61 protein-coding genes and 1 other annotated feature (2 of these 62 cut by a window edge) are annotated in these 57,671 nt (G+C 36.4%); of the genes, 52 read left to right on the top strand and 9 right to left on the bottom strand.

Annotation, left to right across the window (positions count from 1 at the left end; all coding sequences use genetic code 11):
* A protein-coding gene (locus tag ACZ5R4_RS05220) for a family 43 glycosylhydrolase (protein WP_464368159.1) crosses the window boundary here: on the top strand, positions 1 to 1,844 show its 3' portion. The gene continues 1,456 nt to the left of window position 1, outside the view; the window shows 1,844 of its 3,300 coding nt (coding positions 1,457-3,300); the start codon falls outside the window, past its left edge; its stop codon occupies positions 1,842 to 1,844.
* 81 nt (positions 1,845 to 1,925) lie between these two features.
* Here the strand turns inward: ACZ5R4_RS05220 and ACZ5R4_RS05215 are convergent, their stop codons facing one another.
* Together ACZ5R4_RS05215 and sspI are read right to left on the bottom strand one after the other, a co-directional pair.
* Positions 1,926 to 2,543: a lytic transglycosylase domain-containing protein gene (locus ACZ5R4_RS05215; protein WP_277678748.1), complete on the bottom strand. Its 618-nt coding sequence runs from the start codon at positions 2,541 to 2,543 to the stop codon at positions 1,926 to 1,928.
* Positions 2,544 to 2,735: 192 nt separating this feature from the next.
* Positions 2,736 to 2,942: a small acid-soluble spore protein SspI gene (gene sspI, locus ACZ5R4_RS05210; protein WP_054859045.1), complete on the bottom strand. Its 207-nt coding sequence runs from the start codon at positions 2,940 to 2,942 to the stop codon at positions 2,736 to 2,738.
* Between the two features lie 114 nt (positions 2,943 to 3,056).
* On the opposite strand from sspI, the gene ACZ5R4_RS05205 reads away from it, so the two are divergent.
* From ACZ5R4_RS05205 to pheT, 3 genes are all read left to right on the top strand, one after another.
* Positions 3,057 to 3,794: a TrmH family RNA methyltransferase gene (locus ACZ5R4_RS05205; protein ID WP_109983936.1), complete on the top strand. Its 738-nt coding sequence runs from the start codon at positions 3,057 to 3,059 to the stop codon at positions 3,792 to 3,794.
* A gap of 63 nt (positions 3,795 to 3,857) precedes the next feature.
* Positions 3,858 to 4,094 (top strand) — a binding site (T-box leader).
* Between the two features lie 52 nt (positions 4,095 to 4,146).
* On the top strand, positions 4,147 to 5,181 hold the full coding sequence (gene pheS / locus ACZ5R4_RS05200; RefSeq protein ID WP_109983937.1) for a phenylalanine--tRNA ligase subunit alpha: 1,035 nt from the start codon (positions 4,147 to 4,149) through the stop codon (positions 5,179 to 5,181).
* Between the two features lie 15 nt (positions 5,182 to 5,196).
* Positions 5,197 to 7,626 carry a phenylalanine--tRNA ligase subunit beta gene (gene pheT / locus ACZ5R4_RS05195; RefSeq protein WP_464368158.1) on the top strand — a complete coding sequence of 810 codons (2,430 nt, stop codon included), beginning with the start codon at positions 5,197 to 5,199 and terminating at the stop codon, positions 7,624 to 7,626.
* Between the two features lie 152 nt (positions 7,627 to 7,778).
* Here the strand turns inward: pheT and rnhC are convergent, their stop codons facing one another.
* Complete coding sequence (rnhC, locus tag ACZ5R4_RS05190; protein ID WP_109983939.1) at positions 7,779 to 8,714, bottom strand: ribonuclease HIII; 936 nt, start codon at positions 8,712 to 8,714, stop codon at positions 7,779 to 7,781.
* Between the two features lie 174 nt (positions 8,715 to 8,888).
* On the opposite strand from rnhC, the gene zapA reads away from it, so the two are divergent.
* From zapA to uvrC, 7 genes are all read left to right on the top strand, one after another.
* Positions 8,889 to 9,149 (top strand): cell division protein ZapA, encoded by a 261-nt coding sequence (gene zapA, locus ACZ5R4_RS05185; protein ID WP_054859046.1) that lies wholly within the window; start codon positions 8,889 to 8,891, stop codon positions 9,147 to 9,149.
* Between the two features lie 7 nt (positions 9,150 to 9,156).
* Complete coding sequence (locus tag ACZ5R4_RS05180; RefSeq protein ID WP_054859047.1) at positions 9,157 to 9,702, top strand: CvpA family protein; 546 nt, start codon at positions 9,157 to 9,159, stop codon at positions 9,700 to 9,702.
* Between the two features lie 70 nt (positions 9,703 to 9,772).
* A complete protein-coding gene (polX, locus tag ACZ5R4_RS05175; protein WP_464368157.1) occupies positions 9,773 to 11,488 on the top strand; it encodes a DNA polymerase/3'-5' exonuclease PolX in 1,716 nt (571 codons plus the stop codon).
* 17 nt (positions 11,489 to 11,505) lie between these two features.
* A complete protein-coding gene (locus tag ACZ5R4_RS05170; protein WP_109983941.1) occupies positions 11,506 to 13,857 on the top strand; it encodes an endonuclease MutS2 in 2,352 nt (783 codons plus the stop codon).
* Positions 13,858 to 13,892: 35 nt separating this feature from the next.
* A complete protein-coding gene (locus ACZ5R4_RS05165) occupies positions 13,893 to 14,300 on the top strand; it encodes a DUF350 domain-containing protein (protein WP_054789316.1) in 408 nt (135 codons plus the stop codon).
* A 178-nt stretch (positions 14,301 to 14,478) separates the two neighbouring features.
* Positions 14,479 to 14,793, top strand: coding sequence for a thioredoxin (gene trxA, locus ACZ5R4_RS05160; RefSeq protein ID WP_277678752.1), 315 nt, complete (start codon positions 14,479 to 14,481; stop codon positions 14,791 to 14,793).
* Between the two features lie 88 nt (positions 14,794 to 14,881).
* On the top strand, positions 14,882 to 16,666 hold the full coding sequence (gene uvrC, locus ACZ5R4_RS05155; protein WP_109983942.1) for an excinuclease ABC subunit UvrC: 1,785 nt from the start codon (positions 14,882 to 14,884) through the stop codon (positions 16,664 to 16,666).
* Between the two features lie 82 nt (positions 16,667 to 16,748).
* Here the strand turns inward: uvrC and ACZ5R4_RS05150 are convergent, their stop codons facing one another.
* The gene (locus tag ACZ5R4_RS05150; protein ID WP_277678754.1) at positions 16,749 to 17,183 is read right to left on the bottom strand and encodes a DUF2507 domain-containing protein; all 435 of its coding nucleotides are present in this window, start codon (positions 17,181 to 17,183) and stop codon (positions 16,749 to 16,751) included.
* Positions 17,184 to 17,668: 485 nt separating this feature from the next.
* Here ACZ5R4_RS05150 and ACZ5R4_RS05145 point away from each other — a divergent pair, with 485 nt between their 5' ends.
* The 8 genes from ACZ5R4_RS05145 to ACZ5R4_RS05110 all read left to right on the top strand — a co-directional run bounded on the left by ACZ5R4_RS05145 (position 17,669) and on the right by ACZ5R4_RS05110 (position 24,055).
* Positions 17,669 to 18,277 (top strand): succinate dehydrogenase cytochrome b558 subunit, encoded by a 609-nt coding sequence (locus ACZ5R4_RS05145; protein ID WP_109983944.1) that lies wholly within the window; start codon positions 17,669 to 17,671, stop codon positions 18,275 to 18,277.
* Between the two features lie 41 nt (positions 18,278 to 18,318).
* Positions 18,319 to 20,070 (top strand): succinate dehydrogenase flavoprotein subunit, encoded by a 1,752-nt coding sequence (sdhA, locus tag ACZ5R4_RS05140; RefSeq protein WP_464368156.1) that lies wholly within the window; start codon positions 18,319 to 18,321, stop codon positions 20,068 to 20,070.
* A gap of 17 nt (positions 20,071 to 20,087) precedes the next feature.
* A complete protein-coding gene (gene sdhB, locus ACZ5R4_RS05135; RefSeq protein ID WP_464368155.1) occupies positions 20,088 to 20,849 on the top strand; it encodes a succinate dehydrogenase iron-sulfur subunit in 762 nt (253 codons plus the stop codon).
* A 24-nt stretch (positions 20,850 to 20,873) separates the two neighbouring features.
* Positions 20,874 to 21,101, top strand: coding sequence for a hypothetical protein (locus ACZ5R4_RS05130; protein ID WP_464368154.1), 228 nt, complete (start codon positions 20,874 to 20,876; stop codon positions 21,099 to 21,101).
* 143 nt (positions 21,102 to 21,244) lie between these two features.
* The gene (locus tag ACZ5R4_RS05125) at positions 21,245 to 21,961 is read left to right on the top strand and encodes an ABC transporter ATP-binding protein (protein ID WP_464368153.1); all 717 of its coding nucleotides are present in this window, start codon (positions 21,245 to 21,247) and stop codon (positions 21,959 to 21,961) included.
* The gene (locus ACZ5R4_RS05120) at positions 21,961 to 22,986 is read left to right on the top strand and encodes an ABC transporter permease (protein ID WP_277679826.1); all 1,026 of its coding nucleotides are present in this window, start codon (positions 21,961 to 21,963) and stop codon (positions 22,984 to 22,986) included. The genes ACZ5R4_RS05125 and ACZ5R4_RS05120 overlap by 1 nt, the downstream gene beginning before the upstream one ends.
* A 10-nt stretch (positions 22,987 to 22,996) precedes the next feature.
* Entirely contained in the window at positions 22,997 to 23,653 is a 657-nt protein-coding gene (locus tag ACZ5R4_RS05115) for a TetR family transcriptional regulator (protein WP_054859054.1), read from the top strand.
* A 177-nt stretch (positions 23,654 to 23,830) separates the two neighbouring features.
* Complete coding sequence (locus ACZ5R4_RS05110) at positions 23,831 to 24,055, top strand: helix-turn-helix domain-containing protein (RefSeq protein WP_054859055.1); 225 nt, start codon at positions 23,831 to 23,833, stop codon at positions 24,053 to 24,055.
* Between the two features lie 187 nt (positions 24,056 to 24,242).
* On the opposite strand, the gene ACZ5R4_RS05105 is transcribed toward ACZ5R4_RS05110, so the two are convergent.
* Both ACZ5R4_RS05105 and ACZ5R4_RS05100 read right to left on the bottom strand, forming a co-directional pair.
* Positions 24,243 to 24,884 (bottom strand): cysteine hydrolase family protein, encoded by a 642-nt coding sequence (locus ACZ5R4_RS05105; RefSeq protein ID WP_464368152.1) that lies wholly within the window; start codon positions 24,882 to 24,884, stop codon positions 24,243 to 24,245.
* 19 nt (positions 24,885 to 24,903) lie between these two features.
* On the bottom strand, positions 24,904 to 26,211 hold the full coding sequence (locus tag ACZ5R4_RS05100; RefSeq protein WP_464368151.1) for a TolB family protein: 1,308 nt from the start codon (positions 26,209 to 26,211) through the stop codon (positions 24,904 to 24,906).
* 169 nt (positions 26,212 to 26,380) lie between these two features.
* On the opposite strand from ACZ5R4_RS05100, the gene ACZ5R4_RS05095 reads away from it, so the two are divergent.
* From ACZ5R4_RS05095 to ACZ5R4_RS05085, 3 genes are read left to right on the top strand one after another with little or no spacing between them, the layout of a single operon-like run.
* Positions 26,381 to 26,935 carry a tyrosine-type recombinase/integrase gene (locus ACZ5R4_RS05095; RefSeq protein WP_277679822.1) on the top strand — a complete coding sequence of 185 codons (555 nt, stop codon included), beginning with the start codon at positions 26,381 to 26,383 and terminating at the stop codon, positions 26,933 to 26,935.
* A gap of 17 nt (positions 26,936 to 26,952) precedes the next feature.
* The gene (locus tag ACZ5R4_RS05090) at positions 26,953 to 28,419 is read left to right on the top strand and encodes a potassium/proton antiporter (protein ID WP_109983952.1); all 1,467 of its coding nucleotides are present in this window, start codon (positions 26,953 to 26,955) and stop codon (positions 28,417 to 28,419) included.
* A gap of 17 nt (positions 28,420 to 28,436) precedes the next feature.
* Complete coding sequence (locus ACZ5R4_RS05085; RefSeq protein WP_109983953.1) at positions 28,437 to 29,168, top strand: class I SAM-dependent methyltransferase; 732 nt, start codon at positions 28,437 to 28,439, stop codon at positions 29,166 to 29,168.
* 217 nt (positions 29,169 to 29,385) lie between these two features.
* Here ACZ5R4_RS05085 and ACZ5R4_RS05080 read toward each other — a convergent pair whose 3' ends face one another.
* Positions 29,386 to 30,468, bottom strand: coding sequence for a hypothetical protein (locus tag ACZ5R4_RS05080; protein ID WP_054859059.1), 1,083 nt, complete (start codon positions 30,466 to 30,468; stop codon positions 29,386 to 29,388).
* A 404-nt stretch (positions 30,469 to 30,872) separates the two neighbouring features.
* Between ACZ5R4_RS05080 and ACZ5R4_RS05075 the strand changes: the two genes are divergently transcribed.
* The 4 genes from ACZ5R4_RS05075 to ACZ5R4_RS05060 all read left to right on the top strand — a co-directional run bounded on the left by ACZ5R4_RS05075 (position 30,873) and on the right by ACZ5R4_RS05060 (position 33,865).
* Positions 30,873 to 31,550: a BMQ_0737 family morphogenetic spore coat protein gene (locus tag ACZ5R4_RS05075; protein WP_054859060.1), complete on the top strand. Its 678-nt coding sequence runs from the start codon at positions 30,873 to 30,875 to the stop codon at positions 31,548 to 31,550.
* 109 nt (positions 31,551 to 31,659) lie between these two features.
* Complete coding sequence (locus ACZ5R4_RS05070) at positions 31,660 to 32,235, top strand: hypothetical protein (RefSeq protein ID WP_054859061.1); 576 nt, start codon at positions 31,660 to 31,662, stop codon at positions 32,233 to 32,235.
* A complete protein-coding gene (locus ACZ5R4_RS05065; protein WP_054859062.1) occupies positions 32,228 to 32,524 on the top strand; it encodes a hypothetical protein in 297 nt (98 codons plus the stop codon). Before ACZ5R4_RS05070 ends, ACZ5R4_RS05065 begins: the two co-directional genes overlap by 8 nt.
* 99 nt (positions 32,525 to 32,623) lie before the next feature.
* Positions 32,624 to 33,865, top strand: a complete 1,242-nt coding sequence (locus ACZ5R4_RS05060) for a surface carbohydrate biosynthesis protein (protein WP_464368150.1) — start codon at positions 32,624 to 32,626, stop codon at positions 33,863 to 33,865.
* A gap of 39 nt (positions 33,866 to 33,904) precedes the next feature.
* On the opposite strand, the gene ACZ5R4_RS05055 is transcribed toward ACZ5R4_RS05060, so the two are convergent.
* Entirely contained in the window at positions 33,905 to 34,048 is a 144-nt protein-coding gene (locus tag ACZ5R4_RS05055) for a hypothetical protein (protein ID WP_347833934.1), read from the bottom strand.
* Positions 34,049 to 34,189: 141 nt separating this feature from the next.
* A complete protein-coding gene (locus tag ACZ5R4_RS05050; protein ID WP_054859065.1) occupies positions 34,190 to 34,609 on the bottom strand; it encodes a hypothetical protein in 420 nt (139 codons plus the stop codon).
* Between the two features lie 214 nt (positions 34,610 to 34,823).
* On the opposite strand from ACZ5R4_RS05050, the gene ACZ5R4_RS05045 reads away from it, so the two are divergent.
* The 26 genes from ACZ5R4_RS05045 to ACZ5R4_RS04920 all read left to right on the top strand — a co-directional run.
* The gene (locus tag ACZ5R4_RS05045) at positions 34,824 to 35,624 is read left to right on the top strand and encodes a BMQ_0737 family morphogenetic spore coat protein (RefSeq protein ID WP_277680208.1); all 801 of its coding nucleotides are present in this window, start codon (positions 34,824 to 34,826) and stop codon (positions 35,622 to 35,624) included.
* Positions 35,625 to 36,118: 494 nt separating this feature from the next.
* Positions 36,119 to 37,120, top strand: coding sequence for an SDR family NAD(P)-dependent oxidoreductase (locus ACZ5R4_RS05040; protein ID WP_464368470.1), 1,002 nt, complete (start codon positions 36,119 to 36,121; stop codon positions 37,118 to 37,120).
* Positions 37,121 to 37,145: 25 nt separating this feature from the next.
* Entirely contained in the window at positions 37,146 to 38,675 is a 1,530-nt protein-coding gene (locus tag ACZ5R4_RS05035; protein ID WP_054859067.1) for a capsular polysaccharide export protein, LipB/KpsS family, read from the top strand.
* A 28-nt stretch (positions 38,676 to 38,703) separates the two neighbouring features.
* Positions 38,704 to 39,327, top strand: coding sequence for a class I SAM-dependent methyltransferase (locus ACZ5R4_RS05030; RefSeq protein WP_109983959.1), 624 nt, complete (start codon positions 38,704 to 38,706; stop codon positions 39,325 to 39,327).
* A gap of 20 nt (positions 39,328 to 39,347) precedes the next feature.
* On the top strand, positions 39,348 to 40,778 hold the full coding sequence (locus tag ACZ5R4_RS05025; protein WP_109983960.1) for a hypothetical protein: 1,431 nt from the start codon (positions 39,348 to 39,350) through the stop codon (positions 40,776 to 40,778).
* A 98-nt stretch (positions 40,779 to 40,876) separates the two neighbouring features.
* Positions 40,877 to 41,764, top strand: a complete 888-nt coding sequence (locus ACZ5R4_RS05020; RefSeq protein ID WP_054859071.1) for an aldo/keto reductase — start codon at positions 40,877 to 40,879, stop codon at positions 41,762 to 41,764.
* Between the two features lie 2 nt (positions 41,765 to 41,766).
* A complete protein-coding gene (locus ACZ5R4_RS05015) occupies positions 41,767 to 42,654 on the top strand; it encodes a Gfo/Idh/MocA family oxidoreductase (RefSeq protein WP_054787863.1) in 888 nt (295 codons plus the stop codon).
* Between the two features lie 3 nt (positions 42,655 to 42,657).
* Entirely contained in the window at positions 42,658 to 43,410 is a 753-nt protein-coding gene (locus ACZ5R4_RS05010; RefSeq protein ID WP_464368149.1) for an SDR family oxidoreductase, read from the top strand.
* Positions 43,404 to 44,117: an acylneuraminate cytidylyltransferase family protein gene (locus tag ACZ5R4_RS05005; protein WP_464368148.1), complete on the top strand. Its 714-nt coding sequence runs from the start codon at positions 43,404 to 43,406 to the stop codon at positions 44,115 to 44,117. Before ACZ5R4_RS05010 ends, ACZ5R4_RS05005 begins: the two co-directional genes overlap by 7 nt.
* Entirely contained in the window at positions 44,118 to 45,062 is a 945-nt protein-coding gene (locus tag ACZ5R4_RS05000) for a dTDP-glucose 4,6-dehydratase (RefSeq protein ID WP_277678296.1), read from the top strand.
* 13 nt (positions 45,063 to 45,075) lie between these two features.
* Positions 45,076 to 46,278, top strand: coding sequence for a UDP-4-amino-4,6-dideoxy-N-acetyl-beta-L-altrosamine transaminase (gene pseC / locus ACZ5R4_RS04995; protein WP_109983966.1), 1,203 nt, complete (start codon positions 45,076 to 45,078; stop codon positions 46,276 to 46,278).
* A gap of 9 nt (positions 46,279 to 46,287) precedes the next feature.
* On the top strand, positions 46,288 to 47,019 hold the full coding sequence (locus tag ACZ5R4_RS04990) for a cytidylyltransferase domain-containing protein (RefSeq protein ID WP_464368147.1): 732 nt from the start codon (positions 46,288 to 46,290) through the stop codon (positions 47,017 to 47,019).
* A gap of 12 nt (positions 47,020 to 47,031) precedes the next feature.
* Positions 47,032 to 48,093 (top strand): UDP-2,4-diacetamido-2,4,6-trideoxy-beta-L-altropyranose hydrolase, encoded by a 1,062-nt coding sequence (gene pseG, locus ACZ5R4_RS04985; protein ID WP_464368146.1) that lies wholly within the window; start codon positions 47,032 to 47,034, stop codon positions 48,091 to 48,093.
* Between the two features lie 4 nt (positions 48,094 to 48,097).
* Positions 48,098 to 48,643, top strand: a complete 546-nt coding sequence (gene pseH, locus ACZ5R4_RS04980; RefSeq protein ID WP_054859076.1) for a UDP-4-amino-4,6-dideoxy-N-acetyl-beta-L-altrosamine N-acetyltransferase — start codon at positions 48,098 to 48,100, stop codon at positions 48,641 to 48,643.
* Positions 48,640 to 49,692 carry a pseudaminic acid synthase gene (gene pseI, locus ACZ5R4_RS04975; protein WP_277678293.1) on the top strand — a complete coding sequence of 351 codons (1,053 nt, stop codon included), beginning with the start codon at positions 48,640 to 48,642 and terminating at the stop codon, positions 49,690 to 49,692. Before pseH ends, pseI begins: the two co-directional genes overlap by 4 nt.
* A gap of 166 nt (positions 49,693 to 49,858) precedes the next feature.
* Entirely contained in the window at positions 49,859 to 50,416 is a 558-nt protein-coding gene (locus tag ACZ5R4_RS04970) for an AAA family ATPase (protein ID WP_464368145.1), read from the top strand.
* A 13-nt stretch (positions 50,417 to 50,429) separates the two neighbouring features.
* Entirely contained in the window at positions 50,430 to 50,951 is a 522-nt protein-coding gene (locus tag ACZ5R4_RS04965; RefSeq protein WP_054859078.1) for a GNAT family N-acetyltransferase, read from the top strand.
* A 99-nt stretch (positions 50,952 to 51,050) separates the two neighbouring features.
* Complete coding sequence (locus ACZ5R4_RS04960; RefSeq protein WP_054859079.1) at positions 51,051 to 51,377, top strand: hypothetical protein; 327 nt, start codon at positions 51,051 to 51,053, stop codon at positions 51,375 to 51,377.
* 48 nt (positions 51,378 to 51,425) lie between these two features.
* Positions 51,426 to 52,061 carry a hypothetical protein gene (locus ACZ5R4_RS04955; RefSeq protein ID WP_464368144.1) on the top strand — a complete coding sequence of 212 codons (636 nt, stop codon included), beginning with the start codon at positions 51,426 to 51,428 and terminating at the stop codon, positions 52,059 to 52,061.
* Positions 52,058 to 52,405 (top strand): DUF4260 family protein, encoded by a 348-nt coding sequence (locus tag ACZ5R4_RS04950; protein ID WP_054787855.1) that lies wholly within the window; start codon positions 52,058 to 52,060, stop codon positions 52,403 to 52,405. Before ACZ5R4_RS04955 ends, ACZ5R4_RS04950 begins: the two co-directional genes overlap by 4 nt.
* Positions 52,406 to 52,892: 487 nt before the next feature.
* Positions 52,893 to 53,609, top strand: coding sequence for an AAA family ATPase (locus tag ACZ5R4_RS04945; protein ID WP_054859674.1), 717 nt, complete (start codon positions 52,893 to 52,895; stop codon positions 53,607 to 53,609).
* Between the two features lie 510 nt (positions 53,610 to 54,119).
* Positions 54,120 to 54,572, top strand: coding sequence for a MarR family transcriptional regulator (locus ACZ5R4_RS04940; RefSeq protein WP_054859081.1), 453 nt, complete (start codon positions 54,120 to 54,122; stop codon positions 54,570 to 54,572).
* A 20-nt stretch (positions 54,573 to 54,592) separates the two neighbouring features.
* Positions 54,593 to 55,414 (top strand): glutamate racemase, encoded by an 822-nt coding sequence (gene racE, locus ACZ5R4_RS04935; RefSeq protein ID WP_109983975.1) that lies wholly within the window; start codon positions 54,593 to 54,595, stop codon positions 55,412 to 55,414.
* Positions 55,415 to 55,494: 80 nt separating this feature from the next.
* Positions 55,495 to 56,637, top strand: a complete 1,143-nt coding sequence (locus ACZ5R4_RS04930; RefSeq protein ID WP_109983976.1) for a GerMN domain-containing protein — start codon at positions 55,495 to 55,497, stop codon at positions 56,635 to 56,637.
* A gap of 133 nt (positions 56,638 to 56,770) precedes the next feature.
* A complete protein-coding gene (gene rph, locus ACZ5R4_RS04925; RefSeq protein ID WP_464368143.1) occupies positions 56,771 to 57,514 on the top strand; it encodes a ribonuclease PH in 744 nt (247 codons plus the stop codon).
* Positions 57,515 to 57,525: 11 nt separating this feature from the next.
* Positions 57,526 to 57,671, top strand: partial view of an XTP/dITP diphosphatase gene (locus ACZ5R4_RS04920; RefSeq protein ID WP_109983977.1) — the 5' portion only. The gene runs 445 nt beyond the window's last position; 146 of the gene's 591 nt are visible here — the first part of the coding sequence; the start codon lies at positions 57,526 to 57,528; the stop codon falls past the right edge of the window.

Below are 57,671 nucleotides of genomic sequence, written 5' to 3'. Positions count from 1 at the left end.
ATGAAATGACCCAATATACGGATAGTGAAATAACAGAGATGATAGCAGAAAAATTAGAAATAGGTGACCCCAGTCAAGTGATGGAAGATTTACATTTACCAACAAAAGGAGAACAAGATACTATCATTACTTGGAAATCCTCTAATACGAATGTACTCTCCCATGATGGTAAAATAAATCGACCAGCCTATAAGAAAAAGCCTGTTTCAGTAGAATTGACCGCAACCATTGAAAAAGGAAGTGCATCAACCACAAAACAGTTTAACATCACGATAATACCTGAAACTTTTAAAGGTTTAGCGGCACATTATTCCTTTGAAGGTAATCTCCATGATCGTACGAACCGTTTAGATGCTGGCACGGTAACAGGGGATCGTATTAATAATACAGGTGGTAATATCACCTTTGTTGATGGGAAAATAGGTAATGCTGCAAAGTTTGATGGAAAATCAGGTATTAAATTACCAAATGGGATCATTGATAGCAACACCTACACTGTTTCAATTTGGCTAAAGCCTGTAGCCTATTCAGCACATACCACATCTTTTTTCGGTGCTGCTAGTCCTGAACAATGGATTAGCTTGTTACCAGGTGGAACGGCTGCTCATGAACAGACGATGCTCTGGTCTGGTAGCAAGGAATGGTATGAAGGACTAACAGAACAGCTCATTCCTCTCGATGAGTGGAGTCATATAGCTTTTACTGTTACCAAAGGGAACTTAAACCTTTTCATTAATGGAGAGCATATCATGAGTTTAACCAATTTTCCTCACATTTTTACAACAACAGATGCAGTCTTTGCACTAGGAATAAACTATTGGGATCTCCCGTATGAGGGATTAATGGATGAAGTCTTAATATACAACAATAAAGCATTATCTGCCGAAGATATAGAACATTATTACCGTACTCAACAATTGCCGATTAATACGACAGAACTCGAAGAAAAGATTAAGGAAGCAAAAGATTTACTTGATGGAGAGCGTTATACAGAAACCTCTCTTAAAAAATTAACAACGACGATCGAGCAAGCAGAAGCAAGCCTAACTGAAATGAAATCAGAAGCACAGCTCACCCAGATGCTCTCCCTATTACAAAGCGCCATTGATGGATTAAAGGTAAGAAACGACCAGAGTACGGATGATTATATAACGATTTCATCTAAAGACCAATTATTTATGGATGAAAATGGAAACTATATTGTCCATCAAGAAGGTAAGAGCTATTTATTTAAAGCGGGTGTGTTCGATAAAGGAGATATAGATAAAAAAATAGCGATAACCTATGATTCAATCACCGTGTTTTTACCTGTAGAAAATGTCATGAATGAAAAGGGTAGTTTATTTACATTTGGAGATGTGTCAAAAGCAATTCAATTGAAAAATAAGCGAGTAATATCTGACCTAGTAGACTTTACTCTAGAAGAAGATGGTACAGCTATTGAGTTAAAAGGGCCAATTGAGATTTCCTTCTCCATCGAAAGAGAAAAAGTAAAGAATTGGGAAAGTGTCAGAGGAATTTATATCGATGAAAATGGAGAGCAGATGGAAGTAATTATACCTAAATCTTATGATGAAAAGAATGGCATAGTTACCATATTGGTAAATCACTTAAGTATTTATGGTATATTGGAGTTGACAGAAGAACAACATCCAAGCATGGATCATGACGAATCAGCAACAAGTTCTAATGATAAGACAGAAACAAAAGAAAGCAGCTCAACAGAAAATAGGCTTCCAGATACGGCAACCAATCAATTTAGCTGGCTTTTTGCTGGGGCTTTACTACTGTTTAGTGGCTTTCTGTTAATAACAGTAAAACAAATAAGGAAAGACAAATTTTAGATAGGGGATAAGAAGATAAATGACGAACCACTGACAATCCAGAGGTTCGTCATTTCATGTAGATTTTAAATAATATTATCATCAGCTAAGGTATGTACCCATTACTTGTTGTACATAGCTTTGGGTTTCTTGAAAAGGCGGAATCCCATCATACTTATCAACATTACCAGGGCCGGCATTATATGCCGCTAAGGCAAGAAGCTTATTTCCATTGTAACGCTCAAGCATTTGGCTAAGATATTTCGTCCCACCAAAAATATTTTCCTTCGGATCGAAAGGATTTTGAACACCTAATCCAGAAGCAGTTGCCGGCATAAGTTGCATTAGTCCTTGGGCTCCAGCGTGACTGATTGCATTTGCATTATAATTGGATTCATTTCGGATAACAGCATCAATTAATTTTTCATCAACATGATAGCTTGCAGCAGCCTCTTTAATAATCGATGCATAATCCGATGATTCAGACAATGAAGTTGTAGCCTCGTTAGCCTGCTTTATATTTAATAATGGTCTTGTCGTATAGTCTATCGGCTGATAGGAATGATTAGAGGCCAAGCTTGATTGCTGAATCATTGATTGAAGTAATTCTTGAAAAATCGAATCAAAGTTAGCGGCCGTATTTGTTGTAGAATTATTGGTATTGGTTAGATTAGATAATGCCTGCATTTGCATGGCGTATTGGATGTGTGGAATATTCACGTCATAAACTCCCTTTAGGAAAAATTATCTATCTCTAATATACCTTTTTATTCGTATTCGTGCAATATTATTTTAGTGAATATATGACTAAAAGACTACAAATGAAAAGATGGAGCTATTTAAAAAATAAGGCATACCTATTGGAATTGGGCACCATATTTTTAATAGAGAGCTCCATCTTTACTACACAAATTACTTTACCGCTTGCTCTAATGCATTTAATACCTCATCTTTATCTGCTTCACTTGCATTTTGCCAGTATAATTCAAATAATACACCTAAGCCTGGAAGCATTTTTTCTTCACCACTTTGAATCGCATCTACAATCGTTGCTTCCAATTGATCGGCAGAATTACCAGAAACATTTGATTTTATTGCTTTTCGCAAATTTAGATCCATTCTTTACACTCCTTCCAACTTATCATTTTTCATTATAGTTTGACCATCATTAGAGAAAATATGTATGATAGGTACAGGACAGTATTCAAATAAAATGGTGCAAGGATGGGAACAATGATTACATCAGTGAAAAATGAAATGGTCAAAGAATGGCGTAAGCTTAAACAGAAGAAGGAACGAGATCGACAAGAGAAATTTATGATAGAAGGCTTTCATCTAATCGAAGAAGCACACAAAAGTGAGTGGGAAATTGTTGCTTTGATTCATGAAGAACATATAGAAATAGAAAAAAGCTTGTTACAATACCCGTTATATACTGTGTCAGATAATGTAATGGCTGCTATTACAGAGACGAAAACACCTCAAGGAATTGCAGCTGTTGTTAAAAAAAGAAACGTCCAGGATTCCTTGAGCAATAAAGCTTTACTAATTGACGAAGTACAGGATCCCGGCAATGTTGGAACGATGATTCGAACAGCGGATGCAGCAGGTTTTGATACCGTCATTTTAGGAAAAGGTACCGTTGATTTATATAATGACAAAGTAATTCGTGCCACTCAAGGCTCTATCTTTCATTTAAATATCATGCAAGCGGATCTAATAAAAGAAATGGAGAAGCTTCAGGCAAACGGTATTCCTATTTGGTCGACAGGACTTGCACAAGCCAAGCCATATCAACAAGTTGAAAAACCAGATAGAATAGCAATTGTAGTTGGAAATGAAGGAGCTGGGGTCTCCAAAGAAATAATGGACAAAGCTAGTGAAAATGTAGTAATACCGATCCATGGTAAGGCAGAATCGTTAAACGTCAGTGTGGCAGCAGCTATTCTGATGTACTATGTAGTAGGTTAACACCATTTATTTTAGGACTTGCATCATTTCGTTCATTTCATTATACTATATGAAGTAAAACCTATAAAAGCATTGAAGGAGCAAGTAAATAGGTACACATCGTTTACAAGGGAAGAAGCACCATAGACTGGAAGTGCTTCTAACGACCATCTATTGAATTTCACTCTGGAGCTGACACTTGGACCTCTGTGTGAGAGTAAAGGTGTACCGGAAATTTTCCGTTATCAAAAACACGAGTGGATATAGTGATTGCTATATCAACAAGGGTGGTACCGCGATACGTATAGTCTCGTCCCTTTTTTGGGGATGAGGCTTTTTTGTTTTTCTTATAAAATAAAAGGAGGTTTAACAGATGAAAGAACAACTACAAGCACTTGAACAAGAAGCTCTTTCCAAAGTAGAGGAAGCATCAACGATAAAAGAATTACAGGACGTTCGAGTAGCATACTTAGGAAAAAAAGGCCCGATTACTGAGGTTTTGCGAGGGATGGGAAAATTATCACCAGAAGAACGCCCAATAATCGGGGAATTAGCCAATACGGTTAGAGCAAATATTGCTAATGCGATGGAAGAAAAGAAAGATGCAATGGAAAGAGCTGAATTAGAGAAGCAATTAGCGGAAGAGCAAATTGATGTAACCCTACCTGGGCGTCCAGTTGCTGTAGGTGGGCCCCACTTGTTAACAAGCATTGTCGAAGAAATTGAGGATTTATTCATTGGTTTAGGATTTGAGGTTCGAGAAGGTCCTGAGGTAGAGACAGACTACTACAATTTCGAAGCATTGAATTTACCAAAAGGACACCCTGCTCGAGATATGCAGGATTCTTTTTATATAACAGAAGACTTGTTAATGCGTACCCATACTTCACCAGTACAAGCACGGACAATGAATGCTATTCAAGGTGCTCGTCCTGTTAAAATGATTTGTCCTGGTAAAGTATATCGTCGTGACACCGATGATGCTACACACTCTCATCAATTTACGCAAATTGAAGGACTTTACGTTGATAAAAATGTTCGAATGAGTGACCTAAAAGGGGTACTTGATCGTTTTGCCAAGCATATGTTTGGAGAAGACCGCGAAATCCGTCTCCGACCAAGCTTTTTCCCATTTACGGAACCTTCTGTCGAGATGGACATCTCTTGTAAGGTTTGTAATGGGGAAGGCTGCAGTGTATGTAAGAAAACGGGCTGGATTGAGATTCTTGGTGCTGGAATGGTACACCCACGTGTATTAGAAATGGCCGGCTATGATCCAAATGAATATAGTGGATTTGCTTTCGGAATGGGACCTGAAAGAATTGCAATGTTGAAGTATGGTGTGGATGATATTCGTCATTTCTATACTAATGATGTTAGGTTCTTAAAGCAATATCACCAAGCATAAAGAGGAGGTTACGACATGTTAGTATCATTAAATTGGTTAAAAAATTATGTAGATATTGATCAACTATCTCCAGAAGAGCTAGCGGAACGCATTACAAAATCTGGAATAGAAGTAGAGGGAATAGAGCGGTTCGGAAGCACTGCAACGAATGTTGTAGTTGGCTATGTGGAAAGCTGTGAAAGACATCCAAATGCGGATAAATTAAACCTTTGCCTTGTAAATGTAGGAGATGAAACCCTACAAATTATTTGTGGCGCACCAAATATTGCCCAAGGGCAGAAGGTAGCAGCTGCGAAGCCTGGTGCTGTCTTACCAGGGAATGTGAAAATTAAGAAAGCGAAATTGCGTGGTGTCGAATCCTTTGGTATGATTTGTTCATTGCAAGAGCTAGGAGTGGAAGAGAAATTCATACCAAAAGAATTTACTAGTGGAATATTTGTTTTCCCAGAAGATGTGGAAATCGGATCAGATGTAACTAAATTACTGAATTTAGATGATATTATTATAGAACTAGGCTTAACACCAAATCGTTCTGATGCATTAAGTATGCTTGGTGTCGCTTATGAAGTAGCAGCGATTTTGGATGTACCGATCCGCTTACCACAATCCTCCGTACGTACAGTCGAAGAAAAAGTGGAAGAACATATTCGTGTAAATGTAGAAGCCCCCGATGTGAACCCGTATTATGGCGCGTTTATCATTAAGAATATAGTAGTAGGGCCATCTCCTTTATGGATGAGAAATTATTTAATGGCTGCTGGTATCCGTCCGATTAACAATGTTGTCGATATTACGAACTATGTATTGTTAGAATATGGTCAACCACTCCATGCTTTTGATTTTGATAAATTTGGTTCAAACGAGGTCGTCGTTCGAAAAGCAAGTAATGATGAGAGAATGGTGACATTAGATGATCAGGACCGAACGCTTACAGAGGATCATCTCGTTATTACAAATGGTAAGGAGCCAGTGGCACTTGCTGGTGTGATGGGTGGGGCAAATTCAGAGGTATCTGATTCCACCACTACTGTTTTATTGGAGGCTGCTTATTTTGATGGTCAATCGGTAAGAAGAGCTTCCAAGGATTTCGATCTTCGTAGTGAATCAAGTAATCGTTTTGAAAAAGGGGTAGACCCTAATCGAGTCCGTAAGGCAGGAGAGCGTGCTTGTCAATTACTTGCAGAGTATGCGAGTGGTTCTGTACTAGACGGAGTAGTAGAATTTGATCAGCTTGATTATGACGAGAAGACGGTAACGATTTGGACTTCAAAAATTAATGAACGACTCGGTACCAATATATCGAATGAGGAAATTGCCGATATTTTACGAAAGTTACATTTTAACTATGATCAGAATGGGGAAACCTTTACCGTTTATGCTCCAACAAGACGACAGGATATCACTATTTTTGAAGACATGGTAGAAGAGGTTGCACGTATTTATGGTTATGACAATCTCCCATTCACCTTGCCTCAAGGAGGATCTCAAGCTGGAGGGTTAACCAAAAATCAAGCCTTGAAACGTCAGGTAAAGCAATTTCTAGAAGGTGTAGGATTATCTGAAACAGTTACCTATTCCTTAACTACGACATCACGGGCTGAGGAGTTAGTAAGTCCAGAGGTGAAGGATGGATTAGTCTCAACCGTTTCCTTAGCAATGCCTATGAGTGAAGAGCATAGTACATTACGTGTAAGTATTTTACCTGAAATGCTGGCATCAGCCTCTTATAATCTTGCACGAAAGCAAGCTAATATCGCCTATTATGAATTAGGAAGTGTGTTTGTTTCCAAAGAGAAGAAAATAACCGAACAACCTGAGGAGAAATTACGCTTAGCAGGTGTTTTAACTGGTGAGTGGGTAACACATCCTTGGCAGCAAGAGAAAAAGCCGGTTGACTTCTTTGTAACAAAAGGGATTCTTGAAGGATTGTTTGATTTATTGAATGTTGCAGTCACTTATAAACAAGCAAAAATAGAAGGCATGCACCCAGGACGTACAGCTCAAATATTCATGGGAGATCGTGCGATTGGCTTTGTTGGTCAGTTACACCCACTGATGCAAAAAGCCTATGATTTAAAAGAAACGTATGTCTTTGATATTGATTTTGATTATGTATTGGAAATTCATGAAAATGAGCCAAGCTTTGCTGTAATTCCACGCTTCCCAAGTGTGACAAGAGATATTGCATTAGTTGTCGACGAAAAAATTGCAGCAGGTGACATACAAGAAGCCATCGCTCATGCCGGAGGTGCACTCGTTAAGGACATTCAAGTGTTTGATGTTTATCAAGGAGAGCATTTAGAAGCAGGAAAGAAATCCATCGCCTTTAGCTTGTTCTATCAAGATCCCGAAAGAACACTGACAGACGATGAGGTCGAAGCATCATATCAAGCGATTTTGGATGAAGTAACCAAAAAATTCGGAGCGGAATTAAGAGGTCAATAACAAGAAATAGGGCAGCATCCGATCAGGATAGCAGCCCTATTTCGCAAAAAAATTAGAGAACTCGCAAAAAAATTAGAGAACTCGCAAAAAAATTAGAGAACTCGCAAAAAAATTAGAGAACTCGCAAAAAAATTAGAGAACTCGCAAAAAAATTACCTTACATAATTCATCGCCTTGTCCGTATTTGCGAAATGGATTTTTGCATTATCATATAGTACGTCTAGCCCATGTTTTTTAATCAGATAGGCAGCCGTTTCATCAACCTTGGAAGAAGCACCCTTTGGTATCGTCACACCTAATCGTTCAGACAACAAATCCATTTCCTTAACAAATTTAGCACGTGCGATAATAGATGCAGCAGCGACAGAAGTTGAGTAACTTTCGGCTTTTGTCATGAAAAAAACATTTTCTTGAAGCTTCGCCCCCTCACTACTTATATGCTTTCGATAGGAAAGTGGCTGGCAAAATTGATCAATTAAGATCCCGTGTAAAGGGGCAGCACCAATTTTAACTAATAGCTTTTCTATCGCATGGTGATGAAGCATTGCTTTCATTTTTCCCTGATTCCAACCTTTTTTTTGGAGTTTATTATATTTTGTATTATCTAGTGTGAGCAATGTATAAGGAATTTTTTCCTTTACTAACTCCTTTGCCAATATAGCGATTTTATCATCTGTTAAAGTTTTGGAATCGGTTATACCCATTTGCTTAAGTATCGTTATTTTTTCGTCTGGTACATAAACGGCACTGACTGTTATCGGGCCAAAATAATCACCTGTTCCAGCTTCATCTGAACCGATATGAGCATTTTTAAATAAAGAGGTGGGTGGCTTGTAGCCATGATCATTCACCGAGCTTTTATTAGCAGATCCAGAAGTTACCGCACCACTTTCCGACCATTTATTTGCTTCTCTTGCCGCATTTTGCCCTTGAAACATAACTTTTCCTGATCGATAGGCATTAATGGTCGTACCATTCACTTTGGCTAAAAACAGTGTATTGGCAGGTTTTTTAATGATCGAATTTTGATAGTAAGCAGTTATTTCTTCAAGCTTATCTTTTGTTACTTGTATGACAACATTAGCCAAAACTATATCGTCCCTTCTATTATACTAAGGATCATTATAACAAAGATTCAATTTAGCGGAATAGTTTTCTAATTGCTTGCTTCATGTTAATATTATTTTTAAGGTTATCTGTGGTAAAGTAGTATAATCAGGTGAAATGACTTGAAACGTATTGTCAATGAGGGGGTATTATGGGTGACCCAGCCGGATAAATCTCGAACTACCGTTAAGATATATGGAAGATCATATAAAATTGTTGGAAAAGAGAATTCTGAGCATGTGCGTCGCGTCGCAGGCTTAGTCGATGAAAAAATGCAAGAAATACACGATGTGAATAAATCTTTAGATACGACAAGCTTAGCAGTTTTAACTGCTGTCAATACAATGAATGATTACATTAAATTAAAAGAAGATTATGAAGTTTTACAAAATCTTCTCGAGGAGAAAGAGGAATAAATTTGTCATGGTAACTTTTGTTATTCTTATTTTACTTTTATTAGGATTTTTAGTGGGGCTAAAAAGAGGCTTCATTTTACAATTGCTACACTTAACAAGCTTCATACTTGCCTTCATTGTCGCAGTGATGTATTACAAGGACCTAGCAGGTATACTGGAACTATGGATACCATACCCAGAGCTTTCTGATGATGGAACATGGGCAGTGTTCTTGGATACATTTCCACTTGAAGCAGCATTTTATAATGCTATTGCATTTGGTTTATTATTTTTCGCGACGAAAATTGTCCTGCAAATTATTGCGACAATGCTTGATTTTGTTGCAGATTTACCGATCTTATCGATCTTCAATTCATGGTTAGGAGCCATTCTAGGTTTTATTGAGGTCTATTTAGTTATTTTTGTTGTGCTTTATATTATTGCACTAGCACCTGTAACCGAAATCCAAGCTTGGATTGATCAATCATCCCTTGCAACATATATGATTGAAGATACTCCAGTATTATCTGAAAAGCTTAAGGATATTTGGTTCTCGAATGATCCAACTTCATAGACTAAGTTTAATGCCCTTGCTTCTACAATCTAGCAAGGGTTTTGCACTTCTACCTGAAAGGAGAATTAAAGTGTCCGTTAATAAAAAAGATGTCATTAAACATTTAGAAACGATTGCAACATTTCTTGAATTAAAAGGAGAAAATCCGTTCAAGATTTCTGCTTACCGTAAGGCAGCACAAGCTATCGAAAAGGACGAAAGAACGATTTCAGCAATTGGGGATTTTACAAAGCTACAAGGTGTTGGAAAAGGAACGGCTGCCGTAATTGGGGAATTTATCGAAAAGGAAGCCTCCGAAACACTAGCACAATTAGAAAAGGAAGTGCCATCCGGACTAGTCCCCCTACTACATCTCCAAGGGTTAGGAGGGAAAAAATTAGCAAAGCTTTACCAAGAATTGAATATTACAGATGCGGAATCTTTAAGGGAAGCGTGTGAACAAGGAAAAATTCAAAATCTCAAGGGGTTTGGCAAAAAAACGGAAGAAAAAATATTAGAGGCCTTAGATAAAGGGAATGAACGACCCGAAAGGCTACCAGTAGCTGTTGTACAACCTATTGTCGAAAAGCTCCAAGCCTATTTGAGTACGATAGAGGAGATCGACCGTTTTTCAATTGCTGGAAGTATGCGTCGTCAGCGCGAAACGGTTAAAGATCTGGATTATATCATTTCAACGGATAACCCTGAAGTAGTAAAAGAAAAACTGCTTGCATTCGATGAACGAATTGATACGATAGCTGCAGGTGATACGAAGGTATCGATTGTCGTAGAAAACCTCTATGAAATAAGCATTGATTTTCGATTAATTAGTGATAAGGAATTCCCGACAACACTACATCATTTTACAGGGTCTAAGGATCATAATGTTCTTATGCGCCAGCTAGCAAAATCACAAGGGAAAAAAATTAGCGAATATGGTGTTGAGAATATTGAGACGGGTGAAGTGGAAACCTTTGATTCTGAGAAAGATTTTTTCCGGAGCTTCGGGCTTCATTATGTACCACCAGAGATGCGTGAAGGTTCGGATGAACTAGAGCTTGCAAAAGCACCAATATCCATTATGAAAGCTACCGATATTCGTGGCGATTTACACATGCACACTACTTGGAGTGATGGTGCTCAATCCATTGATGAAATGGTTGAAAGAGCAATAGATAAAGGCTATGATTATATCGCGATCACGGATCATTCTAAATTCCTGCGTGTGGCAAACGGTCTTGATGAAACAAGATTAAGATTACAGCGTAAAGAAATAGAAAATGCAAGGGGAAAATATCCAAATATCCATATATTTGCTGGTACAGAAATGGATATTCTACCAAATGGAAAGCTCGATTTTGATGATAACGTACTTGCCGAGCTTGATTTCGTGATTGCATCGATCCATTCAAGCTTTCAACAGTCACAAGATCAAATCCATGCAAGGCTATTACAGGCGTTAGAGAATCCTCATGTGGATATGATTGCACATCCAACTGGAAGACTGATCGGAAGAAGAGATGGATACGAGCTAGACGTGGAATGGCTCATCGATCAAGCTCAAAAGACGAATACGATTCTCGAGTTGAACGCCAATCCCAATCGATTAGATCTTGCTGCGAAATGGGTCCAGCTAGCCCAAGAAAAAGGTGTGAAGATCGCGATTAATACAGATGCCCATAGCTTTGGAATGCTCGATCATATGATTATCGGTTGCGGAACTGCTAGAAGAGGAAGACTGACAAAAGAAACAGTTATTAATTGTTGGTCAAAGGAAGAAATTGTAAATTATATCTCAAATAAATAGTAAGAGGAGTTTTGATCATGAATGAACGCATCTTTCATGTGTTGGAATTTAGCAAAATCAAGCAACAGCTCATTGATCAAGCTGCGTCCTCGCTTGGTAAAGAAAAAGCCCGTTCCCTTGCTCCGTCCACCGATTTAGAAGAAGTGGTTAAATGGCAGGATGAAACGGATGAAGCATTTCATGTCATCCGATTAAATGGAAACGTTCCTTTAGGAGGAATATTTGATATAAAGCCAAGTGTCAAAAGAGCGGTTATTGGAGGTGTGCTAACAACACATGAATGTTTAGATATTGCTAGCACAATTTACGGTGGGAAACAATTAAAACAGTTTCTAGAACAAATAGAAGATTTAGAAATACCTATTATCCATCGATTTACTGATCAAATCGTTCCACTAAATGAATTGGAACGAGAAATCAAAAGCTGTATTGATGATCATGGGCATATGATGGATGGAGCTTCTGATAAATTACGTAGTCTACGTTCCAAGATCCGTACAAATGAAAATAAAATTAGAGACAGATTGGAAAATGTCACACGAACGAAATCCAAAATGCTATCTGATTCGATCATTACTATCCGTAATGACCGTTACGTATTACCAGTTAAAGCAGAATATCGTTCTGCGATTGGTGGAATCGTACATGATCAATCATCTTCAGGTGCCACCTTGTTTATGGAGCCTCAATCTGTTGTGGAATTAAACAACGATTTATCATCAACAAAAGTCGAAGAAAAGCGAGAAATTGAACGTCTTTTAAAGGAGTTATCTATTCGAATTGCAGCAGATGAGAGCTTTTTACTACAAAATGCTGAAGTATTAGCTATATTAGACTTTATTTTTGCGAGAGCGAAGCTTAGTCATCAAATGAAAGCAAGTAGACCAAAAATGAACGATCTTGGTCGAATTAAGATGAAGCAAGCACGACATCCACTTATTCCAAGTGAGGAGGTTGTTGCCAATGACATTGAACTAGGTACGGATTATACAGCCATTGTCATTACAGGACCTAACACTGGGGGAAAGACCGTTACGCTAAAAATGGTAGGGCTATGCACCCTTATGGCACAATCTGGTTTGCAGATTCCAGCACTGGATGGCTGTGAACTCGCTGTTTTTTCCAATGTTTTTGCCGATATTGGAGATGAGCAATCTATTGAACAAAGCTTAAGTACTTTCTCTTCTCACATGACCAATATTGTTGATATACTACAAGGCTTTGATGAACAATCCTTGTTATTGTTCGATGAGCTTGGTGCAGGTACAGATCCTCAAGAAGGGGCTGCACTTGCTATGTCGATATTAGATCATGTCATTCAGGTAGGAGCAAGAGTAATAGCAACGACCCATTATCCTGAATTAAAGGCATATGGATATAATCGCAAAGGGGTAACGAATGCATCGGTTGAATTTGATATTCAGACATTAAAGCCTACCTACCGTTTATTGATTGGTGTGCCTGGTCGTAGTAATGCATTTGAAATATCTAAACGACTTGGATTAGATCCACTTATTATTGAAAATGCAAAAAGTCAGGTCGGTACGGATTCTAGAAGTGTCGAGAATATGATTGCTTCATTAGAAACGACTAGACGAAAAGCAGAGACAGATTATAAAGAAGCAGAGGATCTATTAATAGAAGCGGAACAGTTAAAACGAGATTTGGAGCAACAATGGCAGAAGTTTGAACAACAACGCCAAAGCCTCTACAAGAAGGCAGAAGAAAAAGCAGAGAAAGCCTTGGAGAAAGCACGTGAGGAAGCGGAATTGATTGTGGCCGATTTGCGGAATATGCGAACAGAGTCAGAGTGGAAGGAACATGAATGGATTGAAGCGAAAAAGCTGTTAGATGAAGCGCAACCCGACTTATCAAAAAAAGAAACAAAACAAACGAGTAATAATTTTGACGAAAACAAGGCAAAGGAATTAAAGCCAGGAGATGAAGTGAAACTATTGACCCTTGATCAAAAAGGAACGATCATCGAACAATCTGGTAAGAATGAATTTCAAGTGCAAGTTGGTATCATGAAATTAAAAGCAAAACGAAAGGATCTACTTTTTATTAGGAGAGAGGAACCAAAGGTTGAAAAACCTTTAGCAACAGTTAGAGGGGCACACTATCATGTCAAACCAGAATTGGATTTGCGTGGGGAGCGATATGAGGATGCCCTCCAACAGTTGGAAAAGTATATAGACGATTCTTTACTTGCAGGCTATAATAAGGTGTCGATTATTCATGGAAAAGGAACAGGAGCTTTGCGAAAAGGTGTTCGTGATTTTGCTCGAAAACACTCACGAATACGGAGTGCACGAGACGGAGAAATGAATGAAGGAGGACTGGGAGTTACTGTTTTAGAGCTTAAGTAGATGTGAAATTCATAAAAGTTAGGAGGAAGGTGCCATTGACGGGTTTTTGGGGAAATATATTTGTGGAAACGGCAGCAAGATATAGTGTTGCCATACTATGTCTGATCGTATTTCTAGTCATTTTTGAACTGGTTACATCCTATAAAAATTGGGACGAAATTAAAAATGGAAATTTGAGTGTAGCAATGGCAACAGGTGGGAAAATTTTCGGTATTGCCAACATATTCCGTTATTCTATTGAGCACAATGATACACTCATTGAAAGTATGACATGGGGATTCTTTGGGTTTGTCTTATTATTATTTGGTTATTTCATTTTTGAATTTTTAACACCTACCTATAAAATCGATCATGAAATCGCCAACGACAACCGTGCTGTCGGCTTTATCTCGATGGTTATTTCTGTCGGTCTCTCCTTTGTCATCGGTTCAAGTATTGGATAAAAAGGAGTGGCCATATTGAAAACATTAGCATATGTGTTGATGGTGATTGCAGCAATTTTTTTAATTGTCGGGGTATACTATGTCCTGCAAATTTGAAGAATAAGCAAAGTATTAGTAAGTTATTCCTCAATGGTGTTATACTATAGGAGAAATTTTCAAATGCAAAGGAGGAAACAGCATGGCAATTGTAAAAGCGACCGATACTACGTTTAATACTGAAACGAGTGAAGGCTTAGTATTAGCTGATTTTTGGGCAACTTGGTGTGGACCTTGTAAAATGATTGCACCTGTGCTTGAGGAAATAGATAGCGAAATGAGCGATTCCGTGAAAATCGTAAAATTAGATGTGGATGAAAACCAAGAAACAGCTGGCAAATTTGGGGTTATGAGTATTCCAACTTTATTGCTTTTCAAGGATGGAGAAGTAGTAGATCAAGTTGTTGGATATCAACCGAAAGAAGCACTTGTTGAGCTTATTAACAAACACGCATAATTTTAAATCTGAACGTATGATACCCCTTGTGATAGCTTTTATGCTATAATAAGGGGTATTTATATTGTACGTAAGAAGGTGATGATAGATGAATGAATGGATAAAGGAGAAACTAGCAGTATTACCGGCTCAACCTGGTTGTTACCTAATGAAGGATAAGCATGGAACGGTGATCTATGTAGGTAAATCAAAAATGCTTCGCAATCGAGTAAAATCATACTTTATTGGTGCAAATGATCAAAAAACACAACGTCTTGTCCGAGAAATTCATGACTTTGAGTATATTGTCACAAGCTCGGAAATCGAAGCATTGATATTAGAGATGAACTTAATCAAAAAATATGATCCAAAGTATAATGTTCTATTAAAAGATGATAAATCGTATCCTTTTCTTAAAATTACCAATGAACGGCATCCTAGATTAATTGTAACCCGCAAGGTGAAGAAGGATAAAGGTAAATATTTTGGTCCATATCCGAACGTCCTAGCGGCTCGAGAAACGAAGAAATTATTAGATCGTTTATATCCTTTACGAAAATGCAATAATCCAAAAGGAAGACATTGTTTGTATTATCATATGAATCAATGCTTAGCATGCTCTGAAAATCCTCCTACGAAAGAGGAATATCAGAAGATTGTTCAAGAAGTAGCTAGTTTTTTAAATGGTGGTCATCGTGAAATCAAGAAAGAATTAAAAACGAAAATGCTCCAAGCCTCTGATGATATGAACTTTGAAAGGGCAAAAGAACTCCGAGATCTCATTCAACATATTGAATCAGTAATGGAACAACAGAAAATGACCATGAATGATCAGCTAAATCGTGATGTGTTTGGCTTTAGTTATGACAAAGGCTGGATGTGTGTTCAAGTCTTTTTTATCAGACAAGGAAAACTAATTGAACGAGATGTTTCATTATTTCCTTTCTTTGACGATGCCGAGGAGACATTTCTCAGTTTCGTTGGTAGTTTTTATTTACATCACCATCACCCTAAGCCAAAGCAAGTGCTCGTACCCCTCCCAACAGATGCGAATTTGCTGAAGGAATTATTAGAAGTAGATGTTCACATACCTATGCGTGGTCGAAAGAAGGAATTAGTCGAACTCGCAACAAAGAACGCAGAAATAGCTTTAAAAGAGAAATTCAGCATAATAGAGCAAAATGAAGAAAGAACAATTAAGGCTGTAGAGAGGTTAGGAGAAGCTTTAAATATTGAGACACCTTATCGAATTGAAGCCTTCGATAATTCGAATATACAAGGTACTGATCCAGTTTCTGCTATGGTCGTATTTATGGATGGAAAGCCCGCAAAAAAAGAGTATCGAAAATATAAAATTAAAGCAGTAGAGGGTCCTGATGATTATGATACGATGCGGGAAGTGATGCGCAGAAGGTATACCAGACTATTAAAGGAAGGAAATCCTCTACCAGATTTAATTTTAGTAGATGGGGCAAAAGGACAAATGTCAGCTGCTTTAGATGTGTTAGAAAATGAACTCGGCTTGGATATACCACTATGTGGCCTAGCTAAAGATGATAAGCATCGAACGAGTGAGCTATTATATGGGCATCCTGTCCAAGTAGTAGATTTAGATCGACGTTCTCATGAATTTTATCTTATTCAGCGCATTCAAGACGAGGTTCATCGATTCGCGATTACCTTTCATCGACAGCTCAGAGGGAAAAGTGCATTTCGTTCTCAGTTAGATGATATACCAGGCGTTGGTGCTCAGCGGAAGAAGCTTCTATTAACTCATTACAAATCTTTAAATGAAATAAAAGCAGCAACGATTGAAGACATTGTAAGGCTAGGTATTCCAGAAGCTATCGCCAATAATATTATCACGAAATTAAATGAAGAAAAAGGAAGTTAGCACATTACTTAGTAAAACGATAGTTCATAACAAGCCTCCGGACCATTTGGTCCGGAGGTTCTTGTTCGAAAAGGTCACTTTTTTATTTTTTTTCCATGTACATAACATGGAGAAATACTTGTCCTTTTTTAATTTCAGGTAAGCATTCACAATCTTTTTTCGTAATTTGCTCCATTGCATCCGCTAGAAAGCCGGCTTCAATTTGAAATTCAATTTGTTGAATTGTTTCTAATCTAGATCGAACAATTTCACCAGCTAATTCAAAAATATAGCCTCTGCGCTTTTCTTTTACGAGGAAAAGCTCGCCCCATCCGACATGAAGAAAGAATTCTTGAAGCTCTTCGGTTGAAATCCATTCACTTTTCCTTGCTAAATTTTTCCCTAAAATATATAAGATAAAATCAGTTTCCTTACCAAACATATCAGGTAAGCCTATGTATCTTAATAAATCATAACCACTACTTGTTGTTTGAAGGTTTGCTAGAATGGTTGCGATGTTGGTTTCTTTTTCTGTCAAAATAGTTCCCCTCTCTTTACTGCCTCTGTTAGACAATTCCCTATCAGTTAGATTCGAATTATATTCTTCTCGTGAAATAGGTACTAACATGCTGAAAAGATATTCATTATTTCCGATAATTCCATTATCACCTTTTTCCCTTTTTTCTGCAATAAACTTTTCATAATAGTTAATGAATTTTCTTTCATTCTAAGTAAAATCCTTAATAATTCGACAATTAATCATTCGAAATACCGCTCGTTTTCTTGACGCTTTTTCCTGATAGAAGTACAATAGTTGTGGTGACAATATACGAATTTCTTTGGATGGGTTTGTCTCGTAATAAGTAGGAAAAGAAACGAAAGAGAATAACGGTTAAAAAAAGCTTGTACAGAATGATTAACAGGCTGTGCCATTCCTAACGAGATGTAAAGCGCTTCATTTTAAGCGTTTTAGAAATCGTATGTTGGAGAGTAATTATCTATATTAGAGGGGGGTACAAACGAGTGGAGAATAGGGAATTCTTTTATCGCAGATTGCATTCACTACTAGGGGTAATACCAATAGGGATCTTCTTAATACAGCATTTAGTTGTGAACCATTTTGCCGTTTACGGTCCAGAAAGCTTCAATAAGGCAGCACATTTTATGGAATCATTACCGTTCCGTTATGCATTAGAGCTTCTCATCATCTTTTTGCCGATTCTCTTTCATGCAGTATTAGGAGTGTATATCGTATTCGTTGCTAAAAACAATGTTAGTCGCTACGGATTCTTTCGAAACTGGATGTTCTTTTTACAACGTATTACAGGAATTATCACCCTAATATTTATTGTATGGCATGTTTGGCAGACACGAATTCAGATAGGGCTAGGAAATGTAGAACTTGACTATAGCTTGATGGAAGATATCTTATCAAATCCTGCTATGTTTGGATTTTATATTCTTGGTGTTGTTTCCACAACTTTTCACTTTGCGAATGGATTATGGAGCTTCCTAGTAAGTTGGGGAATTACAGTAACACCTCGTTCACAAAAAATCGCTACATATGCAACGATTTTAGTTTTCCTAGCAGTAACATATATTGGTGTTCGAGCATTATTCGCATTTGTATAAGAGATTGTTATTTATGGAAGTAAAAAGGAGTGAGTATGGGAATGAGTGATCGCAATATTGTTATTGTTGGTGGTGGTCTAGCAGGGTTAATGGCCACCATTAAAGCAGCAGAAGAAGGGGTACATGTTGACCTATTATCCATTGTACCAGTAAAACGCTCTCACTCTGTTTGTGCACAAGGTGGTATTAATGGTGCAGTGAATACAAAAGGGGAAGGAGATTCCCCATGGGTACACTTTGATGATACAGTTTATGGAGGAGACTTCTTAGCAAATCAACCTCCGGTAAAAGCAATGTGTGAAGCTGCTCCTGGAATTATACATATGCTGGATCGTATGGGCGTTATGTTTAACCGTACTTCGGAAGGTTTACTAGATTTCCGACGTTTCGGTGGAACCCAACATCATCGGACAGCATATGCAGGTGCAACAACAGGGCAACAATTATTATATGCATTAGATGAGCAAGTACGTCGTTATGAGGTACAAGGATTAGTTACAAAATACGAAGGCTGGGAATTTATTTCAGCAGTAATAGATGATGAAGGAATTGGTCGTGGAATAGTCGGCCAGAATATTAAGTCACACGAATTGAAAGTATTTAAAGCAGATGCAACGATTTTTGCGAGTGGTGGACCTGGTATCATCTTTGGTAAGTCTACGAATTCTGTTATTAATACCGGTTCTGCTGCAGCATCACTTTATTTACAAGGTGCTATATATGCGAATGGTGAATTTATTCAAATTCATCCAACCGCGATTCCTGGGGACGATAAACTGCGTCTAATGAGTGAATCTGCCCGTGGTGAAGGTGGTCGCCTTTGGACATACAGGGACGGAGAACCATGGTATTTCCTTGAAGAGAAATACCCTGCATATGGAAACCTTGTACCACGTGATATCGCAACACGTGAAATATTCGATGTTTGTGTGAATCAGAAGTTAGGTATTAACGGGGAGAATATGGTGTACTTAGACCTTTCTCACAAGGATCCGAAGGAACTAGATATCAAGCTAGGTGGTATTATCGAAATCTATGAAAAATTCGTAGGGGAAGACCCGCGCAAGGTTCCAATGAAAATCTTCCCAGCCGTTCACTATTCAATGGGTGGACTATGGGTAGATTATGATCAAATGACAAATATACCAGGAATCTTTGCTGCAGGGGAATGTGATTACACACAGCATGGCGCAAACCGCCTTGGAGCGAACTCTTTATTGTCCTCTATATATGGTGGAATGGTTGCAGGTCCAAATGCCATTAAGTATCTTGACGGACTCGAAAAAACCGTTGATGACATCCCTTCCTCCTTATTTGACAGCAGATTAAAAGAAGAAGAAGCAACTTTTGATCAACTGTTGAATATGAAAGGAGAAGAAAATGCTTATCAAATCCACAAAGAGCTTGGAGAATGGATGACAGATAACGTAACCGTTGTACGCGATAATGCAAAGCTATTAAAAACGGATGAAAAAATCCAAGAGTTATTAGAACGCTGGGAGAATATTAACATCAATGATAGCTCACGATGGAATAACCAAGGTGTTATGTTTACTCGTCAATTGAAAAATATGCTCCATTTAGCTCGCGTGATTACACAAGGTGCTTATAATCGTAACGAAAGTCGAGGGGCACATTACAAGCCAGAATTTCCTGATCGTAATGATGAAGAATGGTTAAAAACAACCAAGGCAACCTTTGATCGTACAACAAATGCTCCAAAGTTTGAGTATGAGGATGTGGATGTTTCATTAATCCCACCTAGAAAACGTGACTACACGAAGAAGAAATAAAAAGGGGGTAGCGAGAGATGGCAGAAGAAAAAATTACGCTAAAAGTAACACGTCAAGACAGCCCTGATTCTTCTCCTTATGAGGAGACCTTTAAGATCAATTATCGTAAGAATATGAATATCATCTCAGCATTAATGGAAACCCAAAAGAATCCAGTCAATGCTTCCGGCGAGCCAGTTGCCCCAGTACAATGGGAGTCCAACTGTCTTGAAGAGGTTTGTGGCGCATGTTCCATGGTCATTAATGGGGAACCTAGACAAGCATGTTCTACACTTGTAGATAAACTTGAGCACCCAATTCGAGTTGCACCTATGACTACCTTTCCGGTTGTACGTGACTTAGTGGTAGACCGTAGTCGAATGTTCGAATCCTTAAAGAAAGTAAAAGCATGGATTCCAATCGATGGTACTTACGATTTAGGGCCAGGCCCAAGAATGCCTGAGAAAAAACGTCAATGGGCGTATGAATTATCCAAATGTATGACTTGTGGTGTTTGTCTCGAAGCATGTCCTAACGTCAACAGCAAATCAGACTTTATCGGACCAGCTCCTTTATCACAAGTACGTCTGTTTAATGCACACCCAACAGGCGATATGAATAAATCAGAGCGATTAGAAGCACTAATGGAAGACGGAGGCATTTCAGGCTGTGGAAATTCACAAAACTGTGTGCAGGTTTGTCCTAAAGGAATTCCATTAACTACTTCAATCGCTGCATTAAATCGTGATACAAATATCCAATCATTTAAAAACTTTTTCGGAAGCGATCATGCTTATTAAGATTAAAGAAGCCTTCTCCAGTTAATGGGGAAGGCTTTTCTTATTGAATTAGAGAGTTGCAAAAAAAGAGAGGCAACTTGCAAAAATAAGTGGAAAGTTGCAAAAAAAGAGAGGCAACTTGCAAAAATAAGTGGAAAGTTGCAAAAAAGAGAAGCAACTTGCAAAAATAAGTGGAAAGTTGCAAAAAAAGAGAGGCAACTTGCAAGAATAAGTGGAAAGTTGCAAAAAAAGAGAGGCAACTTGCAAGAATAAGCGGAGAGTTGCAAAAAAGAATAGCACTCCCAAAAATCTTCAGAAAATATACTAATTATTTTTGTATTAAATGTTGACAATCCAAAATATTCAATTACAATTAAAGTGAGTAATCACTCATTATATGATAAGAAGGTGAAAATATGAGTATTATACAAATTGATAATGTCTCCCATCAATTTGGTAAGGAAAAAGTATTGAAGGATGTTGATTTGAAAATAGAGAAAGGGAAAATTTATGGTTTATTAGGACCCTCGGGTGCTGGTAAAACGACTCTTATTAATATGATTGTGGGCATGCTCAGGCCAACGAAAGGTACGATTATTGTTGACAATACAAAAGTTCCATCATTCAAGGTTCTTCACAAAATTGGTTTTATGGCACAATCTGATGCTCTATACCAAGAACTAACTGCATGGGAGAACATGGAGTTTATTGGCTCAATCTATCAGGTAAATAAAAAGATTTTACAAAAAAAAATGAAAGAAGCTGCTAGAGCTGTTAATTTGGAAAATCACCTTAAAAAGCCCATTTCTCAATTTTCAGGAGGGATGAAAAGACGTTTATCGCTAGCTATATCCCTGTTGCATGAGCCAAGAATATTATTATTAGATGAACCCACTGTTGGAATTGATCCACTTTTACGTAAATCGATTTGGGATGAATTTCGCAAACTTCAACAAAATGGTGTTACGATCGTTGTGACGACACATGTGATGGATGAAGCAGATAAATGTGATCAGCTTGCGCTATTGCGTGATGGCAGGATTGTAGCGAGTGGCACTCCTCTTGAATTAAAAAAACAATATCAAGTAGAAACAATTGAAGATGTCTTTCTAAAAGACGGGGGTGTACTCTAATGGCAGTAGGAGCGATAGTAAAGCGAATTGTTAGTCAGTTTAAAAGAGATAAGCGTTCTTTAGCACTGATGCTATTAGCGCCAATGTTGTTACTTTTTCTTGTTTGGTTAGTTTTTAATGGTTCAGACTATAAACCATTAATAGGGTATGATAATTTACCTAATCCAATCATTGAATCTATTAGTGATAATAGTGAGGAATTGTTAAAATTAGACCGAGAAGAAGCAATATCCTTAATGAAAAGCGAAGAGCTAGATGCATATATTAGCATGGAAAATGAGCAACCAGCTATTTTATTAGAAGGCAGTGACTCGAATAAAAATAGTACAGTGATGCAAGTGGTCGAGGAAGCACTCCAATCAATGGATAATAACCAGAAAGGTACTGAGCCTAAGGTTGAATTCTTATATGGCTCAAGTGATTTAGGTTTATTTGACCGAGTTGGTCCAGTGTTAATTGGATTCTTTGTTTTTTTCTTTGTGTTTATTCTCGGTGGGATTTCGTTCTTAAGGGAGCGAACACAAGGAACATTAGTGAAGCTGTTATCGACACCTATTAAGCGATGGCAACTGGTTGTAGGTTATGTTGTAGGATTTGGTACTTTCACCATCCTGCAATCGATCTTGATTGTCCTTTTCTCCGTATATATATTAGATATGCATATGGTGGGATATGTATGGGAGCTTTTAATTGTTACCATTTTACTTGCTATTACTGCTCTAACCCTAGCAATATTACTCTCTACTTTTGCAAACAATGAATTTCAAATCATGCAATTTATTCCGATTGTAATTATTCCTCAGGTATTCTTCTCTGGCATCTTCAATTTGGACACATTGGATAAATGGATTCAAATATTAAGTAATTTCATGCCATTAACTTACGGGGCAGATGCTTTGAGTGATATGATGATAAAGGGTTACCATTTACAGGATGTTTGGTTTAACATAGTTGTATTATGTGGATTTGCATTAGTCTTCTTTTTACTCAATATTGTTGTATTAAAAAAACATCGAACTTTATAGGGGTGCATATATGAATCAAGAACATTTATTTGAACAGATCTTGAAAATGGGTGATCAAGAGAAAAGGGTTACTGATAAACAAGCTAAAATTCTTCAAGCAGCAATCGAAATTTTTGCTGAAAAAGGCTTTGCATCTACGACAACAAGTGAAATTGCTAAAAAAGCAGGTGTTGCAGAGGGAACCATTTTCCGGCATTACAAAACAAAAAAGGAACTACTTTATTCCATTATATCTCCCTTTGCAACAGAGCTTATTCTACCATTTTTCGCAGATCGATTTGTAAAGGAGGTTTTCGAAGCACCAACCAATCAAAGCTATGAAGAATTGTTAAAGCAATTAATCAGAAATCGCTTTAAATTTGTACAAAGTAATGTTGATTTAGTAAAAATAATTATTCAGGAAATGGCATTCCAGGAGGAAATCCAGCACTTTTTTCAGCAAACCTTTGTAGAAAAGGTATATCCAAAGTTTTCTAATTTCATTAAGGAATTTCAGAGAAGAGGAGAGATTTCAGCAGACTTTCCAATTAATACTGTATTACGTCTAACGATAGCCTCTGTTGTTGGTTTCCTTTTTACTCGTTTTGTTGTTTTACCGGATGCTAATTGGAAGGATGAGGAGGAAATCGAGCATACGATTGCATTTATTCGAAAAGGACTAGCTTAATCGAAGGATTTTTGTTGATAAAATCTCAATGATAAGTAATGGAAGAATACATTCGCGAAATATTGCCCTATTTAGACGTTTGTAGAGCACACCTTCTCTCTCGTGAACATATGATACAGTGACTAAGTAATACCCTCTTATTACAATGCCCTAAAGTTAGCAAGGAGGGGTTCACATTTGAAAGACAATGACTACAAGCCGAAGCAATTACTAACAAAAAGGGAAAGAGAAGTATTCGAATTACTAGTACAAGACAAAACAACAAAGGAAATCGCCCAAGAACTGTTTATCTCCCAAAAAACAGTTAGGAATCATATCTCAAACGCAATGCAGAAGCTGGGTGTAAAGGGGCGCTCACAAGCTGTGGTGGAATTGTTGCGCATGGGCGAGCTAGAGCTTTAATGGAATGATCGAAAACCAGTTATTCACTTGAAAAAGGAATAACTGGTTTTTCTGTTAGGTTAAAAGCGGAAATAATAAAAAGTGATTTATTGCTATGAACATCAAAAAGGCATTTGTTACTGGTTCGATTAAGTAATGAATACCCGTAAATCAGTTAATTCCTAAACCATGAGAATGACAGGTTTGTCTAACGATTTCTCAATAACTGTACAATCTCAACCGTATCCATAAGATTTACTCCAATATTTCTCATTTCATCTATACCTCGTTCATATGTCTGAGAAATTGCATCCTTTGCCATCACAATTCGAAAGTCCCTTTCGCTTGCTTGGTAAATGGTAGTTCTAGGACAGTTTGGGAAATTACATCCACTAATAATAATGGTATCAATATTTTGAGTGCGTAAAAATTTCTCTAGATTCGTTCTATAAAAAGCACCCCAACGAGATTTATACATAATCCATTCCACATTAGCAATCTCTTGAAAATTCCCTCTTAGCAATTGATCAGGGCATAATCTAGTTTCATTGTTTGGTTTAATTTCATCAACTAATTCTGCCCCCTGTGTATGAGGAACCGCTATACGGAAACCTTTTTCTACCGCTTCTCTGCGACAAATGTCAACATTGGAGCCATCCGCTTTATAAAGGCGAATTATATGAAGAATTGGTAAGTTGTTTTGTCTGAACACTTGTAATAATTCCCTAATTTTAGATGTAACTTCCCATGTGCCATCAATTCGGGCAGGGGCATCAGGTAACACAAAATCATTTTGAGTATCAATCGTCATTAATATCGCATTGCTCCAATTTGGACTTGTGTAATTCATTCATAGCACCTCTTTATCATCATTTAACAATTCGCTTATAAATAAATATAAATATGATCGCAACAATAGAACAGCCAAAGATCGCTCCAGCTAATATTCCGATGCCTATACCGTACCAAGGATTTATCGTTACAGCTACCGCAATACTCGACATAAAGATAATCACAGCAATAGAAAAGCTAATGATTGAAGGAAGATAAACTTTGCTCGTATGGTAATGTTGAAAGAATATACTTAGTAAAATCACCAATAAAATATAGAGACATGCAATCGTAAAGCCGTTTATTGTTTGATCAATTAAATGGATCAAACGAATGCTATGTGCTGTCTTAGGAGCATCGAGCTGAATCGTTTCCAACTTCTGTGTCACTAAATCGATTGTCTTTAACGTAAACTTATCCGGTTCTTTTGGCCAGTTCGTACTTTCTAGAAAAGCAACTTTTTTACCTTTATGAAAAAATTCGATAGAAGTAACTGCTTTTCTGAAATTAGTCAATTTTTCTATTTTGTTTGAAGCCAAATCTAGAATATATAATTCATATTCAAAAAATGATTGAGATTCTTGTGAGACGTCTGTAAACGCCAAATGTTTTTCTTCTAAGGACAATTCCGCTTCATAAAAAGAGTAGGTATTAGCGAATTCCTTAGGAAGAAAAGATGGTTCCGTAGTTCGTGTTTTGTCTTCAATGGAATAGGCATAAATTCGTTCCTTCTCCCCATCAACTTCGTTATAATAAATTGTCTTTCCATCTGGAGATAGGAAAAGGTGATTCATCGAAAAGTGATCAGCATCCGTCAATTTTGTTATTTGTCCTCCAGCTGTTTCAATAGAGAAAAGATCAAATCCCTCTTTAGAGTTCTCACCTTTTTTAAACTCTTCCGCCTCGACGGCAACAAAATAGATATTATCCCCATCACGTGAAAAAATCGCATCTTTGACGTGTAGCTCTTCATCTGTTAATTCCCTATCTTTGCTTTTATTTAGTGTAATCGTTCGAAGTGATTGAATGCCTTCTTGATCCTCACTTAAATAGACAATTTTGTCACCACTGGGTGAGAACTTAGGCGAACGATGCTGTAGATTAGTGGGGTTAGTTATTTTTTGAACATTGGTACCATCAGGATTCGCCATATAAATCGATTCTTTGCCGTTTTCATAGTAGGAAAATGTTAGTTTTGAATCGTCAAAAGAAAGACTAATACTTTCTCCCAGTCCAGTATAATAACGATGAGGGTCATCGCCTAACAAGAAAGAATAGAGGATCATTCCAGATAATAATAAGATGGTCACACCAATTGTTACAAAGAGCATGCGTTTTCGTTTCATACAGAAATCCCTCATTCTACAATTTGAATATTATAGATATTACACCTAATTATACCAAATAGAACAATTGTTATCAGAAATTTTATGAAGGTTATCCATTACTATCATTTGATAATGTTACATAACCTTGTTAAAATTAATATTAAGTAACAATTAAAGAGGCGATTAAATGGAATTTGTTCATCCGATCAAGGACATCCATCAAATTAACAGAATGAAGAAGCTCTTAATTCAGCAATCGAAAAGGGATTATGCTTTTTTTGTTGTTGGAATTAACACTGGGCTTAGATTGAATGACCTTCTACATCTCAAAGTAAAACATGTTTGGAATGGACAAACGTTTTATGATTTTCTCCATGTTGATAATAGTGATCCACCATATTTTTTAAACGATAATGCTAAAAAGGCACTCAAGGACTATATTTTTAGCAATCATGATATGGAACCAGATCACTACCTGTTCAAATCACAAAAAGGCAATCTCCCCATTACCCGTCAACAAGCCTATCGAATTATAAACAAAAAGGCACAAGAAATTGGTTTAACTGGTAAGGTTGGCACACATACTCTAAGAAAAACCTTCGGCTATCATGCTTATAAAAAAGGTGTTGCCATATCTTTATTGCAAAAAATATTTCATCATTCTACAGCAAGTGAAACGTTGCACTATTTAGATATTCAAAACGATAACGATACAGTTATCATGATTGATGTAAACTTGTAGGAAAGGAAAGTGAATCTATGGATCATTTGATACTATCATCTGAACACTTTATTTTTGTTGTAGCATTATTATTAATCATTGGTGTGTTGGCCACAAAAATTTCAACAAAATTAGGCGTTCCAGCTCTCATATTGTTTATCATTGTTGGTATGTTAAGCGGAAGTGAAGGCTTAGGGTTTATTTATTTTGACAACGCCAAAGTAGCTCAATTAATCGGTGTTATTGCCCTTGTTATTATTCTATTCGAAGGAGGACTTCAGACCAAATTCTCCACTGTTAAATCTGTCGCAAAGCCCGCACTATCTCTTGCAACAATAGGAGTACTACTCACTACCTCCATCGTTGCCGTTGCAGCAAAACTAATCATGGATATTAGCTGGTTTGAAGCATTTCTATTTGGTTCCATTGTCGGATCTACAGATGCAGCAGCGGTATTTTCTGTATTAAAAGGTCAAAATATTAAGGAAAGATTAGGGGCCACTCTCGAAGTGGAGTCTGGTTCAAATGATCCAATGGCCGTGTTTTTGACGGTATCGTTCATTGAAATCTTAACTATCGATGATCCATCCTATATTATGATGATCGGATCATTCTTTTGGCAGATGGGAATGGGTTTATTAATTGGTTGGATCTTAGGGAAACTTGCAGTAAATGCTATTAATCGCGTAAATCTGGACTCTAGTGGGTTATATCCTGTTTTTGCTGTTTCATTTGCCTTATTGGCTTATAGTATTACCGACTTTATCGGAGCAAGTGGCTTATTGGCTGTCTACCTATCTGCAATGATTATCGGAAATACAGATTTAACTTATCGCTATTCTATTTTAAAGTTCAATGAAGGTTTTGCTTGGATAATGCAAATCCTAATGTTTGTCATTTTAGGTCTTTTAGTATTTCCTTCTCAGTTATTTACCTTAGATGTGATCTGGAAAGGTCTTATTCTTGCGGGAACTTTGATTTTGGTTGCACGACCTATTGCAGTGCTATTATCCATTACTAAAATGGGTTTTAAATGGCGAGAAAAGCTATTCCTGTCTTGGGCAGGACTACGAGGTGCTGTTCCAATCGTACTGGCCACCTTCCCGATGATTGCAGAAGTTGAAAATAGTCAAATGATCTTCAATGTCGTATTCTTCGTTGTGATGACTTCGACTTTATTGCAAGGTTCTACGATTTCTACCTTTGCTGAGAAATTAAAGCTAACTGGTCCAACTAAAGTAGAACCAAGTCACACCTTAGAGCTTGTCTCTATAGGAAAAGCAAATGCCGAAATAATTGAATATGTAGTAAATGAAGAATCTTTTGTAAAGGGAAGTAGAATAAAAGAAATAGATTTTCCAGATGATGTATTAATTAATGCAATTATCCGAGAGGAAGATTTGATAACACCTTCAGGAGATTCACAAATCGAGGTCGGCGATATATTATATATTTTAACTTCCAAAAGAAGTAAAAAAGCACTGAACAAGTTACTAAAAGTATAGCGGTATGGAGTGATTTGATGGAGGAAAATTCTTTTTATAATAAAGTTGGTAAGATAAACGGCTGGAATTTTGATCATCTTCAAGTAACAACTGAAGGGATAGCTAAGGAGATTAGTCAAGAGGTTTATCAGTTATGTTCCCCAACAGATATTGTGCTGGATATCGGAACAGGGGGTGGGGAGAGGCTGCTAAACCTAGCTGATTCTGTTCTATTAGCAGTAGGGATAGATCTATCACAAGAAATGATCAAAAAAGCCCAAAATAATTGTACTATTCAAAATGTACGTTTTGCTGAAATGCCGGCAGACAATTTATTATTTCCAGATCAGTTTTTTGATGTCATCACTTGTCGCCATGCACCATTTTTTGCGAAAGAGGTAGAGAGAGTATTAAAGCAAGGTGGGACATTTTTAACGCAACAAGTTAGTGAAGGAGATAAAATAAATTTAAAACAAGCATTCGGACGTGGTCAAGCCTTCGAAATTGCCGATGGTACGTTAAAAGAGAGGTATAGGTCCGCAGTAGAGGATGCCGGTTTTGATCAAATTCAAGTCCATGATATAGAAGAAGTAGAATATTATCAACGTCCAGAGGATTTAATTTTTTTATTAAAGCATACCCCTATCATCCCGAATTTCGGTGAACAAGAGGATGACTGGATAATATTAGAAAAATTTATAACTGAACACCAAACAGAACAAGGAATTAAGACGAATACAAAAAAATTCCTAATAGTGGCTAGAAAATAATGTCCGTCAAGACCATATATCTTGGTAAAAGCTCTTGGTAAAAGTCCAATGTAAAAGCATTATTGCCAAGATAAAAGGATATATCTAGGTAAAAGCCCAAGGTGATATCAAGATAAAATAAAGCATGGAGGTAATCACACAAGCCAGTAACTATTTTTTTATCATCAATCAGCTTTAATCTATATATATGGCTTAGCAATTACCTGTACTAAGGAGCTTATGTTTTTTTCCACAAGGATTTAGCGAGAAGCCATGTCTTTTTAAGACCGGTTGGTTCTTCTACGGCTTTTTCTAGCACCTCATGGTTTGGCTCTAATTCATTTGACGCTATTGTGCTGTCATTTTTAGGCTCTTCGCTTTTATGGTCTATTATTGTGGGCGAGTTAGTAGCTTCTTGATCCGAGAATGTACTCTCTTGATTAGAAGCTTCTACTGCTATCTCCTCTTGTTTTAAAATTGGTTCGTTTTCTCCTTTTACATCAACGTTTGGTTGTTGAGCTTTCTTTATTTGCTCCTCCATTAATTCCTCTTTAACTGGAGTATTTTCCGCCTTTTGCATCTCTTCTTTTTCTTTTGATTTGGCAGTCTTTGTATTTGTTATAATAACTTTGTTTAATTCAAATTCTCTTGTTCGGAATGTCTTTTTTCCTTTACTAATAGTAATTGTTCCTCGTTTATTGTTGTTCTCTACAGAGGAGGAGTTAGATTGACTTGCTGAATTTGTGGTTGTATGGTGGTTTTTCGGTAGTTGAGTGGAAGAGGGAGTTGGTTGATGGATCGTCTTCAGCATTTGTTGTAACCTACGATATTCTGATTTTTGATTTGTCGCTTTTGACTGGATTCCGCTGTTTTTTTGTCGCTGTTCGATTGCCTTTTGGTAAGCTTCTCTTTGCTCTGCTAGTTGTTTTTTGACTTTAGCTAATTCCTCATCTGTTTTGTGAAGGACAAGATCCATTTTTTGTACAAGATCAGATGTACGTAATTCATTTACACGACCTTTGATTAATGAGATGTCTTTCTTTAATTGATTGATAGAATGATTGATTGTACGAATTTCTCCTGATATTTTCTGTTCTTGCTTTTCATAGTTATCGATTTGCCGCTGATATGAATTTTCCATTGCTATCATTTCTCCTTTTAGCTTAGAAAATTTCCTTTTTAATAAGATTAACTCTCTTTGTGACTTTAGAAACGTTTTACTGTCTTCCGAATTTATAACATCAAATGTGTGCTTATAAACCTCTAAATCACGCTTTATTTTATCAATATCTTCCGTTTTGTACAGCCTATATTGATACATGACGATTCACCCTTTTTATAGCACATTAATATAATATTGATGAAACATCAAATCGTGACAAATGTGCTAGTTTTTGTAGTAATGAGATTAGTTAAAGTGGTTGCACAAAGAAAAGAATGTTCCTTAACAAATCTGGATAATGAGCAATCGATAATTCCTCATATCTAAAAATGGATAAACTATCGAAAAACTACACTCCTAATTGGATTATTCTATTCTTGGAAGCTAATTTTCTTCAGAATTACGAAAGTCATGGTTGTTGTTACATCTGTGCGGAGTACTATTAGTATGATATTCACCTAACTTCCTAAATATCATGATATTTCCGCTAATTCACTAAAACGTTTTGCTGCACATTGTCATAGGCTATATGGACATTAATCTTATTTGGAGGTGTTTGCACGATGCAAGCAGAGAATTTAGTAGGAGGGCAGGAGCTTCTGTGTATAAATACAGAGAAGGTATATGATTGGATTTTAAATGAAGCTTCCTTTGATCTCAGTCTAAATGATTTAGACTTACCGGTAAATCCTGTTACAGGTACTCAATTAGAGTGTGATGATATTGATCTTGATACGGTTTCTTGTACAGTTGCTCCAGCCGAAATTGATCCAATTGTCGTATTAGACAGAGAAAATCAAGTTTTTATGCTTGATGGAGAAGAAGTAACACTACAACTCGTAAATATTCGAAAAAACTTTGAAGTGACTATTTTTGTTAACCTAGTGGCTGAGCTTGGAGGAGCACAGGTAGAAGTTGGTTCGGCAGATTTTACCCGCTGTGAGCAAGTAATTCTTTGTGCTCCAACAGGAACAGACATAAATGTAACTTTTACGGACTTAGATTGCTTTGTATGTACTGCAACTTGTGATCCTGGTACGACAACAGAAGTAGATGAGTTGGATGTAACCGTAACTGTTCGTCTTTGCCAAAGCATTCAATCTACTTTCCCAGTAACACTTGAGCTTGAAGCAGCTTTCTGTGAACCAAGAGACATTTTACCATTCCCACCATGCCCAGCTCCAACAATGCCAGCGCAATGTCCGGTTGTTTTCCCGAACAGCAATGGTAATAACAGATAAGCTAAGATCATAAAGATAAAGAGAGGAGAGTCCTCTCTTTATTTTTTTCGAGTAATTTTAAGATCCTGACTCATGTATAGAAAAAAACTGTTAGCATGGAGGTGCAAGCATGAACTCAATTCATTCACTACAACGTAAAATGAAAGAATGGAAGAGTGTTCAATCTTCCCAATGGAATGAAGTCAGAGATTTAATTGCTGCTTTAGATACGAGTCAATCATTAAATATTGTTAGTTTTTTTACTTATTCTCTTAATATTACACATGCACAAGGATATGATAATTATTGCCTCGGAAGTTATCATATTAAGAATATCGGAACAAAGCCTCTTATCAATCCCTATATTTGTATAAAGTTATCCGATGAATCTATATTGGAGTTCTCTGGGAAATACCTTTATAAAAATTTTCAGCAGTCAATTCGAGTTGCTAATGCATGGGAACGCTTGAATGAATCGACAGATAAACAGGAATTTTGGTTAAGGCCAACCCATACTCAAATATTGAATCCATTTGAAACGTTAACCTTTCCGAATTTTCAAATTAAATGGAATCCTGAGGATACTTATTCTGAAAGTATACAGGGCTTTACATATGGTGACGAGCTATCAAATGGGCAAAATTCCCTTAATACCATTCATATAAATGGCTCCATCCAATTGAGGGAGGGTGAAGAGGATGAATAATGGAAACCAAGAATGGATGAAGCAATTTTTTGATCAGTATGTAAAGGATTTTACACATCATGAAGGCAATCGTAGTTTTGTTTTTCTTGAAAATCATACGTTACAAATGGTCATGACTTATTTATTCATGCACTTAGAGAATCAACCAATAACTCAAAAGAAAGAAGATATTTCAACAGAAGATTTCGAGCAATTAGAAAGGCTTTTAGATGAAATGATAGAGGAGAGTAACATGGCACACAAAGAAATGATCACGATACTTCAAGAAAAGCTGAACACGTCTTCTTAAATATCCCAATGGAAAGAAACCCCAACGCATTTTTCAAATAATAAAACCTACAGATGATTACCAGTTTTCATTAACTGGTACGTGAAGGGTTGTTAGAATGTGAAAAGTATAGAAAAGTGGTTATACTTACCAATCGAAGTAAAGGTAAGAGAGCAAGATGCTAAGCTAATATTAGCCTATCATGCGCTTAAGGAAGGATACCATGTCATGATAGGAGATCATATTCAAGTCGAAATGGCTTTAGAGAGCTTTCCAAAAGGTATCTTTTTTTCTAAAGGTGGCCCCCATGGTTTTAGAAAAAGAGTAATTACACACGCTAAGGACCATGGACATTTAGTGGTGGAGTTAGATGAAGAAGGCTTATTAATTCAAAAAAAATCATATTTAATGGATCGTATGAGAAGGGATACTCTTTTACATGTTTCCAAGGAATTTTGTTGGGGAAGCCATCAAAAAAGGTCCATTACAAGTGCAAATCCAGATCTTACGAATCGCTGTCATGAGGTAGGTAACCCAAGATTTGATTTATTACAGCCCAAATATCGGACGATCTATGAGGAAGAGGCTCAATCGATAAAGGATCAATACGGGAACTTTATTCTTGTTAATACAAGATTTTCTCAATATAATACAGCAAAGGGAAAGAAGGAAAATACGTATTATCAATTTATTAAGCAATTATATAATAGATTCCTAGATTTAGTCGAAGAGTTATGTAAAAAATTCCCACAGTACACCATAGTTATACGACCACATCCTGGCGAAGACTTTAACTCCTATCGAAAATACTTCTCTGGCTATAAAAATGTCCATGTTGTCCATGAGGGAAGTATTATAAAATGGTTAATGGCTGCTCAAGTAATTATTCATAATGGATGTACCTCTGGTATAGAAGCATTCCTTTTAAATAAACCGCTTATTTCTTTTATCCCATTTGCCACAAAAGAATTAGACCTCCCCAATCAATTAGGGAGGAAAGCAAAAAGTTATAAAGAAGTTATTTCTATACTAGAAAACATTTTTTCCTCTCAGTCGATACTAACTTCAGAAGAGAAAGAGCAGCAGCGTAGGTTGTTGTCCAACTTTTATAAATGGGATGATAATAGCTATTCTTATACCTCAATTTTACAATATTGTAGAGATCTTCAACTACCATCACATGTTACACCGAAAAATTCGAAACGGCTCTCGTTGAATAGAAAACATAGAAAACGAAAATTCACTCTTACAGGAGAAGAGATTTCAGATTTTTTTTCGAGGCTAGATCAAATTGAAGGCAATTCTACATCCTATCAAATAGTACCAATAGCTGCTAATTTATATAAACTTAGTCTTAAGTAGTTCAGTGAGGGATGAACAATCCCCCACTGATAAATACCTCTATTTTAAACAACATCCTCCACGACGTCTAATAATTGCTTTTTTCTTAACAGAGGATGAAATAACAATTGGTTCATTGGAATTGGAATTGGAATTCTCGGAGTTATTTTGTCTATTTTTACCTGACTTATCCTTTGCCTTCATGAAAACAGCTCCTTCATACTTTATATTTCATTATAGTAAATTGAGTTAAATTTGGAATGGGCAAATTCACAATAACTAGAAAAAAAGGCAATGGACATCTAGTGAGATTAGCCCATGTAGTTATTACGTAAGCAAATATTGCTAGAATAATTTAATGCTATTACTGGGTGGAATGTACTTTTGTTTTACTGGTTGGATGTGAGAAGGCTTCCATTCATGATGATTTTTCTCAGATGGATTTGTTCTGTGTAAGGAATGAAGCATCGTTTGAATTTGGCGATACTCAGATTGATCATTCTTAGGAGCTATTAGATCCGGCTCGTCTATTGATCTTAGGTTCTGTATTCGTTCATTATGCTGATCCAAATCCTTTTTTAGTTCGGTAATTTGGTTATCCGTTTTGTTCATGCTGGAGTTTACTTTGCTTAATAGCTCCTCCACCCGTAGATCTTCTATGTCCTTCTTAATTAATTCAACCTCTTGTTTTAATTGCGTGATCGATTGCTGAAGAGTGCTGATAGGATCGGTTATTCTTTCATCACTTACATTCTCTTCATTCATTTCGAATCTCCTTTCAATGATTATCCTTCCATGTTACTTATTCTATCGTATGGTTGATTGCCCAAATCGTGATTAGTCTTAACCTAATGAGTAAAATCTAGCGAGTGTATGAACCAATTAATCCATTACATCATAGGCTATAAGTGAAAATTCTCTAATCTCTTTCTCTTCCAATGAAAAGAAGAGCGATCAATCTTTTTAGGAGGTGTATATTTTGAATTGTTATCAAGTCGACGGAGAGCAAGAAATTCTTTGTATTAATACGAAAAAAGTTTACGACTGGATTTTAAATGAAGCAGAATTTGATTTAACTTTAAACAATCTAGATTTACCTGTAAATCCAGTTACAGGTATACAATTAGAATGTGATGATATAGACCTTAATAGCGTTAGTTGTACGGTTACACCAACAGAAACAGATCCCATTACAATATTAGGCAGAGAGAACCAACTCGTTTTTATAGATGGTGAGGAAGTAGTTCTCCAAATCGTCAATATTCGCAAAAATTTTGAGGTAACGGTATTTGTGAACTTAATCGCTGCATTAGGTGGTGCTACAGTAGAAGTCGGTTCCGTTGAATTTTCTCGCTGTGAACAAGTAATTATGTGTGCTCCCGATGGAACGGATATTGACGTAATCAATGTAGACTTAGACTGTTTTGTTTGTACTACTAGTTGTGACCCTGGCACAACGACAGAGGTGGATGAGCTAGATGTGACTGTCAATGTTCGTTTATGCCAGAGCATTCAATCAACATTTGATGTAACACTGGAAATTGAAGCGGCTTTCTGTCAACCAAGAGACATTTTACCATTCCCGCCATGTCCAGCTCCAACCATTCCATTACAATGCCCTGTTGTGTTCCCCAATAATAATGTTATAGAAAAAAAGCATGAGATGAAGGAGGATTTTCATCCACCTGAACTAAATGACTTTCAGGAGCTAATGGAAAATCATCACACAGCAATTCATGATGCAAGCATGGATACAAATGAAATGAAAGATAATGAATAAAGGGAGGATAATACCCTCTCTTTATTTTTTTTGGAAGCTTAAGATTAGCTTATGAAAAACAAAAAAAGTGGAATAGGTCGATATAAGAGAACCTGTTAAAATACATAAATTGCTCAAAAGCTTAAGGATTAAAAAATGGGTTGAAAATATAGGCCATGCTCTTTAACTAATAAGCTCCCCTTTAATATATATATTAGAGTACACAAGATAAGGAAGGCTCAAGAAATGGAAGGAGCATGGGTGAAGATAACTAAATCAGAGTTAACCGTCCGCAAGACCACCACTTCAGGATGTGAAAGTAACGCGGTCCGACCGGATATTAGTCACTAAACATTCTGTTAAGTTTCGTTAATGAATAACCCTCCATGATGGTAGTCTCGCTTTATCACAAACGGATATTAACTTGGTAAATTGAAAATGGCTTCAACAGAAAGACAAGAGGCCTTATGGATGAAAGGTACGGGGAATAATTTGTAATGAAAGAGGGAGATGTTGTGTATTTTGAAAATAAAAGAATTTTAATCATTGGAGGTACTGGGACTATAGGTACAAGCCTTGTAGGATACCTATTAAAAGAAAATCCACAAATTATAAAAATATTGAGTCGTGATGAATATAAGCAACACATGATGAAGGAAGCTTTTGATTATCATGAGAAATTACATTTTATTATCGGAGATGCACGTGAGTATGACAGTTTAATCGAAGCAATGGAGAGGATAGATTATGTCATACATGTTGCGGCAATGAAGAGAGTAGAAGTCTGTGAAAGTAATCCATTTGAGGCAGTAAGAACGAATGTGATGGGAACGTATAACGTGATGAAAGCAGCAACTCAACAACATGTCAAAAAGGTTGTGTTTACAAGCTCAGACAAAGCGATATCACCAACCAATGCTTATGGAGCAACAAAGCTTCTAGCGGAAAGAATGATAGCAGCTACTGAAAAAAATAAAGAATCGTCTACTATTTTTGCTAGTGTTCGTTTCGGCAATGTTATGGGCTCAAGAGGATCAGTCATTCCATTATTCATTGAACAGATTAAAAACAACCAAAGAATCAATGTGACAAATAAGAACATGACGAGGTTTATGATGACACTGGAGCAAGCTACAGAATTAACCTTAAAAGCTTTAAGAGAAGCGCAAGGTGGAGAAGTATTTGTCTTGAAAATGCCTGTCATTCAATTAGGGCTGCTAGCGGAGGTTTTAATCGAAGAGATAGCAAAACAAAATAGATTAAGAGAAGATGGTATAGAAGTAAAGGTTACAGGACTTCGAACTGGTGAGAAGATGTATGAAGAATTAATGACAATGGATGAATCCAAAACAGCATTAGAGTTACAAGATATGTACATCATTCCAAGTCTATCGAATAACAACAAGGCGTACGAAGGGGCAAAGAAAGCTGATATACGAACCTACAGCTCGTCTAGTCAAAAAGCCTTAGATCGAGAAGGATTACGGGCATTATTAAAGAAAGCTGGATTCATTTAATTAAGAGGAAGAGGAGAAGGTTCCAATGGATAGTTTTTTGCAAAATTATTGGTCTGTTTATCTTGATTATCTTCAAGACTTTGAAAGTTTAGAATATTTAGGATTTTCTTTACCATTTTTGTGTCATTTACCAAGCTACCTTCTACCAAAACCATCTTTATTAACACAAATCGAAAAAATGGATCGCAAACATTTAAGAAATCATGTCCAAAACCAAAAAGAAATACAAACCGTTTTTAATCAATTTGTTGCTACACATACCAAACCAAAAAGAAGAGTAGAAAATGGAAAGGTTGTCTTACATGTAGATAAATTACTACGCTTTCCACCATCAACAATGCAAAGTCATTTCGATCGTAAGAAAACGATTCTATTAATTAATAGCAATGGGCCAAAACAAAAACAAGTAAAGCCAAGTCTAAAAACACAATCACCACGAACATACCGCGCAAAAACGGAAGGGAAGGCTATTCCGCTAACGAACACGGTCAGGGTTAGCAAATCAAAACTAAAGGGAAAATCCAGATCGAATTATCGTGTAACTCAAAATATGCTCACCTATTATCTGCAAAACTACACAGGAGAGGTCGAGAGTGCTATTAAAGAAGTTCAACAAAAAGCGAGACAAATATTAGCAGGATTTAAAAATCATCCTATTTATAGCGATCCAGCCTTCCAAAAATGGTTATTAAACAATATTTTAGTAGTTATTAGACAAATATCTGCTGCCGTTGGTTTTCTAAAGAGAGTACCTGTCTCATGCTTAGTTGTGTCTACGACCCATAGTTATGTAAGTCGAATTCTTTCTATTGTAGCTGCTGAAAAAGGAATACCATCCATTTGTATGCAGCATGGAATCATTTCAAGTGAACTTGGTTATATACCAAAAATAGCGACAGTCGATGCTGTTTATGGCAATTATGAGAAAGAATTCTATCTGAATTTAGGAGCACCCAAAGGCTCTGTAGAGGTTATTGGTCACCCGAGATTTGATGAAAGATTTAATACAAAAGTCGTAAGGAGAGCAACTTTTGATAAAAAGTTAGGATTAAATCCTCGTAGAAAAAACGTCATGATTGCATTACGAGGAGAAGACGATATTAATAGATGGCGTATTTTGATCAAGAAAATAGATAGAAAACTAAAGGTGAACATTTTGATTAAGAACTACCCAAGCAAACAGCCACATATCCTTACGAAGGAATTTCGACATGTTTATTCAACAGGAAGCTATGGACTTTATGATATTTTTCCTAATGTGGATGCTGTTGTTACTTATTCTTCAACTGTAGGATTAGAGGCAATGCTCCATGGCAAACCAGTATTTGTTTTAAATAAAAGTTTTAGAGGCTTTACAGGCTACTACCATCTTCTAGATCAATTAGAACAAACCAGTCCAGGAGTTTTGGCAAATATCATTATCAAGTATTTTTCCGATGCAAAGTTTCGTCATTATACGGATAAAATCCGTAAATCTTTCTTAAGCAAAGCATATTCAATTCAAAGTAGCTCTGGTGAAAGATTAAAAACTTTAATTAAAAGATTAACCAAATAATCATTCATGTCGGGAAGGAGAAATTTGGATGAGTAAAAGCCTAGGAGAAATTCATGACTATTGGAAGCATGTGAGTAAATCCGATTATTATATTGATAAAGTGGGAAGAAGTGAATTATTACTAGAATATATTCAGAAGTATAGTGAGAATAGACACAGAATCTTAGAACTTGGGTGTAATGTTGGAAGAAATCTGAATCATTTAATGAAAAATCACTACAGGAATTTGACAGGTATTGAAATAAGTGAAGAGGCTGTGAATTCTCTTAAAAAGAATTTTCCCACCTTATACGAAGATGCTACGATTATTCATTCACCAATCGAAAATATTATTAAAGAAATACCTAATAATCAATATCACGTCGTCTTTACCATGGCTGTATTAGAGCATATTCATCCAGAAAGTGAATGGATATTTAAAGAGATGGCACGAGTAACGAAATCCTATCTTATTACCATTGAAGCGGAGACAGCAAAAAATTGGCGCTTATTTCCAAGGAATTATAAAGTGATTTTTGAAAACTTAGGGATGAAGCAAATCGAAGCAAATACTGGGGAAAAAGAACTCGGTTTAGGCGCATATACGATTCGTGTTTTTAAAAAGCAAAAGGGTTTAACAAAATTCTTCAGTAAGATGTTTCAAAGAAACTAGGTGATCTTGTGGAGACAAAAATGCGCAATTACTGGTCGTTGTATTATCATTTTTTACAGGAGTTTAAAGAACTTACGTATAAAGGTTTTTCACTTCCGTACATTTTACACTTCCCTAACCTAGTTAGAAACAATAAAGAAGTGGCTAATGCTTTAGGGCAGGAAAATTTTGCGGATACCTTAACCTACCAAATAAATCATCAAAGAGAATTTCAAGCAGCATTCACCAAATATGTAAATTCACATCATAAAAGGTTTAAAAAGAAAAAAATCAATAATGGTAAGATTGCTATTCACGTTGATCCGATTCTCCGAATACCAGATAAATCTTATGAGAAATCCTTTAAAAAATCTAAATCGTTAATCGTTGTAGCGGATCCCACTACCTCTTCCACTTCAAAAAATAAGACTATTAAGTTTGGCTTACCAGTTAAGAACCTCTGTCATTATCGTACCTCCGCCTATAAAAAAGAGATTCTTGCTGTTCAAAATAAAGCAAGGGCTTTATTTCAATCAACTAAACATAGTCCTTTTTATCAAAATCAATTGTTCCAAGCAAAAGTGATAAAAAAAATTCCACAAGCAATTAAAATGATCGAACAAGTAAATCAATTCTTTGATGAGGTTCCGATTTCATGTGTACTTGTGTCAAGCACGCATAGTTATATCAGTCGGATTCTATCATTAGTGGCAGCTGAAAGAGGGATACCAAGTATTTGTCTTCAGCATGGAATAATGAATAGTGAGCAAGGCTTTATTCCAAAGATAGCAACAATTGATGCAGTCTATGGCCAATTCGAAGTAGATTGGTATAAGCAATTAGGAGTGAATCAACATGGATTAAAAATTATCGGACATCCACGATTTGATCAAGCGAAGCAGTTACCACAACAAACAAGGAAAGCATTCCATCAAAATTTGGGGTTGGATCCAAGAAAGAAAACAATTATGCTTGTTGTCCGTGAAAATCAAAAAATTGAGAAGTGGAGGCTATTCTTAAAAACTATCTATGCCAAAAAGTTGGATGTCAATATTCTTATTAAAGATATACCTGGAAAGGATGCCCATCCATTAACAAAGGAATTTCCAGTCGTCTCTTCCTCTAAAATCAGTAGTCTATACGATATATTGCCACATGTAGATTGTGTTGTTTCCTATACTTCAACCGTTGCACTAGAATCCATGTTAGCAGATAAACCTGTTTTTATTCTCGATAATTCATTCCCAAATTATACCGGTTATTATAACCCATTAAATGAAATGGTTCAAAAGGATCCCCGTAAGCTTGCCAAATTAGTTACTTTATTTTTTACAACACCGCACTGGAAAAGCTATGCAAAGAATAAGCGAGAGCAATTTTTGCGCTATGCATACCCATACAAGGGTATTTCAGAGAAAAGGTTGAAAGCATTGATATATGAATTAATGAATGGTAAATTTACACCTTTTTAACATGTATATTCTTAAATTGAACGAATATGATGGATGTAATCCTAAAGAAAAGAAGGAATGTTCACTCTTTTTCGTTCACTCAGGAAAGGGGTGGTTTTATGATTAGCCGTTTATCTGACCTAATCATAGGTACTGCGCAATTCGGCTTAGACTACGGAATCACTAATTTAAATGGCCGGACCTCTAAAGAGGAAGTGAAAAAAATACTACAATATTGCCGAAATAATAATATTCATATTCTCGATGCAGCAGCCGATTACGGAAAGAGTGAACAAGTTTTAGGAGAAATCATCACAGATAACTATTTTACTATTTATTCTAAAACCCCTCATATATTTGTAGAATCTATAAAAAATGTGGATCTACAACAGATTAAAGCAAGCTTTTATCAATCCTTGAAGAAATTAAAAGTAAATCAAATCGAAGGAATTTTTGTTCATAATGTCCAAAATCTAATAGTAGCAAATGGTGATAAATTGTTTCGGCTACTTCAAGGATGGAAAGAGGAGGGGCTAATCAAGAAAATAGGTGTATCGATCTATGACGAAGACATGGTTTCCACTTTACTAGAAAATTATGATTTGGATGTCTTTCAAATTCCGATCAATCTCTATGATCAACGCTTACTTCACTCTGGAACATTGCGAAAAATAAAAGATAAAGATATAGAAATTCATGCTAGATCGATCTTTCTCCAAGGTATCTTACTTGCAGATGAACATATGCTACCCAAAAAATTCCATCGTTATATACCTTATAACCAAAAACTAAAGGCCTTTCTAGATAAGTACCAAATGACAAAACTGGATGGAGCCTTAAAGTTTGTCTCACAAATCGATGAAATTGATCATATATTAGTTGGTATTAACCACCTGCAGCAACTAGAAGAAATCGTGGCGTCATTTGAAGCATTAGATGACAGGAAGATTCTTTTCGATTCCTTTCAACTCTCAGATATAGATTTGATTGATCCAAGGAGATGGTAAAAATGCTAAAGCTCGGAATAATTGGTATGAATGAGGGAAATGGTCATCCCTATTCTTGGTCAGCGATCTGTAATGGCTATGATCCAGAATATATGCAAGATTGCCCTTTCCCTACCATACCTCAATATTTGAGTGAAAAAAAATTCCCAGATGATGCGATCAAATGTGCGAAAGTAACCCATATTTGGACACAGGATAGAACAATTTCTCAACACATTGCTAGATCAGCTAACATTGCGCATATTGTAGATAAAAAGGAAGAAATGATTGGAAAGGTGGACGCTATTCTGTTAGCGAGAGATGATTATGAGAATCATCTTATCAATAGTGAGATTTTTATCGAAGCAGGCCTTCCTATTTATATCGATAAGCCGTTAGCGATTCATCGGAAAAAGGCAGAAGAAATTTTACTAAAGGAAAAGGAAAAAGGCCAAATCTTTTCTTGCTCTGCCCTTAAATATGCCACTGAATATAATCTAGCAAAAGATAGATTAAAAAGGGTTGGAAAGATCAAATCAATTCATGCTGTTGTGATGAAGTCGTGGGAGAAATATGCAATCCATGTGATAGATCCAATTTTGCGCTTGATCGGCTATCACCATCTCATTCAATCATCCACTGTAACGAAATCTGATGGCGCTGTTCATGTAAATTACCTAACACAAGACGATGTATTAATTAATATAACAGTAGTAGAGGAAGCAATATATTTACCATTTCGAATTACACTGATTGGTACAGATGACTATATGGAGCTGGAAATGAAAGACACTTTTCTTGCATTTAAGTCTTCATTAGAGAAATTTATCGGTATTGTAACGAGAAAGGAAGCTCCACTTTCTCATGAAGAAATGTTAAAAACAGTCGAATTTATTGAGGCAGGGATTTAATCTATGAAAGAAACGATTTTCATTACTGGAGGTACTGGTAAAGTAGGATTTCAGCTTGTTCAACACTTTTTAAATAATGGATACAAGGTGCTAACCACCTCGAGATATGAAGCAAAGCTTACAGACATGAGAGAAAAATTGAAAAATACCAATCATTTTTACTCATTAGCTGTCGATATAGAAGCCGACCACGCACTGCGAACCATTGACCTGTTTTGTGAACAAAATAATCTAGTGATCAATATACTAATAAATAATGCTCGTAATCGAGATTATCTACAAATCGTTGATGGTAAAACACCACGTGATCAATGGCTAAATGAATTTAACCTAAATGCAGTGGTTCCATATGAATGGTCCATGCATTTTGCCCAAAAGGATCCATTAGTTTTACGATCTGTTATTAATATTTCATCTATCTACGGGATTGTTGCACCAAATGTCCATCTATATGAAGATTTTGAATCTGAATCTCCAATTAATTACGGTGTGTCCAAAGCAGCACAAATTCACTTAACCAAGGAATTAGCAGTACGAATGGCATCAAAGGGGATAGCCGTTAATTGCATATCATTTGGAGGAATTAAAGGCCGTGTTGATCAAGCATTTGCTGAAAGGTACGCAAAACTCACACCATCAGGTGATATGCTAGCAGAGGAAGATGTAATTGGAGCAGTAGATTTTTTTGTTTCTAATAAGTCTAAGCAAATTACAGGTCACAATTTGGTGATTGATGGTGGGTGGACAATTTGGTAAAGGAATCCATTTGCATTATTCCTGCTCGAGGCAATTCTAAACGAATTCCAAATAAAAACAGAATGGAATTTCATGGTAAGCCAATGCTTGCATGGACTATTTTGGCTGCAAAGGAATCTCAACTTTTTGATCATATAATCGTGAGTACAGATAATGAAAAAATCGCAGAAATATCCCAAAAGTATGGTGCAGAGGTTCCTTTTCTACGGAAGAAGCACGCTGATGACCAATCTCCAGTTAGCTTAGCTTCCTTCAGTGCATTAATCGAAGCTGAGAAGTTTTTTGAGAAGGAATTTTCCACTATTGTCCAATTAATGCCCAATTGTCCACTGAGGACTAGTGAGGATATTCGCAACTCTATTAATTATTTTGAGAAGTCAAACACCGCCTTCCAGATCAGTGTAACAAGATATCAATGGCTGAATCCATGGTGGGCATTGCATATAGATAAAAACAATCAACCGAAGCCAATTTTTGAAGAAGAATTACGCTCTAGATCTCAGGATCTTCCAGAGCTATATTGTCCAACTGGTGCTATTTGGATTGCTCAATCAGAAGCTTTTAAAAAGGAAAAAACCTTCTATGGAAAGAACTATCAAATTTGTGAGCTCGACTGGGAAAGTGCTATCGATATTGACACAAAAGAAGATTTAGCGATGGCTGAATTATTAATGAAAGAGCGATTAAGAATAAATGAGGTGAATTGATTGAATATTTTAGTAACTGGTGGTGCTGGCTTTATTGGAAGATGGGTAGTAGCTCGACTATTAAAGGACGGTCACCAAGTTTGGGTATTAGATGATTTATCTAATGGTAGAAAGGAAAACCTTAAAGAATTTGAATCCAACCATCATTTTAATGGATTAACCTATGGAGATATTAAGGACATTCCTCTTCTAGAGAAGTTGTTCGAGAATTCCTTTGATATTTGCTATCATCTAGCGGCAAGCATTAATGTACAGGACAGTATTGATGAACCGAGCACGACGTTCGCTAATGATGTGGTTGGAACCTTTAATATTCTAGAACAATGTAAAAAAAATCAAACAAAGGTTATCTTTATGAGCACTTGTATGGTTTACGATAAAGCCATGGATGATAGTGGAATCAAGGAGACAAATCAGGTGAAACCAGCATCCCCGTATGCGGGTGCGAAATTAGCGGCAGAAAATATGGTGTTGTCTTACTATTATGCATATGGATTACCTGTTACTGTTATTCGACCTTTTAACACATATGGCCCCTTTCAAAAAACGGGGGGAGAAGGCGGAGTTGTTGCTATTTTTCTAAAGAACAAACTTGCGGGTAAAACCTTACAAATTTATGGTGATGGAAAACAAACAAGGGATCTATTATATGTAGAGGATTGCGCACGGTTTGTCGTCGAAACAGGATATGCCTCCAATGTAGATGGGGAAATCATTAATGCTGGATTAGGCAAGGATATTTCGATTAATGAATTAGCGAAATTAATAGTAAAGGACGAAGCACGTATTACGCATGTACCACATATTCATCCACAAAGTGAAATTGCTCGATTATTATGTGATTATACGAAAGCAAAGCAATTATTAGGCTGGGAGCCTATGCATAGCCTAGAGGAAGGGATCAAGAAAACGGAAGAATGGATTACATCAACGAATTTAATATAAGGAAGGAAGCACCATGAGAAAAAAAGAACAGCTTGCCATTTATGGAGGGAAGCCAGTAAGAGACGCTTATTTACCCTACGGGAGTCAATGGATCGAAGACGAAGATATTCAGGCAGTTAGTAATGTTTTAAGAAGTGATTATTTGACAACAGGCCCTATTATTCAGGCTTTTGAGGAAAGCGTAGCGGATTATGTTGGAGCAAAATATGCTGTTGCCTTCTCAAGCGGTACAGCAGCATTGCATGCGGCTTGCTATGCAGCAAATATCGACGAGGGGGATGAAGTGATCACAACCCCTATGACTTTTGCTGCCACTTCGAATGCAATATTATATTTGGATGGTAAACCAGTGTTTGCTGATATTGATCCTCTCACCTATACTATTTCTCCAGAAAGAATAGAACCCCTCATTACGGGAAAAACGAAAGCGATTATCACCGTGGATTATACCGGTCAGCCTGCAAATTATGATCAAATTCAACAGCTAGCCAAAAAACACAAGCTGTTGGTTATAGATGACGCCGCTCATGCATTAGGTGCGACATACAAAGGAAAACGAATAGGGTCCATCGCTGATATGACAATGTTTAGCTTTCATCCGGTAAAACATATTACAACCGGTGAGGGGGGAATGATTACTACAAATCAAAAGTCCTTATATGATAAATTAAAAAGCTTTCGCACACATGGGATTACAAGAGATCCAAACAGATGGTTGTATCATGATCATCCATGGTATTACGAGATGCAAGATCTTGGCTTTAATTATCGAATGACCGACTTTCAAGCAGCATTAGGGCTAAGTCAGCTTAAGAAATCGGACAAATTTCTTCGTACGAGAAGAACATATGCGAAACAATATACGGAACAGTTCAAAGATTTAAATGCTATTATTACACCGTTTCAACACGAAGATGGTCATTCTAGCTGGCATTTATATATGATTCGCTTAAAGTCAAACAAAATAAAAGCTGATCGCTTACTATTTTTCCAAGCATTACAGAAAGAAAACATTGGGGTGAATGTTCATTATATTCCAGTATATTGGCATCCCTATTATCAGCAATTGGGATATAAGAAAGGAATATGTCCAGTTGCAGAAAATCTATATGAAGAAATCATTACTCTTCCTCTATATCCGAAAATGTCAGAACAGGATATTCAAGATGTCATAGCTGCTGTGAAAAAGGTTCATGCCTATTTTTCTACTGATTGAGGTGAGGACATGAAGGTAGTGGCAATCATACAAGCTCGCATGGGATCTACTAGACTACCAGGAAAAGTATTAAAAAAAGTTCTTGGTAAGCCATTGTTAGCATATCAATTAGAACGGGTAGGTAGGTCAACAAAAATTGATGAAATCGTGGTGGCTACAACTTGTCATTCAGGCGATAATCCAATTATATCATTATGTCAAGAATTAGATATTGCATGGTATCGCGGATCTGAAGAGGATGTGCTTGATCGTTATTTTCGCACTGCTATGATTGCAAGAGCGGACATCATTGTACGATTGACAGCGGATTGTCCTTTAATCGATCCTTTTCAAATAGATAAGGTAATTGAAACCTATCTTCAGCATGATCATCCTTATCGATTTGTGTCCAACACACTGAAAAGAACCTTTCCGAGGGGATTAGATACAGAAGTTTTTAGTTTTGGAGCCTTAAAAAAGACACATCAAGAAGCAATAAATCCAATAGACCGTGAACATGTTACCAGATACATGCTTCACCATCCAGACTTATTTCCATTTGTTAATGTCTCATCCTCTACTAATTATAGTCACCATCGCTGGACGGTGGATACGATAGAGGATTATCGATTAATCAAAAGAATCTTAGAGGAAATATATCCAAGAAACCCGAAATTCACCTTTTCAGATACGTTAAAGGTTTTAGAAGAAAACCCAGAATGGCAATTAATCAACACAAGTATACAACAGAAAGAAGATTAGTAGGTGGATGCTTTGAATATTTTTATTAGAACAGATGCCTCAAGAGAAATTGGAACTGGCCATGTCATGAGATGTCTTGTCTTAGCGGATATGTTGCAAGAAAACCAAGCAAATGTTATTTTTATTTGTCATGATTTTCCTGGTCATCTGATAAAGGAAATTAAAAGACACGGTTTCGAGGTGATGGTATTATCAGGATCTGTCGATAACAACCACTTTGAATGGATGCTTTCCGAATGGAAGAAGGATGTAAAGAAAACGAAGGAGATTCTATCAGTCTATCCCTCCGTCGATTGGTTAATTATCGACCATTATGCTATCGATCAGAAGTGGGAAAAAGCGATAAGACCTAAAGTAAAAAAGATAATGGTAATAGATGATTTAGCCGATAGAAAACATGATTGCGATCTTTTATTAGATCAAAATGAATTGCCAAATAAAGAATCTCGATATGATCGGTTAATACCAGAGAATGCGACCACTCTACTTGGAATTAATTTTGTATTACTGAGAAAAGAATTTCAACAGATTCATCGTAGGCGAGTGAAAAGCTCAAATTTAAAGAGAATTCTCGTCTCATTTGGTGGAAGTGATCCTACTAATGAAACGATGAAGGTGCTAAAGGCAATTGATCAACTACCGAAGACCAAATTATTTGTAGATGTGGTAATCGGTAGTTCTAATCCATTTCAACAACAGTTAAGAGACTACTGTGTTGCTCGTTCCGATCGTGAGTTTCATATTCAAATAGATTATCTAGTAGATTTAATGGTTAAAGCAGATTTAGCGATTGGAGCAGGTGGAACAACGACATGGGAGAGATGCTATCTCCATCTTCCAACTATTACAATTGAGACGGCCACCAATCAAACCGAAATTCTCGAGCATGTAGCAAATTTAGGAGCAATTTATCACTTAGGGAAAAGTGAAGAGGTGACAGAAGAAATGATTGGATCAACCTTGGAGCAAATAATGTACCACCCCATTCTATTAAAAAGGATGTCAGACGCCTGTCAGAAATTAATCAAGGATTATGATCAAGAATCTCTAATTAAGCATATCATGGAGGTTTAGATATATGGATGAATTCACATTAAAAGCTTTATCAGAGAAAGAACTAAGCCTTATTTTGCAATGGCGTAACTCAAAAAGGGTTCGAGCATTTATGTATGATGATCATCTTATCACATGGAAGGAGCACCTTGAGTGGTTTCAGCATCTAATGAATAATCCTCAAAAAAAGGTAATGATCTTTTATCATGGCAATCAGCCACTTGGACTTGTTCAGTTTTTTGACATGGATCAGACCCATGCGAGATGTTATTGGGGTTTTTATATTGGAGAAGAAGCAGCACCAAAAGGCACAGGTACCATGATGGGCATTTTGGCATTAGATAAAATGTTTCAGGAAGAAGGAATGCATAAAATTTGTGCAGAAGTGATTCAGACAAATGAGGTAAGCTTGCACTTTCACAAGAAGCTAGGATTTGAAGCAGAAGGTAAATTTGTGGAGCATGTTCGAAAGGAAGGTTTGTTTATAGATGTTATCCCGATGGCTTTACTACACGAACAATGGAAGATAGTCCGTGAAGGTCTCCTAGAAAATAAAGGAGGGAAAAGATGAGAGACATCGTTATAGGAGAACGTTTTATTGGCAAGAATCATTCGCCCTTTATCATTGCAGAAATGTCAGGAAATCATAATCAGTCATTAGAACGGGCTTTGCAAATAGTCGAAGCAGCAGCAGAAGCTGGGGTTGATGCTTTAAAGATTCAGACATATACAGCAGACACCATGACTTTGAATGAAACAAAAATGGACGATTTTGTCATTCGTGATCAAGAGAGCTTATGGAAGAATAAGTCCTTATATCAATTGTATCAAGAAGCCTATACACCATGGGAATGGCATGAAGCTATATTTGATAAATGTAGAGAACTGGGTATTATTGGATTCAGTTCACCGTTTGATGAAACAGCGGTCGATTTTTTAGAAAGTTTACAAGTTCCTATGTATAAAATCGCATCGTTTGAGTGTACCGATTTACCTTTAATTAAAAAAGTTGCCCAGACTAAAAAACCTATGATTATTTCAACAGGTATGTGTAGTGCTGCCGAGATTGAGGAGACAGTAAAAACAGCAAGAGAGGCTGGCTGCACTGAAATGGTATTACTCAAGTGTACGAGTACATACCCTGCAACACCAGAAAATAGTAATGTACGAACGATCCCTCATATGGAGGATTTGTTTCAGTGTCAAATTGGCCTTTCAGATCATACGCTAGGTTCGGGAGTAGCATTAGCAAGTATTGCATTAGGGGCAACAGTCATTGAAAAACACCTAACCTTATCCAGAGCAGAAGGTGGCGTGGACTCCCAGTTTTCCTTAGAGCCTGACGAATGGAAGGTCCTTGTAGCGGAAGCCAAACGAGCATGGCAGGGATTAGGCCACATACATTATGGAACAACTAAAGCAGAAACCCCATCCAAAAAATATCGACGATCCTTATATATTGTAGATAATATGAAGAAGGGTGAAAAAATTACAAAAGAGAATATGCGAGTTATCCGACCTGGATATGGCTTACCACCAAAATATTATGACATTTTATTAGGCAAAACGGTTAAGAAGAATATTCCAAAGGGTACTCCAGTTGATTGGGATTTAATTTAAAGGAACGTGTCTCACTGTTGTATAATCGAGTTCACTTAAAAATATAGTGAATTCGATTTTTATTATCCTCATTCTCGTTATTAGAAAAAAATGTTAATATAGATTTAAGCATTATAGAAATTATAACAATATTTTTTTATTTAACGAGTAAGAGGAGGGGGATATTTTGAAATTTATCCTTATATTTGGACCTCAGGCAGTGGGGAAAATGACTGTTGGTAAAGAACTATCGAATTTAACAGGCTTAAAATTATTTCACAACCATATGACCATAGAGTTACTTCATCCATTTTTTGACTTCACTTCAGAGATGTTTCATTTGTCCTCTCACTTTCGCGAGAAAATTTTCCAATCATTTGTGCAAACAGATCAGCTTGGGATGATTTTCACTTATGTATGGGCATTTAACCTAGAACAAGATTGGAAAGAGGTGGAACGTTTTTGTCATATATTCCGTTCGAACGGAGCAGAAGTTTACTTTGTAGAATTAGAAGCAAATATAGATACGAGATTAGAGCGAAATCGAACACCTAACCGATTGAAGGAAAAACCTTCCAAACGAAATATTAATAGATCTGAACAAGAGCTAAAAAATTCGATTGAGAAATATCGTCTGAATTCTACTAATGGTGAAATAGAAGAAGAGTATTATATTAGGATCAATAATACATTTCTTAGCCCAAAACAAGTTGCACAAAAAATAATAACAGCATTCCAATTATAAAGGAGAGAAAGTCATGTTCACTTATTACATAAATCAAAATATCTCATTGAAATTCCCAGAACTAAAGGATGCAGATCGAATTTTTCAGTTAACAGATCGATCTCGAGAGTATTTACGTGAATGGCTTCCATGGGTTGACTTTACCAAAACGGTTGAAAATTCGAGAAAGTTTATACAAATAAGTCGGCAAGATTACATAGATCAGAAAAGTATGGTCACCTTTATTGTATGGAAAGGAAAAGTGGTCGGAGTCGCAGGATTTAACCAAATTGATTGGTCAAATAAGAGTGTACAAATTGGCTATTGGCTGGATAAAAATTATGAAGGAAAAGGAATAATGACTAAATCAGTGGAAGCACTGACTGATTATGCATTTAATCAACTATCCATTAACCGTGTGGAAATAAAGGCAGCAGTAAATAATAAGAAAAGTCGGGCAATCCCTGAAAGGCTTGGATTTGTAAAAGAAGGCATTATGCAACAAGCTGAATGGATAAATGATCGCTTCGAAGATATTGTCGTATATGGCAAATAGCAGGATTAGCATAAGAAAAAAGAGTAAAACATGTATTCTAAATTTGAGGAAAAACTAACAGAATAAGAAAAATCTGATGAAAATAAGGGGTAGGTCTCTATGGCTTCAAGAATTATTGGCACTATAGCAGGATTATCTAGTTTATTACTTTGGTTTTCTTTTCATTTTATGAATCCGTATAATGATCTAATAGGTATTGAACCTTTTTTTAGAACGACTTTATTGCTTGCCCTTCCGGCTTGTCTTGCTATCTATGCAGCATGGAGACGTAAAAAGGTTCCTATGCTTATCGCATTTATATGGTCCTTTCCATTAAGTCTATATACTGGGCTAACTCAAAGTATGTATTCTTTCTTTGGCATAACCTGCCTATTCTACTTGACCAGTTATTTTCTAATGCTGTTAAGTGAGAGAACGAATAAATAATCACAGATGGATAGGGGTGCTCTTGTAAAGCAGTTGGAGGTACGAAATATGAAATTTGTTTTGAAGCTTTTATGGTTTATGAGTACGTTATGTATGGTGATTAGTTGTAGTACTGAAGAAACTCATAAAGAAAAAGAAGAAAATGTTATTGTCCAAGCAAATTTAACTGCAAAAGAGAATGGAATTCTTACTACGACTACAGATCAATTTTTAATTACTGACTTTAATTTAATAGGGGAGGATAACAAAGTATCCATAAGGTTCGAAAAATATAAATCTGGTAAGTTGATAAAAAAATGGGATTCGATTTCAACAGAAAAAATTGGTGATGGAACTATAGTCCTTACGTTTTCAACAAATAGCGAGGATGGTAATCAACTTGAGATTAGATCTGGGATTATAAGTAAAGGTAGTACTAGTTCTAATATCATGTATGATCACCTTAAAGATAGTGAATCAGAGTATTTGCTTGGTTTATCAGATTCTCCCTTATTGATGGAACAAAAAGTAAAGGAAGAAATGCTAATTGGAAGTTTTTTATTTCAGATCGAAGGAGATAGTATCGAATCCCCGGGTCCTGAGTTCTATCAAAGCTTAAAAGAGAATTTGGATGAATATGATGTCGTTTACTTAATTTGGGCTGAATTTAAAAAAAAAGCGAATGGAGGTGACTCTAAACAATGAATAGAGCATATTTGCATTTAGAAGGACTGGCGGTATTGATTTTGTGTCTTTATTTTTATTATATCAATGAATTTAGCTGGTTGCTATTCTTTGTTCTTCTATTGGTGCCAGATATATCAATGCTTGGTTATGCTATTAATCAAAGCATCGGTGCTAAGTTGTACAACATATTCCATACTTATATTTTTCCAATAATTTTATTAATTTCAGGCGTGATATTCCATTGGTCAATCATTATCCCTATCGCAATTATTTGGATCATCCACATTGCGATCGATCGACTTTGTGGATTTGGCTTGAAATATACGACAAGTTTTAAGGATACTCATTTACAAAAGGTTTAACAAAGATAAAAAATTACATTTTAATTGTTTAACATTTTAAGAATTTCGGGTATAATGTAATTAGAAAATCATAACATATAAAAACCGTAAGCGGTGCAACGCTTACGGTTACAATAGACCGAACCCCGTTAAGAGGGGCGGCACTTCAGGAGATAATCCCTCAGAGCCTACGCAAAAGCATATGAGGGGTTATTTTTTATTTTTATCGGACATGATAAACGCAACTAACATCCCAAAAGAGATCATTAGTGTTAATACGTTTTCGATATCCATAAGCATCACCTCCCTTCTATTGGACAAATCCAAAGAAGGTACAACAAGGTGTGCCACCCCTCATATGAAGCCGATCTATTGATGAATCTATTATAACATTTATCGAATACTAGTAGAGCTTTTCGACATGATTTTTCAAAATTATAAATATATATTGATTTCAGCGAATATATGTTCTGCTATAAGTGATAAATTGAAAAAGATGGGTGATCGTATGTTCTTAAAAAGAATTACATTATTACATGAGCAAATTCCGTTTTATCGAGATTATCCTTTCTCGATTCCGATAATAAAAAATTTCGAGGAATTGAACTTAAAAAGTAATGTAACGTTTTTTGTTGGAGAAAATGGATCAGGTAAATCTACGCTATTAGAAGCAATTGCAGATAAATGCGGCTTTCATACAGCCGGTGGAAGTAGAAATAATCAATATGAGGTACATGCCTCAGAGTCTCCGCTAACAAAGTATATTCGCCTTGCATGGTTGCCTAAGGCTACGAATGGCTTTTTTCTGCGTGCTGAAACCTTTTATCATTTTGCTTCCCATATTGATGCGGTTGAAGCATCATATGCCTATGGTGGACGTTCATTACATGAGCAATCTCATGGAGAGTCTTTTCTATCCCTTTTTCTCCATCGATTTCATGGGAAAGCTATTTATTTGTTGGATGAACCTGAAGCAGCACTTTCTCCAAGTAGACAATTGACCTTCCTCAAAATACTTCACGACCTTACAAAAAACGACGAATGTCAATTTATTATCGCCACACATTCTCCAATTTTACTAGGATGTCCTGACGCAACAATTCTAAGCTTTGATAATGAAAACATCGAAGAAATAAAATATGAAATGACAAATCATTACCAGCTAACGAAGAACTTCTTACAGAATAGAGAGCGATATCTGTCTGAATTATTGCGAGAGGAATGATTATTTTCCACTCTAAAATATATGGAAAAGGTGATACAAAGTGAAACTATATCGAATGACAAATATAAGAGCAAATAATTTTAGGAGAATTAACGTTACTGACATTCCAAAGTAGCTGAAAAACGGCACGATTATAATGACTGGGATTTAATTGGTTTACTGAACGATATCAAAAAGTTGTACCTACAATCCTTTCACTTATAAAAATGAAACAATTAAGCAAAGCAGTGACATCATCGATAGGACAATATCTTTTTCAACTGTTGTCACACATTAACGATTATTTGATTGAAAAAAATTGCTGAGCATATGTGCTTAGCAGTTTTTTTATCTAATCTTAAAAGATGCTAAATTGTAAATATTTCGATATCATAATAATAGTGCTTTTTTGTGCTGAATCAAATTTTACATCATTCACTACGACACACAAAAATCAAAAAACGATATACTATATATACTTGTGTATAAAAACTTCGTAAGACTTAATCGAAAAAGGGGGAGGATTTTAACTTGCCAAAACATGCTTCAGACGATACAATTGCGGATATTGAAAAAGAATTGCGTTATATCGCAGGAATTATCAAACAAAAGGGCAGGGAGATCTTACATAATTATCCGATAACTGCGCCACAATTTGTTGCACTTCAATTCCTGTTAGAATACGGTGATATGACGTTGGGAGAACTTTCCAATAAAATTCATCTCGCATTTAGTACGACAACTGATTTAGTGGATCGAATGGAGAAAATAAATGTTGTCGAGAGAGTAAAAGACAAGAAAGACCGAAGAGTGGTACGGATTCACTTACTTGATGAAGGAAAAAAAATCATAAAAGAAGTAATTGAAAAACGAAGAGACTATTTAGGTGAAGTATTAGCAAATGTAAAAGAAGATGACATCCAACAACTTTCCCACTTATTACATGTTTTACATGCGGAAATGAGGGAAAAAAAGAACGAATGAACAAACAAAGAGGCGATGAAATGAAGCAACCAATTGGCGTGATTGATTCAGGAGTAGGTGGATTAACAGTAGCAATCGAATTAATGCGACAGTTACCAAAAGAATCGATCATTTATTTGGGAGATACGGAAAGATGCCCATATGGGCCTAGGCCGAAGGAAGAGGTAATTCAATATACATGGGAAATGGTCCGTTTTTTACAAACAAAACAAATCAAAATGCTTGTTGTAGCGTGTAATACAGCGACTGCATTTACATTAGATTTATTGCGAGAGGAATTAGATATACCGGTGATAGGGGTTATTCAACCAGGTGCAAGAGCAGCAATTACACATTCAAGAAGCTATGAAATTGGTGTTATTGGAACTGAAGGTACGATAGGCAGTAAAGCTTATCCCTCTACCTTAAAACATATCAATGAAGGAATTAACGTATATGATTTAGCTTGCCCTAGATTTGTACCAATGGTAGAAAAAGGACTTATTTCTGGAGATCTAGCTTATGAAATTGTGCATAAATCGTTATTACCTTTAAAAAAACATAAAGAGATGGATACATTAATCCTTGGTTGTACACATTATCCAATGATTCGTGAGTTAATACAGGAGGTAATGGGGCCTAGAGTTATTGTAATTTCTTCAGGGGAAGAAACCGCACGTGAGGTCAGTACAATTTTAGGTTACAATAGTAAGCTATATACAGGCGATCGCAAGCCAAAGCATTCTTTTTATACAACAGGAGACCCTGAAATTTTTAAAAAAATTGCTTCGAAATGGCTCAAGCAAAATATTGATATCGTTGAGAAAATTGAATTAGCAGAAGTACAAAGCATGGGATATTGATCTCATGTTTCTTTTTTTGGTCTATTTTACCTGATAGCTCGTATATATAATAGTACAAACCATCGTAGGAGGTATCGGTTATGAAAATCGATTTAACAAAAAAAGTGGTAGGCTTACTATTATTGAGTTTGTTGTTTTTAAGTGGATGTGGGGTGTTTAAAGGAGAGCAGACTTTAGAACAAATTGATTCTCCTCCTGAAGATGCACAATTTACAGATGATTTAGAAAATGCACCAGAGGAATCTGAAGATACAGGTGATGGGACAGAAGAGGGTGGAGAAGAAGGAATTGTCGAGGATGATAATGAAGGACAAACGGAAGACGAAGAATCCTCCACTACAGGAGAATCTGTCTCAAGAATGCTTTATTTAATTGATCAAAACGGATTAGTCGTACCACATGAAGTAGAATTGCCAACACCTGCATCTAAAGAAGTAGCAAAACAAGTATTAGAGTATTTAGTAAAAGACGGTCCTGTAAGTTCCATGCTCCCAACAGGATTCCAAGCTGTACTTCCTGCTGGAACAGAAATATTATCACTGAATTTGGAGGAAGGAACCTTAATTGTGGATGTCTCCGAGGAATTTAAGAATTATGAAGCGGAAAATGAAGCCAAAATCTTAGAAGCAATGACATATACTTTAACACAATTTGAAAATGTGGAAAATGTACAGCTTCGTATTGACGGTCAAGCATTATCAGAAATGCCGGTAAATGGAACCCCTATAGAAAATGGATATTCAAGAGCAAATGGAATTAATGTTCATCAAGCAGCTGGAGTAGATTTCATGGAAAGTAAAGCAACTACGCTTTACTTTCCAATGCAAGGTGAGGAATCTGTTTATTTTGTTCCGATTACACAGCATGTAGAAACTACTGGCGATAATGCTTATCAAAATATTGTACAAGCATTACTTGATGGGCCAGGATTTGATCTTCCACTGACACCTTATATGAATACAGGTTCTGCTCTTACAGCAGAACCTGTTATGAAGGATGGCGTACTGTCCTTAACTTTTAATGAAAATATTCTATCTAATAGTGAAAAAAGTGTGATTGCAGATGAGGTAATGAAGTCGATTGTCTTAACATTAACGGAGCAGGAAGGAATCAATGCCGTCGAGGTAATGGTTGAAAACCATGAGCAAGTTTTCAATGAAAAAGAACAGCCATACAATGAGCCTGTCTCTAAAGACATGGTCGTGCCAACAGAAAGCATTTAGATAGATGAAGCCTCATACTTTAATGTGTGAGGCTTTCTTATTTTATTAATAATTTTAGATCAATTGGTGTATGAAACCTCAACTGTTATCCAAAAATATGTTAAGATAAAAAAGAATGTTAGGAGGAAGTTAGATGCGAGAGTCAGGGAGAGAAGTAAATCAATTAAGGAATATTGATATTATTACTAATTTTACGAAACATGCAGAAGGATCTGTATTAATAACAGTCGGAGATACGAAAGTTATTTGTAATGCGAGTGTTGAGGATAGAGTTCCACCATTTATGAGAGGTTCTGGGAAAGGCTGGATTACAGCAGAATATGCAATGCTTCCGAGGGCAACAGAAACCCGTAATATTCGTGAATCATCGAAGGGAAAAGTATCTGGACGAACAATGGAGATTCAACGTTTGATTGGACGGTCTTTACGTGCAGTAGTCGATTTGGATGCCATTGGAGAGAGGACGATTTGGCTTGACTGTGATGTCATTCAAGCGGATGGAGGGACTAGAACTGCATCTATTACTGGGGCTTTTGTTGCAATGGTATTGGCGTTAGGAAAACTCGTCGAAAAAGATGTTCTGAAAGAATTACCTATCAAGGATTATTTAGCAGCTATTTCCGTAGGTGTTTTGCCTGATGGAACAGAAATCCTGGATTTAGAATATGTAGAGGATAGTATAGCACATGTCGATATGAATGTTGTCATGACTGGTAAAGGCGAATTTGTCGAATTACAAGGTACAGGTGAAGAAGCTACCTTTACTCGAAATCAACTAATGACGATGTTAGATTTAGCAGATAAAGGATTGAATGAGATATTTAAAATACAAGAAGATGCTATTCAATCATATAAAGACATGTTAGATATAAGTTGAGGAGTTATATCATGAAAGAATTAATTATTGCGACAAAGAATAAAGGGAAAATTAGGGATTTCGAACAATTATTCTCCCCTTTTTCTATCCAAGTGAAGTCATTATTAGATATAGAAGGAATAGAGGATATTGAAGAGACAGGATCAACCTTTGAGGA

The organism is Gracilibacillus sp. JCM 18860, assembly GCF_055395245.1.
Note: the sequence above shows the minus strand (reverse complement) of the source record. Positions and strands in the feature narration are given on the sequence as shown.

Bases quoted from the DNA above. Each gene is read 5' to 3' on its own strand.
- sspI (WP_054859045.1), bottom strand. From the start codon at position 2,942: ATGGATCTAAATTTGCGAAAAGCAATAAAATCAAATGTTTCTGGTAAT.
- ACZ5R4_RS05205 (WP_109983936.1), top strand. From the start codon at position 3,057: ATGATTACATCAGTGAAAAATGAAATGGTCAAAGAATGGCGTAAGCTT.
- pheS (WP_109983937.1), top strand. From the start codon at position 4,147: ATGAAAGAACAACTACAAGCACTTGAACAAGAAGCTCTTTCCAAAGTA.
- pheT (WP_464368158.1), top strand. From the start codon at position 5,197: ATGTTAGTATCATTAAATTGGTTAAAAAATTATGTAGATATTGATCAA.
- ACZ5R4_RS05180 (WP_054859047.1), top strand. From the start codon at position 9,157: ATGGTAACTTTTGTTATTCTTATTTTACTTTTATTAGGATTTTTAGTG.
- ACZ5R4_RS05170 (WP_109983941.1), top strand. From the start codon at position 11,506: ATGAATGAACGCATCTTTCATGTGTTGGAATTTAGCAAAATCAAGCAA.
- trxA (WP_277678752.1), top strand. From the start codon at position 14,479: ATGGCAATTGTAAAAGCGACCGATACTACGTTTAATACTGAAACGAGT.
- uvrC (WP_109983942.1), top strand. From the start codon at position 14,882: ATGAATGAATGGATAAAGGAGAAACTAGCAGTATTACCGGCTCAACCT.
- sdhA (WP_464368156.1), top strand. From the start codon at position 18,319: ATGAGTGATCGCAATATTGTTATTGTTGGTGGTGGTCTAGCAGGGTTA.
- sdhB (WP_464368155.1), top strand. From the start codon at position 20,088: ATGGCAGAAGAAAAAATTACGCTAAAAGTAACACGTCAAGACAGCCCT.
- ACZ5R4_RS05130 (WP_464368154.1), top strand. From the start codon at position 20,874: ATGGGGAAGGCTTTTCTTATTGAATTAGAGAGTTGCAAAAAAAGAGAG.
- ACZ5R4_RS05125 (WP_464368153.1), top strand. From the start codon at position 21,245: ATGAGTATTATACAAATTGATAATGTCTCCCATCAATTTGGTAAGGAA.
- ACZ5R4_RS05120 (WP_277679826.1), top strand. From the start codon at position 21,961: ATGGCAGTAGGAGCGATAGTAAAGCGAATTGTTAGTCAGTTTAAAAGA.
- ACZ5R4_RS05115 (WP_054859054.1), top strand. From the start codon at position 22,997: ATGAATCAAGAACATTTATTTGAACAGATCTTGAAAATGGGTGATCAA.
- ACZ5R4_RS05105 (WP_464368152.1), bottom strand. From the start codon at position 24,884: ATGAATTACACAAGTCCAAATTGGAGCAATGCGATATTAATGACGATT.
- ACZ5R4_RS05100 (WP_464368151.1), bottom strand. From the start codon at position 26,211: ATGAAACGAAAACGCATGCTCTTTGTAACAATTGGTGTGACCATCTTA.
- ACZ5R4_RS05095 (WP_277679822.1), top strand. From the start codon at position 26,381: ATGGAATTTGTTCATCCGATCAAGGACATCCATCAAATTAACAGAATG.
- ACZ5R4_RS05090 (WP_109983952.1), top strand. From the start codon at position 26,953: ATGGATCATTTGATACTATCATCTGAACACTTTATTTTTGTTGTAGCA.
- ACZ5R4_RS05085 (WP_109983953.1), top strand. From the start codon at position 28,437: ATGGAGGAAAATTCTTTTTATAATAAAGTTGGTAAGATAAACGGCTGG.
- ACZ5R4_RS05080 (WP_054859059.1), bottom strand. From the start codon at position 30,468: ATGTATCAATATAGGCTGTACAAAACGGAAGATATTGATAAAATAAAG.
- ACZ5R4_RS05075 (WP_054859060.1), top strand. From the start codon at position 30,873: ATGCAAGCAGAGAATTTAGTAGGAGGGCAGGAGCTTCTGTGTATAAAT.
- ACZ5R4_RS05070 (WP_054859061.1), top strand. From the start codon at position 31,660: ATGAACTCAATTCATTCACTACAACGTAAAATGAAAGAATGGAAGAGT.
- ACZ5R4_RS05065 (WP_054859062.1), top strand. From the start codon at position 32,228: ATGAATAATGGAAACCAAGAATGGATGAAGCAATTTTTTGATCAGTAT.
- ACZ5R4_RS05055 (WP_347833934.1), bottom strand. From the start codon at position 34,048: ATGAAGGCAAAGGATAAGTCAGGTAAAAATAGACAAAATAACTCCGAG.
- ACZ5R4_RS05050 (WP_054859065.1), bottom strand. From the start codon at position 34,609: ATGAATGAAGAGAATGTAAGTGATGAAAGAATAACCGATCCTATCAGC.
- ACZ5R4_RS05035 (WP_054859067.1), top strand. From the start codon at position 37,146: ATGGATAGTTTTTTGCAAAATTATTGGTCTGTTTATCTTGATTATCTT.
- ACZ5R4_RS05030 (WP_109983959.1), top strand. From the start codon at position 38,704: ATGAGTAAAAGCCTAGGAGAAATTCATGACTATTGGAAGCATGTGAGT.
- ACZ5R4_RS05025 (WP_109983960.1), top strand. From the start codon at position 39,348: ATGCGCAATTACTGGTCGTTGTATTATCATTTTTTACAGGAGTTTAAA.
- ACZ5R4_RS05020 (WP_054859071.1), top strand. From the start codon at position 40,877: ATGATTAGCCGTTTATCTGACCTAATCATAGGTACTGCGCAATTCGGC.
- ACZ5R4_RS05015 (WP_054787863.1), top strand. From the start codon at position 41,767: ATGCTAAAGCTCGGAATAATTGGTATGAATGAGGGAAATGGTCATCCC.
- ACZ5R4_RS05010 (WP_464368149.1), top strand. From the start codon at position 42,658: ATGAAAGAAACGATTTTCATTACTGGAGGTACTGGTAAAGTAGGATTT.
- pseC (WP_109983966.1), top strand. From the start codon at position 45,076: ATGAGAAAAAAAGAACAGCTTGCCATTTATGGAGGGAAGCCAGTAAGA.
- ACZ5R4_RS04990 (WP_464368147.1), top strand. From the start codon at position 46,288: ATGAAGGTAGTGGCAATCATACAAGCTCGCATGGGATCTACTAGACTA.
- pseH (WP_054859076.1), top strand. From the start codon at position 48,098: ATGGATGAATTCACATTAAAAGCTTTATCAGAGAAAGAACTAAGCCTT.
- pseI (WP_277678293.1), top strand. From the start codon at position 48,640: ATGAGAGACATCGTTATAGGAGAACGTTTTATTGGCAAGAATCATTCG.
- ACZ5R4_RS04965 (WP_054859078.1), top strand. From the start codon at position 50,430: ATGTTCACTTATTACATAAATCAAAATATCTCATTGAAATTCCCAGAA.
- ACZ5R4_RS04960 (WP_054859079.1), top strand. From the start codon at position 51,051: ATGGCTTCAAGAATTATTGGCACTATAGCAGGATTATCTAGTTTATTA.
- ACZ5R4_RS04955 (WP_464368144.1), top strand. From the start codon at position 51,426: ATGAAATTTGTTTTGAAGCTTTTATGGTTTATGAGTACGTTATGTATG.
- ACZ5R4_RS04950 (WP_054787855.1), top strand. From the start codon at position 52,058: ATGAATAGAGCATATTTGCATTTAGAAGGACTGGCGGTATTGATTTTG.
- ACZ5R4_RS04945 (WP_054859674.1), top strand. From the start codon at position 52,893: ATGTTCTTAAAAAGAATTACATTATTACATGAGCAAATTCCGTTTTAT.
- racE (WP_109983975.1), top strand. From the start codon at position 54,593: ATGAAGCAACCAATTGGCGTGATTGATTCAGGAGTAGGTGGATTAACA.
- ACZ5R4_RS04930 (WP_109983976.1), top strand. From the start codon at position 55,495: ATGAAAATCGATTTAACAAAAAAAGTGGTAGGCTTACTATTATTGAGT.
- rph (WP_464368143.1), top strand. From the start codon at position 56,771: ATGCGAGAGTCAGGGAGAGAAGTAAATCAATTAAGGAATATTGATATT.